This window comes from Ruixingdingia sedimenti (assembly GCF_031432425.1).
GTDB classification, from domain to species: domain Bacteria; phylum Pseudomonadota; class Alphaproteobacteria; order Rhodobacterales; family Rhodobacteraceae; genus Ruixingdingia; species Ruixingdingia sedimenti.
On the sequence record NZ_JAVKPH010000015.1, the window covers coordinates 1 to 55277 of the forward strand.

Below are 55277 nucleotides of genomic sequence, written 5' to 3' on the forward strand. Positions count from 1 at the left end.
TCTTCCCGTGGTCAACGTGACCAATCGTACCAATGTTCACGTGCGGTTTCGTACGTTCAAACTTTGCCTTTGCCATGTCGCGGGCGTCCCTGGATCTGAGGGGGCCCGTCATCGACCGATTGCGGGGCCCGTTTTACACCGCGCGCCGTGTATCGGTTGGGCGCGGAAAATTCAAGCGTCACTTGCCCGTCAGCGCCCCGAAGGGGCTTTGGGCGGCTCTGCGGGGGGCGCGGCTGCGGGATCGAACCAGTGCGGGTTCTCGACCATCCAGTCCTCGACCGCCTTGGCGGCGTTGAAGGCCAGCGCGGCCATCTGTTCCTCGCGCGTGCGCGTCAGGCCGGAACCCACCACCGTTTCGCCCGAGAAACTCTCGAACACCGTGATCTGGCGCGGCTTTTCGTTGATCTTGCCGCCATCCGCGCCGCCCTTGGCATCGTCGAACACGGTGGCAGAGATGATCAGCACCGATTTCGGCGACAGCAGCACCGGCACGCCGGGGGGGGCGATGGCATAGCCGTCCAGATGGATGCCGATGTGATAGTACCGCTCGCCGTCCAGCCGCCCGAAACGGTCCTGGAACGCCTTGGTCAGCACGGCCTGCCATTCCGCGGGCGTGGCGTCGCGCGACACCGGCGACTTGACCGCCTTGTCGGTGATCACCGCCAGATGGCCGAGCCGCATCTTGCCGAGCGCGTCGGGCGGCGTGTCGAGCACCTGCGGCCCGCTGCCGCAAGCCGATAGCAGCAGCGCCGCCGCTGCGGCAAGGACGGGAAGGATTCGGGTCATCGCGCGCTCCGTCAGGGTCGGGCAGGGTCGGGCCTGCTTAGCCGAGCGGGGGGCCGCGCGCAACGGCGCGGGGCCGGCCCGGACACCGCCCGCCCGCATGGAAAAGGGCCCGCGCGGGTGGCGCGCGGGCCCTTCCGGCCGCAAGCGGGCCTTATTCGCCGGCCGCGGCGATGATGTCGCGGTATTCCTGCAACACCGCCGCCGGATCGGCCAGGCCCTTGGCCTTGGCGCGCTCGACCCACGACGCCTCGATGGGGGCGAGCATCTTCGACAGTTCGGCCACCATCTCGGGGCTGGCCTCGGTGATGTCGTAGCCCGCCTCCTTCAGCGTCGCCATCGCGGCATCCTCGGCCTCGGCATAGACGTCGCCCACGGTCTGGGCCAGCTTGTCCTGCGAAATCGCCAGGATCGCGGCGCGGTCGGCCTCGGAAATCTCGGCCCATTTCGCCGGGTTGATGCCCACCACGTTGACCGAGTTCGACACCCCGCCCGGCAGGATCAGCGCGTATTTCGTCAGATCCGTCTGGCCGAAACCCGTCACCGTATTGGCCTGCGTCAGCTGGCCGTCGATGACGCCGCTCGCCAGCATCTCGAACGCCTCGCTCGACGGCTTGTTGACGGTGACGCCCCCGGTCGCATCGAGGAACGCCTTGGTGCCCGAGGTCGGGGAGCGCATCTTGAGGCCCTGGAAATCCCCGATCGCCTTGACCGGCCGGGTCTTGGTGAACACCTGCGCCGGCGAGATCGAGAAGATCGACAGCACCTCGATGCCCTCGAATTCATTGAGCGGCGCCAGATGCTTGCGATAGAGCCGGTCGAAGGCCGGGGCGATGACCTCTTCCTTGTTCGACAAAAGCGGCATCTCGCCGAATTCGATCAGTTCGAACCGGCCCGGCGTATAGGCGGGCACGAGGAAGGCCATGTCGGCCAGCCCGTCGCGCACCACGTCGAACTGGCTCGCCACGGTGCCGACGACCTTGGGCAGGACCTCGACCTTGACCCGGCCCTCGGTGACCTTCTCGATTTCCTGGACCCAGGGGTGCAGCGCCTTTTCCCACAGGAAGAAACCCGGCGGCAGCCAGTTGGAATATCGGATGGTGACGGTTTCGCCGAAGGCGGCGGTCCCGGTGGCGATGGTGACGGCAGCGGCGGCGGCCAGCCGTGCGATGCGGTTGAATGCCATATGTGTTCTCCCTCCACGGGCCGCGGCACGGCCCCTGCGGCAGAGTGCCACAGACACCTGCCCTGTCTGTACCCGAGGAGGGGACATATCCGCCGCTGTATCCGGGCGGCGCCGGGGGCCAGCCCCCGGACCCCCGGGATATTTCTTTCACGGTGAAAGACGAGGGGCGTGTTTCTTCGGATAAAGGCGGATCCAGCTTCATCTTGCCGGAAATACTCCGGGGGTCCGGGGGCTGGCCCCCGGCCCTGCGCCATCCGCCTGCCGCGGCGCCTCAGGTGAAGCGGTTGTCGCGCGGAAAGCCGCGGGGCGCCATCCAGCCGGAACCCGCGCGCTTGCCCAGCCATTGGGTCAGGTCGGGCTCCGTCCGGGTGCGGCCGGCGGGGTCTTTCCAGCTCAGCCCCTCGGCCAGCACCAGGGTGGCGGCGTCCGACAGCCCCCCGTCCTTGTATTTCTGCAACCGCACGCCCTTGCCGCGCGCCATTTCCGGCAGTTCGGACAGCGCGAAGACCAGCATCTTGCGGTTCTCGCCCACCACCGCGACATGATCGCCGCGCACCGGCCGCGCCAGCATCGCCCGCGCCCCGTCGCGGAAGCTCAGCACCCCCTTGCCGGCGCGGGTCTGGGCCACGAGTTCGTCCACCGGCACCACGAAGCCGTCGCCCTCGGAGGAGGCGACGAGGTATTTCTCGCCCGGCCGGTAGATCAGCAGGTCCACGATGTCGGCCTCGTTCGGCAGGTCGACCATCAGGCGCACGGGTTCGCCCATGCCGCGCCCGCCGGGCAGGTTCGCGCCCAGAAGCGTGTAGAACCGTCCGTTGGTGCCGAAGAGCAGGATCCGGTCGGTCGTTTCGGCGTGGAACTGGAACCGGGGGCCGTCGCCGTCCTTGAACTTCAGTTCCTGGTCCAGCGGCAGGTGCCCCTTCATCGCCCGGACCCAGCCCATGCGCGAACAGACCACGGTGATCGGCTCGCGCTCGATCATCGCCTCGGCGGGCAGGGCCTCTGCCTCGGCGGCATCGGCAAAGGTGGTGCGGCGCGCGCCGCCCGGGGCGCCGGGGCCGAATTTCACCCCCGCCTCGCGCAACTCGGCGGCGATCCGCGCCCATTGCAGCGCGCCATCGGCCAAAAGCGCCATAATCCCCGCGCGTTCGGCCCGCAGCTCGTCGCGTTCGCGCCGCAGCTCGATTTCCTCCAGCCGCCGCAGCGACCGCAGGCGCATGTTCAGGATCGCCTCGGCCTGCACCTCGGTCAGGTCGCCCGGGCTGCGCGGCTTCGGCCCGCGATAGTCCTTTTCCGACAGCGCGCGGGGGAAAGTGCCCCCCCAGACCTCTGCCATCAGCGCGGCCTTGGGATCGGCGTCGTAACGGATGATGTCGATCACCCGGTCGAGGTTGAGGTAGGCGGTGATGAAGCCTTCCAGCACCTCCAGCCGGTGGTCGATCTTTTCCAGCCGGTGGCGCGACCGGCGTAACAGAACCTCGCGCCGGTGGTCGAGAAAGGCGCGCAGCACCTCTTTGAGCGAACAGACCTTGGGGGTGCGCCCGTCGATCAGCACGTTCATGTTCAGCGCGAACCGCACCTCGAGGTCCGAGACGCGGAAAAGCTGCCCCATCAGCACCTCGGGGTCCACCGTGCGCGCGCGCGGTTCCAGCACGATACGCACGTCATCGGCGCTTTCGTCGCGCACATCGGCCAGCAGGGGAACCTTCTTGGTCTGGATCACCTCGGCCAGCTTTTCGATCAGGCGCGATTTCGGCACCTGGAAGGGGATTTCCGTGACCACGATCTGCCAGGTGCCGCGGCCCAGATCCTCCACCTGCCAGCGCGCGCGCAGCCGGAAACTGCCGCGCCCGGTGCGATAGGCGTCGCGGATGCTGTCGGCGGGTTCCACCAGCACGCCGCCGGTCGGGAAATCGGGGCCGGGGATCAGGTCGACCAGCCGGTCGCCGGATGTGTCGGGGTCGTCGATCAGCGCAAGGCAGCCCTGCACCAGTTCGCCGATGTTGTGGGGCGGGATGTTCGTCGCCATGCCCACGGCGATGCCGCTGGCGCCATTGGCCAGCAGGTTGGGAAAGGCCGCGGGCAGCACCACGGGTTCTTCCAGCGTGCCGTCGTAGTTCGGGCGGAAATCGACCGCGTTTTCCGCCAGCCCTTCCAGCAGCGCCTCTGCCGCCGCGGTCAGCCGCGCCTCGGTGTAGCGGCTGGCGGCCGGGTTGTCGCCGTCGATGTTGCCGAAGTTGCCCTGCCCGTCCACCAGCGGGTAGCGGACGTTGAAATCCTGCGCCAGCCGCGCCATCGCGTCATAGATCGCGGCATCGCCATGCGGGTGATAGTTGCCCATCACGTCGCCGGAAATCTTAGCCGACTTGCGGAAACCGCCCGTCGAGGACAACCGCAGTTCGCGCATCGCGAACAGGATCCGGCGGTGCACGGGTTTCAGCCCGTCGCGGGCGTCGGGCAGCGCGCGGTGCATGATCGTGGACAGCGCATAGGTCAGATAGCGCTCGCCGATCGCGCGCGACAGCGGCTCGGACACCGTGGCGGGGCTCGGGGCGGGATCGTCGTCGGGCGTATCGGTCATGTCCCGTGATGTACGGCGCAGGCGCGCGGCGGTCCAGCGGGAAAAACGGCCCTGCGGGCGGGGAAGCGGCGGAAAGCGGTTCAGCCCGGCGGTGATTCGCGTCTAGGATGATGCAGGGCGGTTGCGCCCGGGGGACAAGACGATGCGATTGTTCAAGCTTCTGGTTCTGCTGGCATTGGGGTTCGGCGCGGTGGTCTACCTGTATGGCGGCAAGGCGCCGCCCGCGCGCGACCGGCAGGCAAAGGCCCCCGTGGCAGAGCCGGTGAAAACCGCCGCCGCCCCGGCGCCGCGCGCGCCGCGCCACCCTCCGGCCCCGGAAAAACCCGCGCCCGCCTTCAGCGCGGTGCCGGTGCCCGTGGCCCCGATCCCCACCGGCATCACCGCCGCGGCGCCCGGCGCGGCGAACGACCCCGGGCTGTTGACCACCATCGCCGCCGCGCCGAACCGCGACCCGGTAGCCGCCCCCGAACCCGCCCGCGCCACCGGCCCCGTGGAATCCGGCCCGGTGGAATTCCGCGAGGTCATCGCCAGCCTCGCCAATGTCCGCGCCGAACCCGGCACCGGCGCGCAGGTCCTGGGCCGCCTGCCGCGGGGCGAGATCGTGGCCGTGGCGGCAGAGGAAAACGGCTGGTCACTGATCCGCATCGAGGGCGACGGCATCGAGGGCTGGGTCGCAAGCCGCCTCCTGACCCCCATCGCGGCGGAGTGACCCCACCCCCGGGGCGCTGCCCCGGACCCCGGAGTATTTGGGAAAAGATGAAGCCGTACAGGAAGGGATACGCGCCCTTCTTCACTTTCTGTCCCTAAATATCCCGGGGTCCGGGGCAGCGCCCCGGGGCCGGCCACAGGCCCGACGCATGGGGGAGCCCCGCCCTTGCACCCCGCCCCCCGCCCGCGTAGCACTTGGGCCGGACCGGTGGCGGGCCGGGAAGAAGGACGGGCGATGGCGCAGCGGAGCATTCTGATCACGGGCTGTTCGTCGGGCATCGGCGCGGATGCCGCGCGTGCGCTGCATGCGCGGGGCTGGCGCGTCTTCGCCACCTGCCGGCGGGAAACGGACTGCGCCCGCCTGCGGGAAGAGGGGCTGGAAAGCTTCCCGCTCGACCTTGCCGACGAGGACAGCATCGACACCGCCATCGACGAGCTACGCAGCCGCACCGGCGGCGGGCTCGACGCGCTTTACAACAACGGCGCCTTCGCCCTGCCCGGCGCGGTCGAGGATCTGCCGCGCGGCGCATTGCGCGAGATTTTCGAGGTCAACCTCTTCGGCACCCATGACCTGACCCGCCGCGTGATCCCGATCATGCGGGCGCAGGGGCGTGGGCGGATCGTGACCTGTTCTTCAGTCCTAGGGCTGGTGCCGCTGAAATGGCGCGGGGCCTATGTCGCCACCAAATTCGCGCTGGAAGGGCTGACCGATGTGCTGCGGCTGGAAATGCGCGGCACCGACATCGACGTGATCCTGATCGAGCCCGGCCCCATCACCAGCAATATCCGCGTGAATTCCATCCCCCATTTCGAACGCTGGGTGGACTGGCAGGCATCCCCCCGCGCGGACCAGTATCGCGGCAGCCTGCTGAAACGCCTTTACGAAAGCCGCGGGCCCGACAGGTTCGAACTGCCGCCCGCCGCGGTCACGGCGAAACTGGTCCGTGCGCTGGAAAGCCCGCGCCCCCGCGCGCGCTATTACGTCACCACGCCCACCCATCTGATGGGCCTCGCCCGGCGCATCCTGCCCACCGCGGCGCTCGACTGGCTGGTCGACAAGGGGTAGGTCTGGCGCATGGACAGGTCGATCGGACTGGGGCTCTATCTGCTGGCGGCGGGACGGCGGGCGCGCGGCGGCGCGGCGGCCCCTGCCCCCCCCCGGCCCGAGGGCACGCTGGTCTGGCTCGCCGCGCTCGACCCTGCGGCGGGGCACGGGCTGGGGCAGCTGGCGCGGCGGCTGGCGGAGGAGCGGCCGGGGCTGCGGGTGCTGCTGTCCACGCCCGGGGGCTGCGCGGGCGATACCGCCGCGCGGGTGATGCAGACCGAGATGCCAGAGGATGCGACCGGGGCGGTGCGCGCCTTCCTCGACCACTGGCGGCCCGACGCGGTGGTGCTGACCGGCGGGCGGCTGCGCCCGGTTCTGGTCCATGCCGCCGCGCGCCGCGCCATCCCCCTGGTGCTGGCCGAGGCCCCCGGCGCGCTGACGGTGGACGGGGGCAGCCCGCGCTGGTGGCCGGGGGTGATGCGCGCGCTTCTGCGCAGCTTTGCCCGCATCTTCGCGCTGGACGAACCCGCCCTGCGCGCCCTGCGCCGCGCCGGCGCGCCCCCGCCCGCCAGCGCCATCGGCGGCCGGCTGGAGGCCGAAAGCCGCGCGCTCGGCTGCAACGAGGCCGAACGGGCCGCCGTGGCCCGCAGCCTCGGCACCCGCCCGGCTTGGCTTGCCGCCGCGCTGCCGATGGCGGAACTCGACATGGTGGCGGCCGCCCATCTGGCGGCGCTGCGCATGACCCACCGGCTGCTGCTGATCCTCGTGCCCGCCGACCTGGGGCAGGCAGAGGCGATGGCGGCCCGGCTGATCGCCCACCACGGGCTGATCGTGGCGCGGCGGGGGTCGGACGACGAACTGTCCGAGGAAACGCAGGTCTATATCGCCGATACGGAAGGCGAACTGGGCCTGTGGTACCGCCTCGCCCCCATCGCCTGGCTGGGCGGCACGCTCGCCGGCCCCGGCTGCCTGCGCCATCCGTTCGAGGCCGCGGCGCTCGGCGCCGCCATCGTCCACGGGCCGGTGACGGCGCCCCATGCCGTCGCCTGCGCCGACCTGTCCCGGGCGGGGGGCAGCCGGGTGCTGAAGAATTCCGCCGAACTGGGGGAAACGGTGGGCGACCTTCTGGCCCCCGACCGCGCCGCACGTCTGGCCCGCGCGGCGTGGGAGGTGGAATCCGCCGGGGTCGAGGCGACGGACCAGCTGGTCCGCGCGGTGCTGGAGCTGCTGCCCGCGCCCGCCCCCGCGAACGGCCCCCGGGGGGATCCGTGATGCGTGCGCCGGGCTTCTGGTTCACGCCGCCCGACCGGCCCGCCTGGCAGGCGCGGCTGCTGGCCCCTCTCGGCGCGCTTTACGCCGCCGCCACGGCCCGGCGGCTGCGGCAAGGGGGGCCGGGGTATCGCGCCGGGGTGCCGGTGATCTGCATCGGCAACCTCAACGCCGGCGGCACGGGCAAGACGCCCACGGTGATCGCGGTGCTGGAACGGCTGGCGGCGCGCGGCGTTGCGGCGGGCGTGGTCAGCCGCGGCCATGGCGGGCGGCTGACGGGGCCGGTGCGGGTGGACCCGGCGGTGCATTCGGCCGCCGATGTGGGGGACGAACCCCTGCTGCTGGCGGCCTTCGCCCCGGTCTGGGTGGCGCGCGACCGCGCCGCCGGGGTACGGGCGGCAGAGGCCGCGGGGATGGGCGCGGCGGTGCTGGACGACGGGTTGCAGAACCCTTCCGTCATCAAGGACCTGTCGCTGGTGGTGGTGGATGCCGTGCGCGGCTTCGGCAACGGGCGCTGCCTGCCCGCGGGGCCGCTGCGCGAACCCGTGGCCGCGGGGCTGGCCCGCGCCGATCTGGTGCTGTCCATCGGCGGGGCAGAGGCGCAGGCGCGCTTTGCCGCCATATGGGGCCCGGCGCTCGGCGGGCTGCCCCATGTCACCGCGCGGCTCGCGCCGTTGCAGATGGGCATGGGCTGGCAGGGCGAACGGGTGCTGGCCTTCGCGGGCATCGGCCACCCGGAAAAGTTCTTCACCACCCTGCGCGCCGAGGGGGCGGACCTCGTCCGCACCGTGGCGCTGTCGGACCACCAGCCCCTGCCCGAGACGCTGCTGCACCGGATGGAGGCCGAGGCCAAGCTGCGCCGCGCGCAACTGGTGACGACGGAAAAGGACGCCGTGCGCCTGCCCGCCACATGGCGGCGGCGGGTGCTGACCCTGCCGGTGCGGCTGCGGCTGGACGACCCGGCCCCGCTGGAGGGGGCGCTGGACAGGGTGCTGACGCCGCGGACATAGCGGATACCGGCCTAAAGCGGAGCCATCTTCCACGAGCTGCGCCGGTGTCGAGCACGGCGCCGGGGGCCAGCCCCCGGACCCCCGGAGTATTTCGGAAAAGGTGAAGCCGCATGCAGGGAAGGGACCCGGGCCCCTTCTTCATTTTCTGTCCTTAAATATCCCGGGGTCCGGGGCAGCGCCCCGGCGCCGACCTCGCCGCCCCGCAGCAACCGCTATCGAGGAGGACAGGCAGGCCAAGACGTGCCCCGCCCCCCTCCGGCCGCTCAGCCGATCCCGGACTGGTGTTCCCCCAGTTTCGGCGCGGGCGCACCCGTTGCCAGAACGGCGTCCGAAAAGGTGATCGGCGTGCGCACGCCGGGAATACCGTCCATGTCGAGCTTCAGCCCCCGGGCGATCACCTGGGGATCGGCAAAGACCTCGGCCAGGTCGTTGATCGGCCCGGCGGGCACGCCCTGCGCCTCGCAGGCCGCCAGAAGGTCGGCCTTGGCCCATTGCCGCGTCGCCGCGGTCAGCCGTTCGGTCAGCGCGGCGCGGTTGGCCACGCGGTCGGCGTTGCTCAGGAACTCCGGCGCCTCGGCGATCCCGGCCAGCCCGAGGATCCCGCAGAGCCGCCGGTATTGCGCATCGTTCCCCGTCGCCAGGATGATCCAGCCATCGGCGCAGTCGAACACCGCATAGGGGGCGAGGTTCGGATGCGCGTTGCCCATCATCCCCGGCGGCCTGCCGGTGGCGAGGAAGTTCATCGCCTGGTTGGCCATGATCGCGGTGGCCACGTCCAGCAGCGCCATGTCCACCTGCTGGCCCTGCCCCGTCGCCGCGCGCTGGTGCAGCGCGGCGAGGATCCCCACCACCGCATAGACGCCGGTGAACACATCCGTCACCGCCACGCCCACCTTCTGCGGCTGGCCGCCGGGTTCGCCCGTCACGCTCATCAGCCCGGCCATGCCCTGGATGATGAAATCGTACCCCGCGCGATGGGCATAGGGCCCGTCCTGGCCGAAACCGGTGACGGAACAATAGATCAGCCGGGGGTTCACCTGCCGCAGGCTGTCATAATCCAGCCCGTATTTCTTCAGCCCCCCGACCTTGAAGTTCTCGATCACCACATCGGCATCCGCCACCAGCCGGCGCACCAGCGCCTGCCCCTCGGGCGTGGTGAAATCGGCCGTCACCGATTTCTTGCCCCGGTTGGTGGCATGGTAATAGGCCGCGGCGCGGTCACCTTCGCGTTCGATGAAGGGGGGCCCCCACCGGCGGGTGTCGTCGCCCTCGGGCGCCTCGACCTTGATCACCTCGGCCCCCAGATCGGCCAGCGTCTGGCCCGCCCAGGGGCCCGCAAGGATACGCGCGAGTTCGACGACCCGCAGACCGGACAACGGAGAGGACATGTTACTGCGCGAGCCTTTCGTCCAGGATCTTCGACAGGGCGGCATAGCTCATGTTGCCGTGCTTTTCACCGTCGATGATCAGGCTGGGGGTGGAATCCACCTTGTCCGCCTCGGTATCGGCCTGGAACTTGGCCACCATCGCCTGCGCCATCGCGCCGTCCTGCATGCAGGCGTCAAGCTGTTCGTCGGTCATGCCCGCGGTGCGGCCGATGCGGCGCAGGTTGTCCATCACCACCCCGGCGTCGTTCGACCCGGCCCAGTCGCGCTGCCCGGCATAGAGGATCTCGGCGATGCCGAAATACCGCGCCTCGCCGCCGCAGCGCGCCATCATCGCGGCCCAGAGCCCGTAGCGGTCGAAAAAGACCTCGCGATAGACGAACCTGATCTTGCCGGTGTCGATGTAGTCGCGCTTCAGCTCCTTGAACACCGTGCCGTGGAAGGTCGCGCAATGCGGGCAGGTGAACGAGGCATATTCCGTCACCGTCACCTTCGCGTCCGGGTTGCCGAGCACGAGTTCGGGCACCTCGGGCAGCGGCGCCTGGGTGTCCGTGCCCTGCGCGAGGCCGGCGAACGGGGAAAGGGCGAGGGCGGCGCCAAGGGTCAGCCCGAAGGCGCGGCGGCCGAGGGTCAGGGTCATGCGGTGGCCTTTCTATTTCGCAGCGCGAGTTAAGACGTTTTGCGCCAGGGCTTCAAGCGCGGCGCGCAGGCGGTCGTCGCCGATGCCGGCGGTGACGGTGGCGGCCCGGGCGGCGATTTCCGGCGGCGGGCCCGCGGGGGCGGGCCGGGGCGCGGGCGCCGGGGTGAAGGGGGTCTGGCCCTCGGCAAAGCCGGTGGGGGCGGTCTGGGTCAGGTGGATGCGGGCGATGGCGTTGTAGCCGTAGACGGCATTCACCCTGTCCTTCAGCTTGTCCGCCGCCATCTGCACCAGCGGCGCCTGCGCGGGCGCAACCAGCAGCGTCAGCACCGCCCCCAGGCCCTCGCGCCCGTAACCCACCTTGACGGGGCGGGTGATGGCGGCCAGATCCTGCCCCGCGATCTCTGCCCAGTGGGTCAGCAGGCGGGCCACGGCAAAGCCGCGCGATTCGCCCGCCTTTTCCACCCGGCGCTGGACCAGCGCCGCGGCGGGCTCGAACCCGCGCAGGCGGCGGGGGGGCGGGGCGGGCGGCGTCTGCGGCGGACGGGTCATGGCGGTTGCATCCCTTGGTCGCGCCATACTATCGCGGGCGGTGCGATGCGCCAGCACCGGCAGCCAGCGGAGGGCATAAAGATTGCGTTATGACGCGAAAGACATCGGCGCGGCCCTGCTGGCCTGGTACGACGGCGCGGCGCGGATGATGCCCTGGCGCGTGGGGCCCGCGGACCGGGCGGCGGGGGTGCGGCCCGATCCCTATCGCGTCTGGCTGTCCGAGGTCATGCTGCAACAGACCACCGTGGCCGCGGTCGAGGGCTATTTCCGCCGCTTCACCGCGCGCTGGCCCGATGTCGCCGCCCTGGCGGCGGCCGAGGATGCCGAGGTCATGGCCGAATGGGCGGGCCTCGGATACTACGCCCGCGCACGCAACCTGCTGAAATGCGCGCGCGCCGTGGCCACGGATCACGGCGGCCGGTTTCCGGCGACGGCGGCCGCGCTGCACAGCCTGCCCGGTGTCGGCCCCTATACCGCGGGCGCGGTTGCGGCAATCGCCTTCGACGAACCCGCGGTGGTGGTCGACGGCAATGTCGAACGGGTTGTGGCGCGGCTGTTCGCGGTGCAGACCCCCCTGCCCGCGGCGAAACCCGAACTGGTGGCGCTGGCCACCCGGCTGACCCCCGCGGAACGGCCCGGGGACCATGCGCAGGCGATGATGGATCTGGGCGCGACGATCTGCACCCCGCGCAATCCCGCCTGCCCCCGCTGCCCCCTGGCCGCCTTCTGCGCCGCCCGCGCGCAGGGCATCGCCGCCGATCTGCCTCGCAAGGCGCCCAAGGCCGCCAAACCCCTGCGGCGCGGCATCGCCTATGTCGTCCGGCGCAGCGACGGGGCGATGCTGCTGGAACGGCGGCCCGACCGGGGGCTTCTGGGCGGGATGCTCGGCTGGCCCGGCAGCGACTGGTCCGCCGCCCCCGATGACGCGCCGCCCCTGCCCGCCGACTGGCACGACCCGGGGGCGGAGGTGCGCCATGTCTTCACCCATTTCGAACTGCGCCTGGCGCTGCGGCTGGCCCATGTGGGCCTGAACGCGGTGCCCGACCGCGGCACCTTCATCCCCGCGGCGGATTTCCGCCCCGCCAGCCTGCCCACCGTCATGCGCAAGGTCTGGGACGCGGCAGCGCGTCACGGGACCTGACCCACCCCGCCGTTCCGCTCGGTGGTGCGGGCAGCGGCGCGCCGCGCGGGGATATTTAAGGACAGAAAATGAACAGGTGTCGCCTCACCGGAAAACAGCGTGCTCACTTTCTGTCTGAAAATATCCTCAGGGGGTGAATTGGCGCAGCCAAGAGGGGGCAGAATGCCCCCTGCCCCGCCCGCCCCCCGCGTCACGGCGTCCGGTTTGCGCCGCGCCGCGGCTGCGCTAGACTTCGCGCGCCCAGCAACCGAGGTGCCCCATGCCCGCCCCCCTTTCCGGCCGCCTGCGCGACGCCCTGCCGTTCTGGCTGTCGCTCGGCCTCGTGCCGCTGGCGCTGGTCGAGGCGCGGTGGGGCGGCTGGACGCTGGTCCTGCTGCCGCTCTATGGCTGGGGGATGGTGACGCTGCTGGATGCCGCATCGGGGCTGAACACCGACAACCCCGACCCCGCCACGCCGGAGGATCGGCTGTTCTGGCACCGGCTGATCACCATGATCTGGTTTCCGGTGCAGGCGGCGGTGATCTTCGGCATGATCTGGTATGCCCCCCGCGCGGCACATCTGTCGAGCTGGGAAAAGGTCGCGCTGTTCTTCGGTCTGGGCGTGATCTCGGGCACGATCGGGATCGTCTATGCCCACGAACTGCTGCACCAGAAGAACCGGCTGGAACGCTGGCTGGGGGATCTGCTGCTGGCCTCGGTCCTTTACAGCCATTTCCGGTCGGAACATCTGCGGGTGCATCACCTTTACGTCGGCACCCCGCGCGATGCGGTGACGGCGCGCTACAACGAGGGCTTCCACCGCTTCTTCCTGCGCGTGCTGTGGGAATGCCCGCGGTCCGCCTGGCGGGCAGAGGCGGCGATGCTGGCCCGGCGCGGCCTGCCGGCCCGGCACCGCAGCAATCCGTTCTGGCGCTATGCCGCCTTGCAGGCCGCCATGCTGGCGCTGGCGCTGGCGCTTGGCGGATGGGAGGGTCTGGGGCTGTTCCTGATCCAGGCGCTGTCCGCCGTCTGGCAACTGGAACTGACGAACTATATCGAGCATTACGGGCTGACGCGGCTGCATCTGGGCGAGGGGCGGTATGAACATGTCCAGCCGCGCCACAGCTGGAACGCCGCGCATCGGGTGTCGAACTGGCTGCTGATCAACCTGCAACGCCATTCCGACCACCATTACAAACCCGAGCGGCGCTTTCCGCTGCTCCAGACCTATGGCGCCGACGCGGCCCCGCAACTGCCCTACGGCTATCCGGCGATGACCGCGCTGGCGATGGTGCCGCCGCTCTGGCGGCGGGTGATGAACCCCCGCGTGCGTGCCTGGCGGCGGCAGTTCTATCCGCAGGTCGCCGACTGGACCCCCTACAAGCAGGGCACCACGCCGATGCCGCGCGGCGCCCCCTGACGCCCGGGGCGGCGCGCACGGGCGCGACGGGGTGCCGCGGGCAACACATTCTCGCATTCACACTATTGAATTTGTTTTCCGCCCGGTCTATGGTCCCCCCATCGGCAGGCAATGCCTGCGCCAACACCGGGATACCGCCATGACCCTTGACCGCGCCGTGATGCTGTTCGCCGGCATCGTCGTCCTCGCCAGCCTCGCCCTCGGCACCTGGGTGTCGAACTACTGGTACCTGCTGACCGCCTTTGCCGGGCTCAACATGATCCAGGCATCCTTCACCGGCTTCTGCCCCGCGGCGATCGTGTTCAAGAAGCTGGGTGTCACGACGGGCTGCGCGTTCCAGTAACCACGTTTCCCCAGGCAGCCCCCACGGCGCGGCAAGGCTTCCCCTTGCCGCGCCGTTTCGCTATTGGCGGCGCATGCGCCAGAGCCTGACAGAGATCTACGACAACCGCGCCGCCGAAGGCAGCTTGCGCCCCGACCCGGCACAGCGCGCGGTGCTGCCGCTTTTGGAAGACATCCGCACCCGGCTGGAAACCGCCCCTCCGCCCCGGTCCCGCGGCCTTCTCGGGGGGCTCTTGCGCCGGGGCGCGCCCGAACCGGCAGGCAAGGGGCTTTACCTCTGGGGCGGGGTGGGGCGCGGCAAGTCGATGCTGATGGACCTGTTCACCGCCGAAACCGCGATCACTGCCAAGCGCCGGGTGCATTTCCACGCCTTCATGCAGGAAATCCAGCGCGAGCTGCATGCCGCACGCCAGCGCGGCGCGGCGGATGCGCTGGTGCCTGTGGCCGATGCGGTGGCGCAGGACCTGCGGCTTTTGTGCTTCGACGAGATGCAGATCACCGACATCGCCGATGCGATGGTGGTGGGGCGGCTGTTCGAGCGGCTGATGGCGCAGGGGGTGACGATCGTCACCACCTCCAACCGCCCGCCGGACGATCTTTACAAGAACGGGCTGAACCGGGGGCTGTTCCTGCCGTTCATCGGCCTGATCAAGGAACGGATGACGGTGGCCGAACTCGAATCGCCCACCGACTACCGCCAGCACCGGCTGGCCGGCACGCAGGTCTATTTCACCCCCGCCGATCCCGCGGCGCATGCGGCGCTGTCGGCGCTGTGGGACGAACTGACCGGCGGCGGCGCGGGCGCGCCCCTGACGCTGGCGGTCAACGGGCGCGAGATCACGCTGGACCATGCGCAGAACGGGGTGGCGCGGGCGTCGTTCTGGGATCTTTGCGCGCGCCCGCTCGGCCCCGGGGACTACCTCGCCATCGCCGCGGCGGTGCGGGTGCTGATCGTCGAGGACATCCCGCGGCTGTCGGCGGCGAACTACAACGAGGCGAAGCGGTTCGTCACCCTGGTCGATGCGCTCTACGAGGCGAAGGTGCGCCTCATCGCCTCGGCCGCGGACGAACCCGAACGGCTTTACGCCGAGGGAACGGGGGCCTTCGAATTCGAACGCACCGCCAGCCGCCTGCGCGAGATGCAGGGGGCCGACTGGGGCGCCGCGGCGGACTGACCCCCGAGGGCAGCGCCCGTGATGACTGTCGGCGGCCTCCGGCGGGGATATTTGGGGACAGAAAATGCCAAGGGCACGTTCCCTCTTCACTTTCTGTCCATAAATATCCCGCGGGGGCGCCGGCGGGGGCGCCACTGGTTCGAGAACCAGCCGGCGCGGGGCGCGAAGCCCCCGGCGCTCCCCATCCACCCTCAAAACAGTTGCAGCAGGGCTCGCGACAGGGCGGTGTCGGGCTGCGCGAGATCCATGATCACGTCGAAATGGTTCCGCCCCGGTACCGTCAGCAGCGGCGCGCCGGTGGCGGTGGCCCAGGCGGCGCTTTGGCGCGTGAAGCCCGGGGTTTCGGTTTCGGCCAGCGCGGTCACGCCCCGCAGGGCGGGGGGCGGGGCGCGCAGGGGGCTGAGGGTGGCGATCTCTTCCGGCGTCAGGTGCAGCCAGTCCTGCGGATGGCTGGCGGCGATGGGGGCAAGTTCGTAAAGACCCGAGACCGGCAGCATCCCCGCCAGCGGTTGCGCGGGCAGGCCCATGGCCGCCTGCCAGCCGGGCATCGCCAGCGCCGCCGCCAGATGCCCGCCGGCGGACGACCCGCCGACCACGATCCGCCCCCGGTCGATCCCCAGATCATCCGCGTTGCGCCAGAGCCAGGCCAGCGCCGCGCGGCACTGGCGCACGATTTCGGTCAGGCTGGCGGCGGGGGCGAGCGTGTAGTCGGGCACCGCGCAGGCGATGCCGCGGGCGGCCAGCATCGGCGCCATGAAGGCCGAATGCCCCCGCGACAGCGCGCGCCAGTAGCCGCCGTGCAGGAACAGGAACAGCGGCCGCCGTTCACCCGGCGCGGTGCCGAACAGATCCAGCCGTTCGCCCGATCCATCATAGACCAGCCCCGTCCGCGCCCCCGGCAGGCCCGGTGCCGGGGCCGACAGGCGCGCATAATCGGCGATGATGCGGGCGAAATCCGCCGCACTCACACAATCCTTCGCGGTATAGTCGGCATCCAGCCGCGCGCGGGGCCAGCCGCCCTCGGCCGCGAGGCCCGTCACAGCACCACCGCCGCGGCGCGGTTCTCGATCAGCCGGACCAGCGCCAGCGCGGTCAGTTCAGACGACTTGGGGTTGGTGGCCAGCGGGCGGTTTTCCAACGCGATGGTCATGGTGCCGAAATCGCCCGTGGCCCGCAGGCGGTGCGCGTTGCCCGCCGCCCCCGGGTCGGCCACCAGCGCGATACGGGTACGGGCGGGGCCGATACCTGCCAGCGCGGTAATCATCGCCACATTCGCGTTCTGGGGGAAATCGCGCGCGGCCTCTGCTGCCGTGCCGTCGAAGAAGGTCAGGGGCGCGGTCAGCGCCGCCAGATCGCACAGCTTTTCCGCCGCCGTGCCCGCCCACGCGGCAGGGGGCTTGACGATCTCGTGCCGCACCTCGGCCAGACCCAGACGGGCGGCGGCGGCCAGCGCGTCGATCCCGCCCAAGGCGCCCGGCGCGATCAGCACCTGCCGCCCCGCCGCCGTGGCCCGCGCCGCGAGGTCCGCCAGCAGCGCGCCATCGGTGAAGGCGGATGTCGAGGCCGGCGCGAAATCCGCCCCCGCCGCCAGCGCCGCCCGGCCCCAGTCCATCACCGCGGCGCGGCCCGCGCATTCCACCACCAGCCCCGGCGCCAGCGCGGCAAGCCCATCCGGCCCCGCCACCCGCGCCGCGCCCGCGGGCCAGCCGGGCCGCACCACCCCCGCATCGCGCACCGCCACGCCCGCCAGCACCACGCGCGGCGGGCGGCGTTCGGCCAGCAGCGCCGCGACCCGCTGCCCGATCGCACCCCAGCCGACCAGCACCACCCGCAGGTCAGACCCCGACATAGCCCTGCACCCGTTCGGCGTCGCGGTCCAGATCGGCCCCCGTCCCGGCCCAGACCGTCCGCCCCTTTTCGATGATGTAATGCCGGTCGGCCAGCCGCTTGAGCACGCCGAGGTTCTTGTCGATCAGCAGGATCGACTGCCCCTGCGCCTTCAGCCGCCCGATGACGTGCCAGATCTCGGTCCGGATCACGGGGGCCAGCCCCTCTGTCGCCTCGTCGAGGATCAGAAGCCGCGGGTTCGTCATCAGCGCGCGGCCCACGGCCAGCATCTGCTGTTCGCCCCCCGACAGCGTGCCCGCCACCTGCCCCGCGCGTTCGCGCAGGCGGGGAAACAGGTCATAGACCTTGTCCAGCGTCCAGGGCTCGGCCCGTTTCAGCCGGTTCGCCGCGGTGGCGACAAGATTTTCGCGCACCGTCAGGGTGTGAAAGATCTGCCGCCCCTCGGGCACCAGCCCCGCACCCAGACGGGCGATGCGTTCGGGCGGCAGGCCCGCGATTGCCCGGCCCTCGAAACTGACCGCCCCGCCGCGCGGCGGCAGAAGGCCCATGATCGCGCGCACGGTGGTGGTCTTGCCCATGCCGTTGCGGCCCAGAAGCGTCACCACCTCGCCATCGCGCAGATCCAGCGAGACGTCGAACAGCACCTGACCCGCGCCATAGGCGGCCTGAAGTCCCGATACGCTCAGCACAGCTCGTCCTCCGCCCCCAGATAGGCCTCGCGCACCGCCGGGTTGGCGCGGATCGCGTCGGCGTCGCCGGTGGCGATCACGCGGCCATAGACCAGCACCGAAATCCGCCCGGCCAGCGCGAACACCGCGTCCATGTCGTGTTCCACCAGCAGCATCGGCGTTTCCTGCCCGACCTCGCGCAGAAGCGCGATCATCTCCTGGCTCTCGACATGGCCGAGGCCCGCCATCGGTTCGTCCAGAAGCAGCAGCCGGGGCCGGCGGGCCAGCGCCACCAGCAGTTCCAGTTGCTTGCGTTCGCCATGCGACAGGTCGCGCGCGGGCACGTCGCCGCGCCCGGCCATCGCGCCCTTGGCCAGCAGGGCATCCGCCTGATCCCACAGGGGCGCGCGGCGCCGCAGACGGTCGAAGATGCGGAAGTTGCCGCCCTCGCGCGCCTGCACGGCCATGGCGATGTTTTCGCGCACGGTGGCGTCGTCCAGCAGGCTGGTGATCTGGAAGGTGCGCCCCAGACCCATCGCCACGCGGTCGGGGACCGGCAGATGCGTCACATCCTGCCCGGCAAGGACGATGCGGCCCGCATTGGGTGTCAGTTCGCCGCACAACTGGTTGATCAGCGTGGACTTGCCCGCCCCGTTGGGGCCGATCAGCGCGTGGATCTCGCCCGGCATCACCGTGAGGCTGACGTCATCCGTCGCCAACAGCCCGCCGAAACGTTTCACCAGCCCCTCTATTTCCAGAATCGGCGTCATTTCCCGCCCCCCCACAGCCGGGCCACACGCGCCACCAGCGCGGCGATCCCGCCCTTGGTGCCCAGAACCACCACCAGCAGGATCAGGCCCAGTGCCAGCGGCCAGTGTTCCGACCACCCGGCCAGAAAGCTTTCCAGCAGCAAGAACGCCCCCGTTCCCAGCACCGGGCCAAAGAATGTGCCGACCCCGCCGAGGATGACCATGATCATCAGCTCGCCCGATTTGGTCCAGTGCAGCATGTCGGGGCTGGCGAAGCGCAGGTAGTTCGCCATCAATGCCCCCGCCAGCCCCGCGCCCATGCCCGACAGCACGAAGGCCATCAGCTTGTAGCGGTAGGGCGCAAAGCCGAGCGCGGCCATGCGGCGTTCGTTCTGCCGTATCCCCCGGATCACCGCGCCGAAGGACGAATGCACCACCCGCCACAGCGCCGCGAAGAACAGCACCGCCACGGCGAGCACGACGTAATAGACATTCGCCTTGTCGCGCATGTTGACGAAGGGCAGCTCGTTCGTGCGGCGCACGATGATGCCGTCCTCGCCGCCATAGGCGGTCAGCGAGACGAAGAGGAAGAACAGCATCTGCGCGAAGGCGAGCGTGATCATGATGAACTGCACCCCGCCCGTGCGCAGGCTCAGCGCGCCGATGATCGCGGCGGCAAGGCCGGATACCAGCACCGCCACCGGCAGGGTGATCAGCAACTGGTTGGTGCCGGGGATCAGGCCGAACAGCGGCTCGCCCGAGGTGTGGTGGGCATAGAGGATGCCGACGACATAGCCCCCGATGCCGAAGAACGCCGCATGGCCGAAGCTGACCATCCCGCCATAGCCGAGGATGAAGTTCAGGCTCGCCGCCGCGATGGAATAGATCAGGATCCGGGTGAACAGCGCCAGCATCGCCGGCTGGCCGAAGGCATCCGACAGCACCGGCACCAGCGCCAGCAGGATCACGGCGGCAAGGATCAGGACAAGACGCATCCCTAGGCCCCCGCCGCGAACAGGCCGCGCGGGCGCACCAGCAGCACCACCGCCATGACCAGATAGATCCCCATCGAGGCAACCCCGATCCCCACCGCATCGGCATCGGACGGCGGCATCACCTGCCGCAGCAGGCCCGGCAGAAAGGCGCGCAGCATCGTATCCACCACGCCAAGCGCCAGCCCCGCGACGAAGGCCCCCTTGATCGACCCCACGCCGCCGATCACCACGACGACGAAGGTGGCCAGCAGGATCTGTTCGCCCATGCCCACCTGCACCGCCAGAATGGGCCCGGCCATATAGCCCGCCAGCCCCGCCAGCAGCGCGCCGAGGCCGAAAACGATGGTGTAGAGCAACCGGATGTCCACGCCCAAGGCGCGCACCATGTCGCGGTTCGTGGCGCCCGCGCGCACCAGCATGCCCACCCGCGTGCGGTTGATCAGCGCCCACAACCCCACGGCCACCAGCAGCCCCACGAGGATGATCAGCAGCCGGTAGGTCGGGTAATACAGCCCCGGCAGCAGTTGGACCGAGCCGGAAAAGGCCGCCGGCATCTGGGTGAACACCGGCTGGCGGCCGAACAGCAGCACGATCACCTGGTTGAAGGTCAGGATCAGCGCGAAGGTCGCCAGCACCTGATCCAGATGGTCGCGCGCGTAAAGACGGCGTACCACCAGCGCCTCGACCGCGAACCCGGTCAGCGCCGCGGCGCCCAAGGCCGCCGGAAGCCCCAGCCAGAAACTGCCGGTTTCCGCCGCCACCCAGGTGCCCGCATAGGCGCCGACCATGTAGAGCGAGCCATGCGCGAGGTTGATCACCCCCATGATGCCGAAGATCAGCGTCAGCCCCGCGGCCAGCAGGAACAGCATGACCCCGTATTGCAGGCCATTGAGAAGTTGTTCGAGGATCAGGATCATGCGTGCATCCGCAGGCTGCGGCCGGGCGCGTCACGCCCGGCCGGCTGCCGGTCCTACATCTTGCACTGGTCGGCGTAGGCGTCGCCGTAGCCTTCGATCAGCTTTTCGCGCGTGACCGCGGCGGGCTTGCCGTCTTCGCCCTTCACGATGTCCAGCACGTACCAGTCCTGCACCGGGTGCTGGTTCGGGCCAAAGCTGAAATCGCCCCGCACGCTTTCGAAATCGGCCGCACGCAGCGCCTCGCGCAGGGCGTCGATGTCGTCCACGCCCCCGGTCTTGGCCAGCGCCGACCCGATCAGCCGCGCGGTGTCATAGCCCTGCGCGGCGTAATAGGTGATCGGGCGGGCATATTTCGCATCCCATGCGGCGACGAACTCCTTGTTCGCGGCATTGTCGAAATCGCGGTTCCAGTGCGCGGTCGCCACGATCCCGTCGGCCGCATCGCCCACCGCGTTCAGCACCACCGCATCGGTCGAGGGTTCGGACAACACCATCGGGAACTGGCCCTGCAACCCCGCCTGCGCATATTGCTTGAGGAAGGCGATACCCATCCCGCCGGGATGGAACTGGAACACCACCTCGGGCGCTGCGGCGCGGATCTGGGCCATCTCGGGGGCGAAGTCGGTCTGTTCGAGCTGGGTGTAGATCTCCGTCACCTCGCCCTCGAACATGCGCTTGAAGCCCTCGATGGCGTCCTTGCCGGCCTGATAGTTCGGCGCCAGCGCCACGGCCTTCTTGTAGCCGATCTTCTTGGCTGCAGCCCCCGACGCCTCGTGCAGCGCGTCGTTCTGCCAGCTGACGACGAAATAGTTCTCGTGGCAGCCCGCGCCGGCAAGGTTCGACGGCCCGGCGTTGGGGCTGACATAGATGGCGCCGTTGTCCACGATGTCGGGCACGGTTGCGCCCGCAACGTTGGAAAACACGATCCCGGTCAACAGCTTCATGCCCTGATCGTTCATGAACTTCTCGGCGATCTGGCGGCCGTTGGCGGGCTTCAGCCCGTCATCCTCGACCACCAGTTCCACCTCGACCCCGCCGAGCTTGCCGCCCTCCATCTCGATGGCCAGCGCCATCGCGTCGCGGATGTCCTCGCCCAGATAACCGGCAGGGCCCGACAGCGTGGTGATGACGCCGATCTTCACCGGGTCGGCCAGCGCGCCCGAGGCCGCAAGCGCCGCGGCCGAGGCCGTAAGCACGAGCCATTTCATTTTCATCCGTCTTCTCCCTGTTTTTCGTTGTTTGTTTCGATCTGCATCGCGATCAGCGGGGCGAAGCCGAAAGCCCCTTCCCGCCGGAAAACCCTTCCGAACACAGGATTCGGAAAGTGATACGCCGCAATGACGGTACCACGCTCTGCCGCCCCCGCAAGCATCGCCATCCGCGTCTGCACCGCCTGCGCGGGATCGGCACAGAATTTCGAAACGACAGCCGGATCAGCCAGTTGCACCTGATGGTGGATCGCATCCGAACAGAACAGCACCTCGGGCGCGCCCGGCCCCGCATCCAGCCGCAGCGCGCAAAGCCCCGCGACATGCCCCGGCACCGCTTCGGCCGTCAGGCCGGGCGCAAGCGTTCCGGGGACGGCCAGCGGTTCCCACCCGCCGCTGCCCGCGACGGGCAGGAAGCTGTCGGCATAGGCGCCGTGCAGCAGCGCGGCGGTATCGGCACCCGCCGCCGCATCGGCCAGCGCGTCGAGTTCCGCCGCCGGGGCAAGATAGCGCGCGTTCGGGAAGGTACGCACCCAGCCATCCCCCTGCCGCAGCGTCGCCCAACCCATGTGATCGGCATGAAAATGCGTCAGCACCAGCATGTCCACATCGCCGGGCCGGATGCCGTAATGGGCGAGGATCCGCAGGAAGGGCGTGTCCAGCATGTGCCATGCCGGGCGGTCGGGCCGGGCCTTGCCGTTGCCGAGCCCGGCATCCACAACGATCGTCCGCCCGCCGGTCTGGATCACGAAGATGTTGAAATTCAACGTGATCGTGCCGGCCTCTGCATCCGTCGTCCCGCCCGGGCAGCGCGCGGCGAGCGCGCCGAAATCCGGCGGCGCGATACCGCGCAGCAACGCCGCCTGCGGCCAGGGCACCGCGGCGAGATCGGGGATGCACAGCACCCGGGCATCCCCCGCCTCCAGCACCTCGACCATGCGGCCGGTGCCCGGGATATGGTCGCGGCGCGCCCTCATTCCGCGGGCGGCAGCTTGCAGTCGGCGGCGAAGGGATCGCCCAGACCCTCGGCCAGCTTTTCGCCGGTCACCAGATCCAGCGTTCCGTCGGCCTTCTTCTCGATGCCGATCGCGTACCAGTCCTGCACCGGGTGCTGGTTCGGGCCAAAGCTGAAATTGCCCCGCACGCTGTCGAAATCCGCACGCAGCATCGCGGCCCGGAACGCCGCCGTATCGTCGAGCGACCCGCCCACCGCCTTCAGCGCCGCCCCGATGGCCTGCGCGGTGTCATAGCCCTGCGCGGCATACATCGTCGGCATGCGGCCATAGGTATCGACGAAGGTCTTGACGAATTCCGCGTTCACCGGAAACGGCAAATCCGCGTTCCACGCCCCCGACACCTGCACCCCCACCGCGGCATCCCCCACCGCCTTGAGTATCGCATGATCCAGCGAGGGTTCCGACACGACCAGCGGAATATCCAGCCCCGCCTGCGCGTATTGCTTGAGGAACGCGATGCCGCTGGCGCCCGGCTGGAACTGGAAGACCACATCCGGCGCGACGGAACGGATCTGCGCGATTTCGTTGGAAAACTCGGCATGCCCCAGGGGGGTGAACAGTTCGGCCACGATCTCGCCGTCGAAATAGCGCGTGAAGCCCGCGATGGCGTCCTTGCCGGCCTGATAGTTCGGCGCAACCACCACCGCGCGCTTGTAGCCGAGCCGCTTGGCGTTCATGCCCGCGCTGCCCTGCATCGTGTCGGTCAGCCAGGACATGACGAAATAATTCTCGTGGCAGTCGGCCCCGGCGAATTCCGACGGCCCCGCGTTCGGGCTGACGAAGATCGCGCCGCTGTCGACCACTTCGGGCACCACGGCGCTGGCGATGTTGGAAAACACCACGCCGGTGATCAGCCGGATGCCTTCATCGTTCAGGAACCGTTCCGCCGCCTGCCGCCCGTTCGCGGGCTTGAGCGCGTCGTCCTCGATCAGGATCTCGACCGGGATGCCGCCAAGCGCGGGGTCGCTGCCCGCCGCCAGCAGAAAGCCATCGCGCACATCCTGCCCCAGATAGCCGGCCGGCCCCACCAGCGTGGTGATGAAACCGATCTTGACCGGCTCTTGCGCCAGCGCCGCCCCCGCTGTCAGGCACAGCATGGTTGAGGCAAGCAAACGTTTCTTCATCTGTAATTCCCTGTTGTTCTTGTTGCGGTATCGCGCCCGCCCGCGTGCCGGGACGCGGGCGGGGGCCGGTCAAAGCTTCACCCACCCCTCGGGCGGTTCCTTGCCCGGGTGCACGGTGCCGCATTGCGGGCAGGTGCGGGCCTTTTCGTCGGCGTAGAAGCGGGCATAGATCGGGGGCAGATCGTCCACGATGGATTCCAGATCCACCTCGGCGCGGTGCACCAGCGCCTTGCAGTCGAAACAGTACCATTCCACCGCATCCAGCGCGCCATCGGGCCGCGCCGGTTCGATGACAAGCCCGATGGAGCCTTCCTGCGGGCGCTGCGGCGAATGGCGCATGTGGGCGGGCAGCAGGAACACGTCGCCCTCGCGGATCGGCACGTCGTAGAAATCGCCCGTCTTCGTGTCGTGCAGCTTCAGCAGCATGTCGCCCTTCAGCTGGTAGAAGAATTCCTCCACCGGGTCGTCGTGGTAGTCGGTGCGCTTGTTGGGCCCGCCGACCACCGTGACCATCAGGTCGGCATCCTTGAACACCATCTGGTTGCCCACCGGGGGTTTCAGCAGGTGCTTGTGTTCGTCGATCCACTTCTGGAAGTTGAAGGCCGCGAGGCGTGTCATGGTGATCTCCCTGTGATCAGAGCTTGAGGCCGCAGCCCTCGAAGGCTGCCTTGGTCGCGCGTTTTTCTTGTTCGGTCAGTTCGAGACAGGGCGGACGCACCCGCCCGCCGGTCTGTCCCAGCAGGTCCTGCCAGTATTTCTGATGCGCATGCGGCTTTTCCGCAGGCCGCGTGTCGCGCAGCGCGGCGCGCACGGGGGCGAGGCTGTCGCGCAGCCTGCGGGCCTCGTCCGCGCGCCCGGCGAAGGCGAGGTCGGTATAGTCCCGCATCCGTCGGTCGTGTTTGGTCTGGATCAGATAGGGCGGCGAGGAACACAGATAGAGCCGCCAGTCCAGTTCCAGGATATTGTCCAGCCATTCTTCCTCGGACGCGGTGGACACGATGATGCGGTCCCGCGCCAGCCGGGTCAGTTCGGCATACATCGGGCGCGGCACGGAATACTTGATCGCCACCACCGTCTCGATATCCGCCAGCCGGTTGCACAGCGCGGGCGACATCAGATAGCCGCTGTCGGGATGCGACCAGAGCGCGATGCCGATATCGACCTTGGATGCGATGGTTTCGTAATACCGGATCAGGGTTTCATCCTGTTCCTTGAAGAAATGCAGAACCGGCGCATGCACGACGATGTAGTCCGCCCCGCAGGATTGCGCATGGCGGGCAAGGTCGATCACCACATCCATGTTCTGGTCGGAACACGACATGATCGTCTGCGCCCGCCCCCCCGCCGCCGAAACCGCCAGATCGAAGGCGCGCTTGCGTTCGTCCAGCGACATGGAAAAGAACTCGCCCTGTTTCCCGGCGATGAAGAAGCCGTCGATCCCCAGATCGCCGATCCAGTGATCCATGTTGGCGCGGAAGCCGTCCTCGTCGATGCTCAGGTCATCGCGGAAGGGCATCAGCGCGGCGGCCCAGATGCCGCGCATATGGGCGAAGGCATGGGTCTTGGCGTCCTTGCGGGTGTATTTCATCGCTTTCTCCCTCAGAGCGCCATGCGGTGCGACACGTTCTTGATGATCGTGTAATGGTCGAGCCCCTCTGCCCCGCCTTCGCGGCCATAGCCCGAATATTTCACCCCGCCGAAAGGCACCTCGGCGACCGAGGCCTCCAGCGTGTTGATCGACAGGTTCCCCACCTCGAGCTGGTCCACCAGCCGGTCCACATTGGCGGCGGAATGGGTGAAGGCATAGCCGGCAAGGCCGAAAGGAAGGTCGTTCGCCCGCATGATGCCCTCGTCCAGATCGCGGACCGGGTTGATGACGGCCAGCGGGCCGAAGGGTTCTTCCTGCATCACCCGCGCGTCATAGGGCACATCGGCCAACACCGTCGGCGCCCAGAAATACCCCCGGTTGCCGATCCGGTGCCCCCCCGCCAGCAGCCGCGCGCCCTTGGCCACGGCATCGTCCACCAGCGCCTGCAAGGCGGTCAGGCGGCGGTCGTTGGCCACCGGGCCCATTTCCGTCGCGGGATCGAACCCGTCGCCGGTGACGGTCGCCTTCGCGCGGGCCACGAAGGCGTCGGTATAGGCGGCGAAACGCGATTCATGCACGAAGAACCGGGTGGGCGAGGTGCAGACCTGCCCGGCGTTGCGGTACTTGCGTTCGGCCGACAGCACGCCCGCGCGCCCCGCATCGGCATCGTCGCAGACGATCACCGGCGCATGGCCGCCCAGTTCCATCAGCACCGGCGTCATCGCGGTCGCGGCCATTTCCGTCAGGTGACGGCCGACATTGGTGGACCCGGTAAAGGCCACCAGCCGCACCTGATCTTTCGGGATCAGATAGGACGAAATCTCGGCCGGCCGCCCGAAGACAAGGTTGAACACCCCCGCCGGCAGCCCCGCATCATGGAACGCCCGCGCGATATGCACCGCCCCCGCCGGCGTTTCCTCTGCCGCCTTGAGGATGATCGAACAGCCCGACGCCAGCGCCCCCGCGATCTTGCGCGCAGGCTGGCTCATGGGGAAGTTCCACGGGCTGAACGCCGCCACCGTGCCGACCGGCTGGCGCACGACGATATAACGGATCCCGGCCTCGGACGGCACGACGCGGCCATAAAGCCGCTGGCCCTCTGCCGCGTCCCATTCGAAGAACTCGCAGCCCCGGATCACCTCTGCCTGCGCTTGCCGGAAGGGCTTGCCATGTTCCAGCGTGATCGCATGGGCGATCTCGTCGATACGCTCGCGCATGATCGCGCAGGCCCGCAGGATGATGTCGCCCCGCGCGCGCGGCGACAGGCGCGACCAGACACGGAACCCTTTGTCCGCCGCCTCCAGCGCATCGTCCAGATCGGCCCGCCCGGCGACGGGCAGCGCGCCGATGACGGATTCGTCGGCCGGGTTCAGCACCGGGATCGTCTCGGCGGTCTTGCGCCAGGCGCCGCCGATATACAGCCGGAGTTCAGGATAGGAAGCCATGCATGCCCTCGAAATGCCGCCAGAGGCGCGGTGCGGATAACGCCCCTGCGTTTCCCCTTGCATTCAGGAAAGCACCGGCGCACTCATAAAACAATCCGTCATGGAATTATGAATTCATCCATGAAACCAATAAGTATCGTGTAACGCCCCAACCCGGGCCTGCGCATATCGGAGAACACGTCGATGAAGACCGGATACCCCCGCCCGACCACGACCGCGATCCCGGGGTCGACGGCACCCCCGGCAGGGGCCTGAGCCGATGCGCCCCAGCCTGCGGCAGATCGAAACCTTCCTCGCCGTCGCCGCCACCGGCAGCTTTTCCCGCGCCGCCGAACGGCTCGGGATGAGCCAGCCGGCGCTGAGCCAGGCGGTGCGCGATCTGGAAACCGGGCTCGGCCTGCGTTTGCTGGACCGCACCACCCGGCGGGTGGAACTGACGGCGGCGGGCACCGCCTTCCGCGCCCGGGTGGCGCATGCGCTGGACGAAATCGACCTCGCCGCGCGCCATGCCCGCGATCTGGCCGACCTGCGCGCGGGTCATTTGCGCATCGCCGCGCCCCCCTTGCTGGCCGCGGCGGTGCTGCCGCGGGCGATGGTGCGTTTCGCCGCGGCGCATCCCGGGATCACCTTCGATCTGGCAGATGTGGGGACGGAAGAGATGCTGGCCCGCCTGCGCGCCGGGCGGGCGGATCTGGCCGTCGGCACCTTTCCGGCGGACGAACCCGACATCGACCGCCGCCCGCTGCTGCGCGACAACCTGATGCTGTTCTGCCCGCCCGGCCACCCGCTGGCCACGGCCGCGGCCCCGGCATGGGCGGCGCTGGCGGGGCAGCCGGTCATCACCCTGACCCGCGACAGCGGCATCCGCCTGCTGGTGGAAATCGGATTCGAACGCGCCGGCCTCGCCCTGCGCCCGGCCTTCGAGGTGACGCAGATCGCCACCGCACTCGCCCTCGTCACCGCCGGTCTGGGGGTGGCGGTCCTGCCCGGCTATGCCCGCGCGGCAGAGGCCGCGCAGGGCACCGCGGCGCTGGCGCTGGCAGGGCCCCCGATGGGGCGCGAAATCTCCATCGCCTTCGCCCGCGACCGCAGCCACCCCCCGGCGGCGGCCGCCTTCGCCGACCACCTGACCGCCGCCCTGCGCGCGGTGGCCCCCGGCTGACGGACCCGCGGGTGGAAAGGGCGCAGGGGGCATTCTGCCCCCTCTTGGCTGCGCCAATTCACCCCCTGAGGATATTTTCGGACAGAAAATGAAGGCACGCCCGCGACACTTTCTGTCCCCAAATATCCCCGCCGGAGGCGCATCTCGCCACCCGGCCAGCCGCTGGAAACAGGGCGCTGCGCCCGCAGGCCGGGGTTCACCCCGGCCTCCCTCAGCTGCGCAGGCGGAACCGCTGGATCTTGCCCGTCGCCGTCTTGGGCAACGCGCCGCAGAACACCACCTTGCGGGGGTATTTGTAGGGCGCGATCACCGATTTCACATGGTCCTGCAACCGCCGCACGGTCAGCGCGTCGCCCGCGACCCCCTCGGCCAGCACCACATGCGCCACGACGATCTGGCCGCGCGCGTCGTCCGCCTCGCCCACCACGGCGCATTCCAGCACATCGGGGTGTTTCAGCAACGCCGCCTCCACGTCCCGGCCGGCGATGTTGTAGCCCGCGCTGACGATCATGTCGTCGTTGCGCGCGGCGAAGTGGAAATAGCCTTCCTCATCCTGCACGAAGCTGTCGCCGGTGATGTTCCAGCCGTGTTCGACATATTTCAGCTGCCGGTCGTCGGCCAGATACCGGCACCCCGTCGGCCCCCGCACCGCCAGCCGCCCGACCTCGCCCCGCGGCAATTCCCGCCCCAAGGCATCGACCACCCGCGCCTCGTAGCCCCTTACCGGCTTGCCGGTGCAGCCGGGGCGGTGGTCGCCGAAATGGTTGGAGATGAAGATGTGCAGCATTTCCGTCGCGCCGATGCCGTCGAGGATCGGCTTGCCGGTACGCGCCATCCATTCGTCATAGACCGGCGCCGGCAGGGTTTCCCCCGCCGACACGGCAGCGCGCAAGCTCGACAGATCCGCCCCCTCGCTCATCGCCTTCAGCATCACCCGGTAGGCGGTGGGCGCGGTGAAGCAGACGGTGGCGCGGTACTGCTCGATGATCTCGATCATGTTGGGGGGCGAGGCGTTTTCGAGCAGGCAGGCCGCCGCCCCGAAGCGCAGCGGAAAGACCGCGAGCCCGCCGAGCCCGAAGGTGAACGCCAAGGGGGGCGAGCCGACGAACACGTCCTCGGGCGTGACCTGCAACACCTCTTTCGCATAGCCGTCGGCGATGATCATCAGGTCGCGGTGGAAATGCATCGTCGCCTTGGGATCGCCCGTGGTGCCGCTGGTGAACCCCAACAGGGCCACATCGTCGCGCCCGGTCCTTACCGCCTCGAACTTCACCGGCTTGGTCAGCGCGATGCGGTCCAGTTCGGCGTCATGGTTCGCGGTGCCGTCGAAGCCCACCACATGGCGCAGCCAGCGCGAGGATTTGGCGCAGGCCACCATTTCATCCATCAGCCGGGTATCGCAGAGCGCCAGCGTCACCCGCGCGCGGTCCACGATCTGGCCCAATTCGCCCGCGCGCAGCATCGGCATGGTGTTGACCACCACCGCCCCCGCCTTGGTCGCCGCCAGCCAGCAGGCCACCATCGCCGGGTTGTTGGCCGACCGGATCAGCACCCGGTTGCCGGGCTTCACCCCATAGTTCTCGACCAGCGCCCGCGCGATGCGGTTCGACCAGTCGGTCAGTTCCTTGTAGGTGCGGCTGCGCCCGTTGCCGATCAGCGCCACATGGTCGCCGAAACCGCGTTCGACCAAGCGGTCGGTCAGTTCCACCCCGGCATTCAACCAGTCGGGATAGTCGAAGCCCTCCAGCAACAGGTCGGGCCACTGCCGCGCAGGGGGCAGGTTGTCGCGCGTGAACGTATCGGCATGCCCCGAGGGGCCGAGCACCGGGCCTTCTTCCATCCATCACCTCCTGTCAGGGGCGGCGGGCCTCTGCCGGGCCCGTCCGCCATGGTTGTCCGCGGGGGCCGTTCAGTCCTGCGGGATCACCGCCGTCGCCTCGATTTCCACCTTGGCGCGGTCCTCGACCAGCGCGACCACCTGCATCAGCGCCATCGCCGGGAAATGCTTGCCGAGCGTTTCGCGATAGGCCTTGCCGATCTCGCGCAGGCTGGCCAGGTATTCCTTCTTGTCGGTGACATACCATGTCAGCCGCACCAGATGTTCGGGCCGCCCGCCGGCGCAGGCCAGCACCTCGACGATATTCGCCAAGGCCTGGCGCACCTGCCCCGCCATCTCGTCGGTCTCGAATTCCTGCTGGCCGTTCCAGCCGACATGGCCGCCCAGAAACACCATCCGCCCCGAGGCCGCGACCCCGTTGGCATAGCCCACGGCGGGCTTCCAGCCCGAGGGGTTCAGAAACTCATGCGGGCTGTCCATCGCGGTCTCCTTTGGCAAGCTCTTCTTCCAGTCGCGCGCGCAGCGCATCGGGCCAGGGCGCCGCGCGCCCGCCCTTGATCCAGACCACCTTCAGCCCGGCCGACAGGCGCTCATCGCCCGCTGTCCCGGCGGTGATGTCCATCGTCAGGCTCGACCGGCCCACCGCCCGCACCACCAGCGTGAAGGGCACCTTGTCGCCCAGACGCGAGGGCGCGCGGAAATCGCAGTCCAGATGCACGGTGGGCACGCCGTTGCCATGCCCCTCGGCATGCATCTGCGCGAAGGAACAGCCCACCACATCGGCAAAGAAATTCTCGACGACCGAGTTGATCATCTCGAAATACCGCGGATAGAACACGATCCCCGCCGGGTCGCAGTGGTTGAACTCGATCGGGACGACCTTGACGTAGCTCATGCGTCCAGCGCCGCCCGCGCGATGACGACCTTCTGCACGTCGCTGGCGCCTTCGTAGATGCGCAGTGCCCGGATCTCGCGGTAAAGGCTTTCGACGATGACCCCCTTGCGCACCCCGTCGCCGCCATGCAGCTGCACCGCCGCGTCGATGACCCGCTGCGCCGCCTCGGTCGCGTAAAGCTTGGCCATCGCCGCCTCGCGCGTGACCCGGGCGGCACCCATGTCCTTGGTCCAGGCCGCGCGATAGACCAGCAGGGCGGCGGCATCGACCTCCAGCGCCATGTCCGCGATATGGCCCTGCACCATCTGCAAGTCGGCCAGCGGCGCACCGAACAGCTGCCGGTCCTTCACCCGCGCCAGCGATTCCTCCAGCGCGCGCCGCGCAAAACCGAGCGCGGCGGCCCCGACGGTGGACCGGAACACATCCAGCACCGCCATCGCCACCTTGAACCCCGCCCCCGGCGCACCGATCAGCGCGCTTTCCGGCAACCGCACATCCATGAGGCGCAGATGCGCCAGCGGATGCGGGGCGACGACCTCGATTCGCTCCACCACCTCCAGCCCCGGGGCGTCGGCGGGCATCAGAAAGGCCGACAGCCCCCGCGCGCCCGGTGCCTCGCCGGTGCGGGCGAATACGACATAGACATCGGCGATCCCGCCGTTGGAGATATAGGTCTTTTCCCCGTTCAGCACGAAGCCGTCCCCGTCGCGCACCGCCGTGGTCGCCGTCCGCGCCACATCCGACCCCGACCCCGGTTCCGTCAGCGCAAAACCCGAAATCGCCCGGCCCGACCGCGTGCGGTCCAGCCATTCCCGCTGTTCCGCCGTGCCGAACAGGCTGACCGCCCCCATGCCCAGGCCCTGCATCGCAAAGGCGAAATCCGCCAGCCCGTCATGGCGCGCCAAAGTCTCGCGGATGATGCACAGCGACCGCACGTCGAGGCTTTCGCCCGCCCCCGCCCCCGAATGGCGCAGCCAGCCGCCCGCGCCCAACCGCGCGACCAGATCGCGGCAGGCGGCATCCACATCCGCGTGATCGGCCGGCAGGTTGGCCGCACACCAGGCATCCAGCCCCTCGGCCAGCGCACGGTGCCGGTCCTCGAAAAACGGCCAGGAAAGAAACGATCTGTCTGCCACTTTCTGTCCTCAAATATCCTCGGGGGTTTCCAAAGGGGGTGAAAAACCCCCTTTGGCGGGGGGTGCGGGGGGCTGGCCCCCCGCCGGCCCCTTCAGTTCCCTTCGAAAACCGGCTTCTCCTTGGCGACGAAGGCGTTGTAGGCGCGCACGAAATCCTGCGTCTGCATGCAGATCGCCTGCGCCTGCGCCTCGGCCTCGATCGCCTGTTCCAGCCCCATGTTCCATTCCTGGTTCAGTTGCGTCTTGGTGATCCCATGCGCAAAGGTGGGCCCCGCCGCGATCCGCTGCGCCAGCCGCATGGCCTCGGCCTCCAGCACATCCGCCCCGTGCAGACCGTTCCAGAAGCCCCACCGCTCGCCCTCTTCGGCGCCCATCACCCGGCCGGTGTACAGCAGTTCCGCCGCCCGCCCCTGCCCGACGATCCGCGGCAGCATCGCGCAGGCGCCCATGTCGCAGCCCGCCAGCCCCACACGGGTGAACAGGAACGCCGTCTTGGCCCCGGGCGTCGCCAGCCGCAGGTCGGACGCCATGGCGATGATCGCCCCCGCGCCGACGCAGATCCCGTCCACCGCCGAGATCACCGGCTTGCCGCAGCCGATCATCGCCTTGACCAGATCGCCCGTCATCCGGGTGAAGGCCAAAAGGCCCTTCATGTCCATCTTCGTCAGCGGGCCGATGATTTCGTGCACATCGCCGCCGGAACAGAAATTCCCCTCGTTCGAGGCAAAGACCACCACATCCACATCCGTCGCATAGACCAGCTTGCGGAAGGTGTCGCGCAACTCGGCATAGCTTTCGAAGGACAGCGGGTTCTTGCGATCCGGCCGGTTCAGGCGGATGGTGGCGATGCGGTCCTGCACCTGCCACAGGAAATGCTGCGGCGTCAGGCCCGCCAGTTCGAACTCGGTCATTCCTTTTCCCTTCCCATGCGTTTCAGGATGGCGGTCAGCGCGTCCAGATCGGCCTCGTCCACATGGTCGAAGACGCGGCTCAATTCCGCCTCGTGATCGGCGGCCAGCCCCTCGAACACCCGCAGCCCCTCGTCGGTCAGCGCCACATGCACGGTGCGCCGGTCGGTGGTCGAGGGCGTGCGCCGCACCAGCCCGTCCTTTTCCAGCCGGTCCACCACCGTCGTGGCATTGCCGTTCGACACCAGCAGCAGGCGGCTGAGTTCGCTCATCGTCACGCCTTCGCGCCGCCGCCACAGCGCGGCCATCACGTCGAACCGCGGCAGGGTGGTGTCGTGGTTCACGCGCAGGAATTCGCGCAGCCGGTTTTCCGCCGACCGGGTGACGCCGAGCATGCGGATCCACATCTTGAGCCGCCGTTTCGACAGCGGGTCCAGACGCGGGCCTTCAGGGTCCAGTCCGTCCATCACACTTCCCCCCCGGCGATGGCGATCGCCTGCCCGTTGATGCCTTCGGCCCCCGCACCGCACAGATACAGCGCCGCCGCCGTCACCTCTGCCGGCCGCACCAGCCGGCCCTGCGGGTTCGTGGCGGTCAGCGCGGCCAGCGCGGCGGCGCGGTCCTTGCCGGTCTTGTCCATGATGTTCGCCACCGACCTTTCCGTCATCTCGGTATCCAGAAAGCCGGGGCAAAGAGCATTGACCGTCACCGGCTTTTTCGCCACCTCTAGCGCGAGGCTGCGCACCAGCCCCACCACCCCGTGCTTGGCCGCTGCATAGGGCGCGACATAGGCATAGCCCTTGAGCCCGGCGGTCGAGGCGACCGCGATCAGCCGCCCCCATCCGTCGAACTGGTTCAGCCCGGCGCGGAAGGTCAGAAACACGCCGGTCAGGTTCACCGCCAGCATCGCGTTCCACTGCGCAAGACCGACCCGCCCCATCGGCGCGCTTGCCGCCGCCCCGGCATTGGCGATCACCACATCGCAGCGCCCGGCAGCGGCGAACAGCGCCGCCACGCTGTCCTCATCCGTCACATCGGCCACTACCGGGCGGATACGGGGGGCAGAGGCCGCCACGGCCTCCAGCGGCGCGGCGCGGCGGCCCGCGATCACCACCTCGGCCCCGGCGCCGGCAAAGCCGCGCGCCAGATCGGCACCCACGCCGGTGCCGCCCCCGGTGATCAGAACCCGCCGCCCCGCCAAGGTCATACCCGGAACGTCTCCTGCTGCTGTTGTGCCGCCTTCTGCTGTTGCAGGCGCAGCGCCTGATCGCGCCCGTTGAGGTAGGGCAGCGGCCAGTCCGTCGCCCTGTCCCCCATCGCAACGGCGGCATGCAAAGTCCAGTAGGGATCGGCCAGATGCGGCCGCGCAAGGCAGACCAGATCCGCCCGCCCCGCCATGAGGATCGAATTCACATGGTCGGTCTCATAGATGTTGCCCACCGCCATGGTGGCGATCCCGGCCTCGTTGCGGATGCGGTCGCTGAAAGGCGTCTGGAACATCCGGCCATAAACCGGCCGCGCATCGGTGCTGGTCTGGCCCGCCGACACGTCGATGATGTCGGCCCCGGCGGCGGTGAACATGCGCGCGATCTCCACCGCCTCGTCGGGGGTCACGCCCTCGTCGCCCACCCAGTCGTTGGCGCTGATCCGCACCGACATGGGCCTGTCCGCCGGCCAGACCGCGCGCATCGCCCGGAACACCTCCAACGGCCAGCGCATGCGGTTTTCGAGGCTGCCGCCATATTCATCGGTACGGGTGTTGGATTTCGGGCTGATGAAGCTCGACACCAGATAGCCGTGGGCGGCATGCAGTTCGGCCATGTCGAACCCCGCCCGCGCGGCCATCCCGGTCGCCGCGACGAACTCCGCCGTCACCCGGTCCATATCGGCACGGTCCATCGCCTTCGGCACCGCATTTCCGGGCGACCACGGGATGGCGCTGGCCGACATCAGCGGCCAGTTCCCCGCGGCCAGCGGCGCGTCCATCTCTTCCCACCCCAGTTGGGTGGACCCCTTGCGCCCCGAATGGCCGATCTGCATGCAGATCTTTGCACTCGTTTCGGCATGCACGAAATCCACCAGCCGCTTCCACGCGGCCTCGTGTTCGGGCGCATAAAGGCCGGGGCAGCCGGGGGTGATGCGCCCCTCGGGCGACACGCAGGTCATTTCGGTGTAGACCAGCCCCGCCCCGCCCTTGGCGCGTTCGGCGTAATGGACGAAATGCCAGTCCGTCGGGCAGCCGTCGACGGCCTTGTACTGCGCCATGGGCGAAACGACGACGCGGTTCTTCAGCTCCATCCCCCGCAGGCGGAAGGGCGCGAACATCGGCGCCCGGCCGGGCTGGCCGCCGGCCTGTTCCTGAAACCAGTCCTCGGCTCCGCGCAGCCATTCGGGGTCGCGCAGGCGCAGGTTTTCATGGCTGATGCGCTGGCTGCGGGTCAGCAGCGAATAGGCGAACTGCGGCGGCGGCATGTCCAGATACCGCTCCACCTCCTCGAACCACTCAAGGCTGTTGCGCGCCGCCGATTGCAACCGCAGCACCTCGACCCGCCGCTCTTCCTGATAGCGTTCGAAGGCGGCTTCCAGCGTCGGTTCCGAATGCAGGTAATCCGCCAGCGCGATCGCGCTGTCGAAGGCCAGACGGCTGCCCGAACCGATGGAAAAATGCCCCGTCGCCGCCGCGTCGCCCATCAGCACGACGTTTTCATGATACCACTTGCCGCAGATCACCCGCGGGAACTGCATCCACACCGCCGAGCCGCGCAGATGGGCGGCGTTGGACATCAAGTCGTGCCCGCCCAGATGCGCCGCGAATATCTTGCGGCAGGTCTCGACGATCTCTTCCTTCGTCATGTCCTTGAAGCCCCACCGGTCCCAGGTGTCGGGCAGGCATTCCACGATGAAGGTCGCGGTCTGGTCGTCGAACTGGTAGACATGCGCCCAGACCCAGCCGTGTTCGGTCTTTTCGAAGATGAAGGTGAAGGCGTCGTCGAATTTCTGATGCGTGCCGAGCCAGATGAACTTGCACTTGCGGGTGTCGATGTCGGGCTGGAACACATCCTCGTATTCCTTGCGCACCAGCGAATTGATGCCGTCGCAGCCGATCACGACGTCATAGTCCCTGCGGTACTCCCCGGCCGAACGGAACTCGGTCTCGAACCGCATGTCCACGCCCAGTTCGCGCGCGCGTTCCTGCAACAGGACCAGCATCGCCTTGCGCCCGATCCCGGCAAAGCCATGCCCGCCCGATACCGTGCGCACCCCGTCGTGGACCACGGCGATATCGTCCCAATAGGCGAAATGGCTGCGGATCGCGTCGGTGGATTTCGGGTCGTTCTGCTCCATCCGCCCCAGGGCGTCGTCCGACAGCACCACGCCCCAGCCGAAAGTGTCGTTGGCGCGGTTGCGTTCCAGCACCGTGATCTGATGCGCGGGGTCTCGGAGCTTCATCGAGATCGCGAAATACAGACCCGCAGGACCGCCGCCCAGACACAACACTTTCATGGAACACCTCCGTTTCCCGGTGGGCGAACTCTGCCACCGCCCCCATGGTATTTCAAGCTTGAAATTTATCGGCCGGAAGAAACCGCTTTCCTCGCGGCGCGGCCGGGCCTAGCCTCGGGCGATGCAGATCCGCGACGAAACCGCACAGGACGCCGGGGCCATCGCCGCCCTGATCACCGAAGCCTTCCGCACCGCGCCCCATGCCAGCGGGACCGAGGCGCAGATCACCGCCGCCCTGCGCGGGGCGGGCGCGCTGATGCTGTCGCTGGTGGCAGAGGACGGCGGGAGGGTGCTCGGCCATGTCGCCGCCTCGCCCGCCCGGGTGGGCGGCGCGGGGGAATGGGCGCTGATCGGCCCGCTGGCGGTGCTGCCAGAGGCCCAGCACCGCGGCATCGGCAGCGCGCTGATGCAGGCGGCACTGGCCCGCCTGCGCCCCGAGGTGCGCGGGGTGGCGCTGGTGGGCGACCCGGACTTCTACACCCGCTTCGGCCTGCGCGCCTTCCCGCACCTCACCGCCCCCGGCGTGCCCGCGCAATACGTGCTGGCCCTGCCCTTCAACACGGCACCCCCACAAGGCGCGCTTTCCTGGCACCGGGCCTTCGACGCCCCCTGACCCCCCGCCCGGCGTCCGGCCCGGTGGAAAGGGCAGGAGCCTCCGGCGGGGATATTTGGGGACAGAAAATGAACAAGGCGGTGCTCTCGCCCGGCCTGTTTCATTTTCTGTCTCTAAATATCCCGGGGTCCGGGGCAGCGCCCCGGCACCGACGGCGCGGCCGGGCGCGGCGCTCGACAGGCCGGGGGCGCGGCTGTAGAGGGGGCGCGGGCACAGGGGGCGCGGGTGGCGGGAACGGGCAAGACGGCATTGGTGATCGGCGCAGGGCCGGCGGGGCTGATGGCGGCGGGGGCGCTGGCGCGCGCCGGGCTCGCCGTCACGGTCGCCGAGGCCAAGCCCTCGCCCGCGCGCAAGTTCCTGATGGCGGGCAAGTCCGGCCTGAACCTGACCAGGGACGAACCCCCGCCCGTCTTCACCGCCGCCTATGCCGAGGCCGCGGGCTGGCTCGCCCCGATGCTGGCGGAATTCGGCCCCGCGCAGGTGATGGACTGGGCGCGCGGCCTCGGGCAGCCGGTGTTCACCGGATCCTCGGGCCGGGTGTTTCCGGTGGCGATGAAGGGCTCGCCCCTGCTGCGGGCCTGGCTGGCGGAACTGGACGGGCTTGGCGTCGTGCTGCGGCGGCGCTGGCGGTGGGTGGGGCTGGAGGACGGGTTCCGCTTCGACACGCCCGAAGGCGCGCGGGTCCTGCACCCCGCCGTCACGGTGCTGGCGCTTGGCGGGGCCAGCTGGCCGCGGCTCGGGTCCGACGCCGCATGGGTGCCGATCCTGGCCGCGAAGGGGGTGCAGATCGCGCCCTTCCGCCCCGCCAACATGGGGTTCCGCATCGGCTGGTCCGCCCCGATGCAGCGCCATTTCGGCGCCGCGCTGAAAGGGATCGCGCTGATGGCGGGGGACCGGCGGGTGCGGGGGGAATGCGTGATTTCGGCCCGCGGTCTGGAAGGCGGCGGCGTCTATGCCGTCTCGCGCGCGGTGCGCGAGGGCGCGGCGCTGACGATCGACCTGCTGCCCGACCTGCCCGCGGCAGAGGCCGCCGCGCGGCTGGCCCGGCGGGGGCGGGAAAGCCTTGCCAACCACCTGCGCAAGGCGCTGCGGCTGGACCCCGCGAAGGTTGCGCTGGCGATGGAATTCGCCCGCCCCCTGCCCGCCGATCCTGCCGCCGCAGCGGCGGCCCTCAAGGCCCTGCCGATCCGCCATCAGGGTCCCCGCCCGCTGGAGGAGGCGATTTCCGCCGCCGGCGGCATCACCCGCGCGGCGCTGGACGACAACCTGCAACTGCGCGCCCTGCCCGGCGTCTTCGCCGCCGGCGAGATGCTGGACTGGGAGGCGCCCACCGGCGGCTATCTGCTGACCGCCTGCCTTGCCACCGGGCTGTGGGCGGGGCGGGCGGCGGCGGGGTATGCGGGGGGCGGTTAGGGCGGATCGGCAGTCACATCCCGATTGGGCCGGGCGGGATCAGGAAACGCACTGCGTTTCCCCCGCCCGCGGCGCGGCGGTAACACTGAAAACGGAGATCGCAGGAGAAATGGGTAGGCCGGCGCCTGCCCCGGCGGGCGAGTAGCGCCCGCCATGGGCGGGGCGGGCGCTGGCCGGGCGCTTGGGGCCCCCGGCCGGGGCAGCGGAACCGGCATCGCGATGGCGAAGGCACGCGCCTTCGCCAGACAGAGCGGAGGGAGCGAGGTCGACCTGACCTACCGGCAGAGCCCCGGCCCCACCAGCGCGCCGTCCGCCCCGGCGACGATGCCGCCGGCGTTCGCCTCGTCGGTGTCGATATGCATTTCGGTGAAGGCATCCTTCTGGATGCGCACGACGGTATGGGCGAAGGTGATGCCGCGGCCGGTGCCGGCGACCTCGACCTCCACCTCCTGCCCGTCGGTCAGACCCCACCGGGCGGCATCGTCGGGGTGCATGTGGATGTGGCGCGCGGCAATGATCAGGCCGTCGGTTTCCACCTGCCCCGCCGGGCCGACCAGCCGCACCCTGGGCGTGCCGTCCAGATCGCCCGACAGGCGCACCGGCGCGTCGATGCCCAGAACGAAGGTGTCCGTCCGGCTGACCTCGATCTGCGTGCGCCCGCGCGTGGGGCCCAGAACGCGCACATTCTCGAACCGGCCCTTCGGCCCCTCGACCGTCACCTTCTGATGCGCGCCGAAATTGCCCGGCTGGCGCAGCGGGAATTCCGCCGTCAGCGTGGCGCCGGGGCCGAACAGCGCCTCGACATGCGCCTGGGACAGGTGCACATGCCGGGCCGACACCGCCACCGGCACCGTCAGCGCCACCCGCACGGGCTGCGCCATCGCCTGCGCCACCTCGCGGGCGATCTGCAACTGTTCGGCCGTCTCGGTCACGATCACCCGCACCCGTGCGCCCCATGCCTGCAATTCGGGTGCCGCGCGGTCGGCCAGATCCACCCGCGCGTTGCGGTCGTGGTCGAGCGTCACACCCATGAATTCCAGCCCGTCGCAGATCCGCCGGCGCATCGAGGCCGAATTCTCGCCTATGCCGCCGGTGAACACGATGGCGTCCACGCCCCCCATCGCCGCGGCATAGGCGCCGATATATTTGCGCGCGCGATAGGCATAGATCTCTATCGCCAGTTGCGCCGCCGCATCGCCCGCCGCCGCGCGGTCTTCGGCATCGCGCATGTCGGGGCTGCCGGTCAGCGCCTTGAGGCCGGAGTCGTTGTAAAGCGCCGCCTCGATCTGCGGGATCGACAGCCCCAGTTCGCGCGACAGATACCCGAAGGCCCCCGGGTCCACATCGCCCGACCGCGTACCCATCACCAGCCCTTCCAGCGGCGTCAGGCCCATCGAACTGTCCATGCTGCGCCCGCGGTTGATAGCGCAGACCGAGGCCCCGTTGCCCAGATGGCAGGAAATCACCTGAAGCCGGTCGAGCGGCTGGCCGATCACCTCTGCCGCCCGCAGCGCCACGTATTTATGCGAGGTGCCGTGGAAGCCGAACCGCCGCAGCCCCGCCTGCCGCCAGACCTCGGGCACCGCATAGGTGGTGGCGAAGGCCGGGTTGGTCAGGTGGAAGGAGGTATCGAATACGCCATATTGCGGCACCTCGGGCCATGTCGCGCGCGCCAGCGCCACGGCGGCCAGGTTCGCGGGGTTGTGCAGGGGCGCAAGCGGGGTCAGCGCCTCGATTTCCGGCAGGGTGGTGTCGTCCAGAGGCGCGGGCGCGGCGAAACCCGCGCCGCCATGCGCGATGCGGTGGCCCACCGCGTCGATCCAGTCGAAGCCCTGTTCGGCCAGAAACCCCGGCACCGCCGCGATGGCCGCGCCCAGATCGGCCAGCGGCACCCGCCCCTGCCCGCCCCGCCCGTCATCGGTGGACCAGCGCAGGTCGCAGCCGCCGTCGCGGAAACGGTCGTAGCCGGCCTTGAGCAGATGACGCTCCGCCCCGTTCCCGGTATCGAACAGGCCGAACTTGAGGCTGGAACTGCCCGCGTTGAACACCAGTATGCGCATGCGATCCTCCGGTCAGGTGGGCGCCATCCTGCCCGGAACCGGGGGCCGGGGAAAGTATGCTGCGGCGCAATATCGCGTCAGCGCGACACCAGCCGGCGGAACCAGCCCTTCTTCGGGGTGTCGTCCCCCGCCGCGCCTTCCTCTGCCGCCTCGGGGGCGGGGTCGTCCTCGGGGCCCTCGACGGCATCCTGGAAACGGGCGAAGAAATCGTCCGCCATCTTGCGGGCGAAACCGTCGATCACCCGGCTGCCGAGCTGCGCCAGCTTGCCGCCCACGTTCGCCTCTACCGTATAGCCCAGAAGGGTGCCCCGGTCCGAAGGCGCCAGCGTCACCTTTGCCGCCCCCTTGGCAAAGCCCGCGGCGCCCCCCTTGCCCTCGCCGGTGATGGTGCAGCTTTCGCCCGGCACGATGTCGGACAGGGTGACGACCCCGGTGAAGCGCGCCTTGACCGGGCCGACCTTCTGGACCACCACGGCCTCGAACCCGGCCTCGGGGCTGCCGGTCATGCTTTCGCAGCCGGGCACGCAGGCGGCAAGGACCTGCGGGTCGAACAGCGCCGCCCAGACGGTTTCGGGCGGCGCGGCGATGTCGCGCTGATCGGCAAGCTGCATGGGATCCTCCGCTGGTTTCGGCCCATCATAGGCGCTTTTCGCCGCGCGGCAATTTCGTCGTCAGGGCCGTGGGACAAGCGGCAGAACCATGTCGCGGTGCGGAATCCCGGCGTCGAGGTATTCCGGCCCCTCGGCCACGAAGCCGAGCGCGGCATAGAACCCCACCGCATGCGTCTGCGCGCCAAGCCGCACCCGGGTAATGCCGGGGCGCGCGGCGCATTCCGCCACCGCCGCCCGCATCAGCGCCACGCCGATCCCCTTGCCGCGCCAGTCCGCCAGCACGCAGACCCGGCCGACCTTGGCGGTATCGCCCGCCAGCATCACCCGCGCCGTCCCCACCGGGCGGCCATCCATCCGCGCCAGCAGATGCAGCGCCGCGCCATCGCGGCCGTCGATCTCTTCGGCCTCGGGGACGCCCTGTTCCTCGATGAACACCTGTCGGCGCAGGGCGTGGCAGGTGGCAAGGTCGTCGGTGGGCGCGACCTCTGCCCTCATGCGAACCAGCCCCGCAGGATGCGCAGGTAGATCGCCTTCAGCGCCGCGATCTGCGCGACCTCGACCCGTTCGTCCACCTGATGCATGGTCTTGCCCACCAGCCCGAATTCCACCACCGGGCAGTGGTCCTTGACGAACCGCGCATCCGATGTGCCGCCAGAGGTGGACAGGGCGGGCACCACCCCCGTTTCCGCCCGCACCGCCGCCGCGACCAGATCCGACAGCGGGCCGGGGGGGGTCAGGAAGCTTTCGCCCGACACCGTGACCTTCATCGCGATCTCCACCCCGGTTTCCGCCGCCACCCGGTCGGATTCCACCCGCAGCCAATCGGTCAGGCTGGCGCCGGAATGGGCGTCGTTGAAGCGGATGTTGACCGTGGCGCGGCATTCGGCGGGGATGACGTTGTTGGCCGGGTTGCCGGTGTCGATCGTCGTCACCGCCAGCGTCGAAGTGTCGAAATGGTCCGTGCCGCGGTCCAGTTCATGGCCGGCCAGCCGGTCCATCAGCCGCGCCATCGCGCTGACCGGGTTTTTCGCCCGGTGCGGATAGGCCGAATGCCCCTGCACCCCGCGCGCGGTGAACCGGGCGGTCATCGACCCGCGCCGGCCGATCTTCATCATGTCGCCCAGGGTTTCGGGGCAGGTCGGTTCGCCCACCAGACAGGCCGCCATCGCCTCGCCCGTCCGCGCCATCCAGTCGAGCAGCGCGCGGGTGCCGTCCGTCGCCTCGCCCTCTTCATCGCCGGTGATGGCCAGCACCACCGCGCCGTCGGGCGGCGTGTCGCGCACGAAATCCATCGCCGCAGCGGCAAAGGCGGCGACGCCCGACTTCATGTCGGTAGCCCCGCGGCCGTACATCCAGCCGTCGCGGATTTCCGCCCCGAACGGGTCCGCCGTCCAGGCGGCGGCATCGCCGACGGGGACCACATCGGTATGGCCGTTGAAGCCGAAGGTGCGCGGATGCCCCTTGTCCCCCCACCGGGCGTAAAGGTTGGGGGTGCCGTTCCGGTCCACCCGCGTGCAGGCGAACCCCGCCGCCGCCAGTTGCGCCGCCAGCAGGTCCAGCGCCCCCCCTTCCATCGGCGTGACCGAGGGACAGCGGATCAGCGCCGCCGTCAGCGCGACGGGATCGGCGGGGGCATGGGGGTCGGGCATCGCGGGCTCCTTCGCGCGGGTCGGCCAAGGGTTAGCGCGGCCCGCCCCGCGCCGCAACGGTGTTGCCGCCGTGCCACCGCCCGCGGCCCCCGTGCAACAGCCCGCGCTGGACCGGTGACATGCGGCAGAAACATGGCATATCCTCGGCGCAACAATACGCCTTGAGGCAGGGCATGCAGCGGGCCAACGCGCCCGGACCGGAAACCGGAAGGGCCGCCCCCGCGGCCCCGCCTGCACCTGTCCAAGCCGGTGAAGAGTGACAGTCGTTCAGGGGTATTCATGGCGACGGGCAGCGAACTGGGCTACAATACCAGCGCCTCGGCACTGACGATGGCGCGCACCATCTTCGGCGAGGGCACCACCGTGGTGCGCGCCAGCTATACGGGGGATGCCAATTCGTCCGCCGTCTATTCGTTGGGCGACGCGCGGTCGCCCCTGACCACGCCGGGCGACACCGGGGTGATCCTGTCCACCGGCAACGTGCGCGATTTCACCCAGTCCTCGGGCGACCCGAACCGCAGCGCCTCGACCACGACCAACACCTGGGGCGTGGACAACAACGCGATGTTCAACGCCATCGCCGGCACACGCACCTATGACGCCGCCTGGCTGGACGTGGATTTCATTCCCACCGCCAGCCAGATGACGATGCAGTTCGTCTTCGCCTCCGACGAATACCCCGAGTTCATAAATTCGATCTACAACGACGTGGTGGGCGTCTGGGTCAACGGCACCCATGTGCCGGTGGCGATCGGCAACGGCGACACGGCGGTCAACAACCTCAACCCGCAGACCAACGTCAACCTCTACAACAACAACACCAACGACGCCTACAACACGGAAATGGACGGGTTCACCGTCACGCTGTCGCTGATCATGAACGTCGTGCCGGGGGTGGTGAACTCCATCCGTATCGGCATCGCGGACACGTCCGACTATCAGTACGATTCCAACCTGCTGATCAGCGCGGGCGGCGTGCAGACGGCGGTGGTCGCCAATGCCGATCTGGTGGAGGTGCGCCCCGGCACCAGCCAGACGGTGGACCTGCGCGCCAACGACACCTTCACCGGCTCGGGCGCGCTGGTCATCACCCATATCAACGGCATCAGCGTCACCACCGGGTCGGTCATCACGCTGACCACCGGGCAGAAGATCGTCATCAACGCCAACGGCACCGTCACGATCGTCGGCGACAACGATACCGAGACGGTGAACTTCACCTATACCGTCGCCAAGGGCAACGGCACCCAGGCCACCGGCTTCGTCACCGTGAACCAGGTGCCCTGCTTCGTCGCCGGCACGATGATCCGCACGCCCGACGGCGACCGGCCGGTGGAAAGCCTGCGCCCCGGCGATCTGGTGACGACGCTGGACGACGGGCCGCAGCCGCTGCGCTGGATCGGCCGGCGCACGGTCGAGGCGCAGGGCCGGCTTGCCCCGGTGCAGATCCGCGCGGGCACCTTCGGGCGGCACGGGCGGCTGCTGGTCTCGCCCCAGCACCGGATCCTTCTGCGCGACAATCTGGCGGAACTGATGTTCGGCGAACCCGAGGTGCTGGTCGCCGCGCGCGATCTGGTCAACGGCCGGTCGATCACCCTGCGCGAGGGCGGGACGGTCGAATACGTCCACCTGCTGTTCGACCGCCACCAGGTGGTGTTTTCCGAAGGGCTCGCCACCGAAAGCTTCCTGCCCGGGCCGCAGATCGTGCACAGTTTCGACCGCGCGGTGGTAGAGGAGATCCGCACCCTTTTCCCCGAACTCGACCCCGAAACCGGCGCGGGCTACAGCCCCGCCGCGCGCCGCACCCTGCGCAGCTTCGAGGCGCAGGTGCTGCTGGCCACCGCGCGGGCGGCCTGAACGATGACGGAATGGATCGCGCTGTCGGGCGCCGAAGCCGGATGCGGGCCCGGATGCGAAACGGACCCCCTGCCCCGCGGCAGCCTGCTGATCGGCCTCAGCCGCCCGGTGGCGGACCCGACGGTGGTGATGGAACTGCGGATGGAAGGCGGGCGCGCGGGCCTGTCGGTGATGGTGGACCCCGCGCTCGGCATCGGGGTGATCGCCCGCGCGGGCAGCACGATGCGCCGCCACTGGCTGGCCGGCCCCCTGCCCGCGGGGCTGAAGGGCGGGGTGACGCTGAACCTGTCCTGGGACATGGCGCAGGGCCGCTGGTCGCTGGCCGCAGAGGGCGGGGGCAGCGGCGCGCGCGCGACCGGCACCGACCCGCTGCCCCCGCCGCCCGGCCTCGGCGCGGCGCTGGCGGACGCGGCGCAGACGCCCGGCGCGTTCCACCCCGCGGTGCTGTGGTGGGGGCTGTCGCGCGGGATCTGGCGCAACCCGCCGGGCGCCGCGCTCGGCCCCGATACGCTGGTCGCCACGCCGGGGGGCTATGTCCCCCTCGGCCGGCTGCGGCCCGGCGACAGGGTGCTGACGCTCGACCAGGGGGCGCAGCCGCTCGCCGCGCTCTACCGCCATGCGGCGCCGCATCGCGCGGCGCTTGCGCCGGTGCGGCTGCGCGCGGGCCATTTCCCGATCCCGCGCGACATGCTGGCGGGGCCGCAGACGCGGCTTCTGTTCGACGGGGCGGCGGTGGAATACCTCTTCGGCACCGAAGAGGTGCTGGCGGCGGCGGGCGACATCACCGACCGGCTGGTGGCGCAGCGGCTGCGCACGGGCACGGCCAGCACACTTATCTGCCCGGTGACGGAACGGCCGGCGCTGATCCTGTGCGACGGGGTGGCGGTGCTGTCGGGCGCGGTCAACCCCGCCCTGCCCGCGCCGCGCCCCTGCCTGCGGCCCTATGAAACCGCCGCCCTGCTGCCCGACCGGCCGATGGCGGCGGAACTGGCCCCCGGACTGGCCGCGTGATCAGTCGAAGAACGGCTCCACCTGCGCGACGATGACCGCGTTTTCGGCCAGTGCCCGGCCCATCAGCGCGCGCTCCTCCGCATCGATCTGCTCGCCCGCCTCCAGCCGTTCGTCGAGCGTGCCCTGCGCCGTCACCTCCAGCACCGCCATGTCGGCGACCTTCAGCACCGCCACCGCCTCGCGCACGGCCTCCGCCTCGTCCACCCCGCTGGCATAGAGCAGCAGCGCCGCCCCCGTGGCCTTGGCGGGCAGCCCGTCGCCCGGCTTGCGCCCGACCTCGACCAGCAGGGTATGCACCTGTTGCGGGCGCTTGGTCTTGTCCTCGGTCATCGCATGCTCCGTCGTGGCCGTCGGGAAGGAAGAAAGGGGGCATTCTGCCCCCTCTTGGCTGCGCCAATTCACCCCCTGAGGATATTTTCAGACAGAAAATGAAGGCACGCCCGCGACACTTTCTGTCCTTAAATATCCCCGCCGGAGGCCGCTGCCCTCTCCCCCTGCGTCACCGCCGGGCAGAGGGCGCGGGGTCAATCGCGCAGCAGTTCGTTGATCGAGGTCTTGGAACGGGTCTGCGCATCCACGCGCTTGACGATCACCGCGCAGTAGAGGCTCACCCCGTTCTTCGACGGCATCGAACCCGCGACGACGACCGAACCCGCCGGCACCTCGCCATACATCACCGCGCCGGTTTCGCGGTCCACGATCTTGGTGGACTGGCCGATGAACACGCCCATGCCCAGGACCGAGCCTTCGCGGACGATCACGCCCTCGACCACCTCGGACCGCGCGCCGATGAAGCAGTTGTCCTCGATGATCGTCGGGCCCGCCTGCATCGGTTCCAGCACGCCGCCGATGCCGACGCCGCCCGACAGGTGGACGTTCTTGCCGATCTGCGCGCAGGATCCCACGGCGGCCCAAGTGTCGACCATCGTGCCTTCATCGACATGGGCGCCGAGGTTCACGAACGACGGCATAAGCACCACGCCCTTCGCGATATAGGCCGAGCGGCGCACGACGCAGTTCGGCACGGCGCGGAAACCGGCGGCCTTCCAGTCCGCCGCGCCCCAGCCCTTGAACTTGCTGTCCACCTTGTCCCACCAGCCGCCGCCCTGCGGGCCGCCGGCATGGGGCTCCATGTCCTTGATGCGAAAGCCCAGAAGCACCGCCTTCTTGGCCCACTGGTTCACATGCCAGTCGCCGTTCGCCCGCCGCTCGGCCACCCGCAGCCGGCCCTTGTCCAGCGCCTCGAGCGTTTCCTCGATCGCGTCGCGCGCCGCGCCCCGGGTCGCGGAGGTGATGGTGTCGCGCGCCTCCCAGGCGGCTTCGATGGCGGTTTCGAGTGCGGCGTTCGACATGTCATCCCCGTCATGGCTGGCTCTTCGGTTCCGCAGGCTATAGACCGGGCGGACCCGGCAGGCAATGCGCGCAGGAGACCCGACGATGACCGAAGAGACGCGTTCGCACCCGTTCCGCGACAGCGCCCAGGATGCGCGCGCGGCGCGGCAGATCCCCGACACGCCGCAGACCCGCGCGCCGGCCTATCGGCTGGCCTTCACCGACACCGAGTTCCTGACGCGCGAGGAACTGCGCCCCGTGCGGCTGCAACTGGAGCTGCTGAAGGCGCAGATGATGCTGGACGAATACAACGTCCGGTCCACCATCGTGATGTTCGGCAGCGCCCGCATCCCCGCCCCCGAGGACCGCGGCACCGACCGCCCCACCGAGGCGCTGGCGCGCTATTACGACGAGGCGCGCCGCTTCGCCTATATGATGACCGCACGCTGCATCGGGCCCGACTGCCTCGACGGGGTGATCGTCACCGGCGGCGGCCCCGGCATCATGGAGGCCGGCAACCGCGGCGCGGCAGAGGCGGGGGGGATTTCCATCGGGCTGAACATCGTGCTGCCGCACGAACAGGCGCCGAACGAATATGTGACGCCCGATCTCTGCTTCAACTTCCACTATTTCGCCATCCGCAAGATGCACCTGCTGATGCGCGCGCATGCGGTGGTGATCTTCCCCGGCGGCTTCGGCACGCTGGACGAGATGTTCGAGGCGCTGACCCTGATCCAGACCGGGCGGATGAAGCCGGTGCCCTTCCTGCTGTTCGGCGGCAGCTTCTGGAACAGCGTCGTCAACTGGCAGGCGCTGGCCGATGCCGGCACCATCAGCCCCGAGGACCTGCGGCTGTTCCGCATCGTCGAAACCGCCGAAGAGGCCGCCGCCGCCATCGACGACTGGCATGCCGTGCGCCCCGACATCGACGCGCCCGCGAAATAGCGGCAGGCCCTGTACAGCCCCGCGCTTTGGCCCTATGAGGGCCGCTTGGGTGCCGGGTTCCGGGTCCCGGCGAGGGGCCGGGCAAGGGGGGAAGGGCGCCTTGTCCCGGGCCCGATGGCGGCCCCCTTTCCAGGAAAGACGCACATGACGATCACCGATGGCATCGCCCCGCCGCTGGCAGGGGCCCTGGCCGCCAAGGGCTATGACACCCTCACCCCCGTGCAGGAGGCCGTGCTGACCCCCGATTGCGCGGGCCGCGATCTGCTGGTGTCGGCGCAGACGGGTTCGGGCAAGACGGTGGCCTTCGGCCTTGCCATCGCGCCCGAACTGATCGGGACCGGCGGGCCCGTCGTGTCGCCGGTGCCGCTGGCGCTGATCGTGGCACCCACGCGCGAACTGGCGTTGCAGGTGCGGCGCGAGGTCGAATGGCTTTATGCCGAAACCGGGGCGCAGGTCGCGTCCTGCGTCGGCGGCATGGACTGGCGCACCGAACGGCGCGCGCTGGAACGGGGCGCGGCCATCGTCGTCGGCACCCCCGGCCGCCTGCGCGACCATATCGAGCGCGGGACGCTCGACCTGTCGGAAACCCGCGCCGTGGTGCTGGACGAGGCCGACGAGATGCTCGACCTCGGCTTCCGCGAGGATCTGGAGTTCATCCTGTCCGCCGCGCCGGAAACCCGCCGCACGCTGATGTTTTCGGCCACCGTGCCGAAGGCGATCGAGGAACTGGCCCGCGATTTCCAGAAGGACGCCTTGCGCGTCGTGGCGCAGGGCGAATCGCGCCAGCATGTCGATATCGAATACCGCGCCATGAACGTCGCGCAGCGCGACAAGGAAAACGCGGTGCTGAACCTGCTGCGCCTGCACGAGGCGCAGGTGGCCATCGTGTTCTGCAAGACCCGCGCGACGGTCACGCATCTGCTGGCGCGGATGGGCAACCGCGGCTTCCCGGTCGTGGCGCTGTCGGGCGAGTTGTCGCAATCCGAACGCAGCCATGCGTTGCAGGCGCTGCGCGACGGGCGCGCGCGGGTCTGCATCGCCACCGATGTCGCCGCGCGGGGGATCGACCTGCCGGGCCTGGAACTGGTGGTGCATTTCGACCTGCCGACCAACCCCGAAACGCTGCTGCACCGTTCGGGCCGCACCGGACGCGCGGGGGCCAAGGGCGTGTCGATGCTGGTGGTGACGCCTTCGGATGTGCGCAAGGCGCAGCGCGTGTTGCAGGGCGCGCAGGTGCAGGCCGAATGGGTCAAGCCGCCCTCGGCCGAAGAGGTGCAGGCCGCCGACGACACCCGGCTGATCAACCACGATCTCTTCACCGACCCGCCGGGCGAAGAGGAAGCCCCGATGGTCGAGGCGATCCTCGGCATGCACGGGCCCGAGGGCGCGGCGCTCTGCCTTTTGCGGCTGTGGCGCGCGGGCCGGTCGGCGCCCGAGGTGGTGGACGAGATCGCGCCCCCGTCCGAACCCGCGCCGCGCCGCGAACGCGCCGAATTCGGCCCCTCGGTCTGGTACGAACTGTCGGTGGGCCATACCGGCCGGGCCGAGGCGCGCTGGCTCTTGCCCAAGATCTGCGAGGCCGGCGGCATCGCCCGCGACAGCATCGGCGCGATCCGCGTGCAGCAGGACCGCACCTTCGTGCAGATCGCAGCACCCGTGGCCGACCGCTTCGCGCCCCCCGGTTCCTCGGTCGACCTCGACGAGGGCCTGACGATGGCGCGGATCGAGGGCGAACCGACGCTCGAACGCCCCGAACGCGCCCCGCGCCACAGCGACGACCGCCCGCGCAAACCCTACAAGCCGCGGGAAGAGGGGGAACGCAAACCCTATGCCCCGCGCGAGGACCGCAAACCCTACGCGCCGCGGGAGGATGGCGAGCGCAAACCCTACACCCCGCGCGAGGACCGCAAGCCGTATACCCCCCGGGAAGATGGCGAGCGCAAGGATCGCAAGCCCTACACCCCCCGCGAGGATGGCGAGCGCAAACCCTATACCCCGCGCAAACCTTCGGATGCGCCGCAGGGCCTGACCCGCAAGCCGGCGGGGCCGAAAACCACCACGGGCGAACGCAAGCCCTACACCCCGCGCGACCGTGACAGCGACGGCGAAAAGCGCCCCTATACCCCGCGCAAACCCGCCGACGCGCCGCAGGGCCTGACCCGCAAGCCGTACCCCAAGGCCGCCGAGGGCGGTGACAGCGGCGCCCCGCGCAAGGCGCGCTGGTCGAAGGACGGGGCGGAAAAACGCACCTACGACAACCCGGTGCGCACCACCGCCCCCAAGGGCGCCGACGCCCGCCCCGCGCGCGCGAAACCGGCCTACGCCAAACCCGCGGCCCCCAAGCCCGCCCCGGCGAAACCCAACTTCGCCGACCCGAGCCAGAGCCTGCGCAAGCCGCGCACGCCCACCGGCGGCAAACCCGCCCCGCGCGGCAAGCCCGGCCCGAAACGCGGCTGACAGAAAAAGGGGCGGCCCCGTTCAGGACCGCCCCCTTCACTTTCTGTCCCCAAATATTCCCGCGCGGCGCGCCGCCGACCGCGCCAGCCGTACTGCCGCCGGGCGGGGGCGATGGATCCGCAGGCCGGGGCTTGCCCCGGCGTGGCTCAGACTTCGCCCGCCGCCAGCGCCTGCCGGACCTGTGCGATGCCCTGCGCGATGTCGCGTTCGATGGCGCGGGCGAGTGCTGCGGCATCGCCCGCGCGCATCGCCGCCAGCGCCTCGCCATGCCGGTCGGGCAGGGCCTCGGCGCCGACTTGGGCGCAGACCACGCGCAGCGAGGGGCCGAAGCGCAGCCAGAGCGAGCGGGCGATGTCCACCAGCACCGCGGCCTCCGACGCGTCGTAGAGCGCGAAGTGGAAGCGGTGGTTGGCCTCCAGATAGCCCGGAATATCCCCCGCCGCGATCGCCCGGTCCACCGCCGCGTCCAGCGCGGCAAGATCGGCGATCAGGCCGGGGGTCAGCCGCTGCCCGGCGCGTTCGGCCAGATGGGGTTCCATCGTCAGCCGGGCGAAGGCGATCTGGTCCAGGAGCACGGGCGTCAGCCGCGGCACCGCCACCCGGCGGTTGCCCTGCGGCAGCAGCGCGCCTTCCGCGATCAGGCGGCGGATCGCCTCGCGCACCGGGGTCATCCCGGCGTCGAGCGCCTGCACCAGCCCCTGGATCGTCACCGGCTGGCCGGGTTCCAGCCGGCCATAGAGCACCATGTCGCGCAGCCGGCCGTAGGTCAGTTCATGGCTGGGTATCTTCCGTGCCTCTGCGTCCATCCTGCCGCCCCCGGGTTCCGCCCCAAGATAGGCGCGGCGGGGTGGGCGGGGCAAGGGCGGGATTTTCTGGCAGAAGTGATGTATGGTACATCAATACTACCATCAAACCCGTTTACATCCATGCCCTGCACCCCTATACAGGACCCATGCGGCAAGATGGGGGGCCCATGATCACCTCTGCGCAGATGCGCGCGGCGCGCGCGCTTCTCGGGATCGACCAGAAGACGCTGGCCGAACGGGCCGGGCTTTCGCTGCCCACCATCCAGCGGATGGAGGCGAGCGTGGGCCAGGTGCGCGGGGTGGTGGAAAGCCTGACCCGTGTGGTTGCCGCGCTCGAGGCCTCGGGGGTCGAGCTGATCGGCGAGGGCGCGCCCAGCCTGGGGGCCGGGCGCGGCGTCCGTCTGCGCGACCCCGCGCCACCCCCCGGCCGGGGGTGAACGGGCCGCCAGACAAGGTGCCGCCGCCATGTATCCGAACCTGTCCAAAGCCCCGCCGACCGCCCCCACGCTGGCAGAGCTTTACACGCCGAAACTGCTGACCGTCCTGCGCGAGGGCTATGACCTTGCGCGCCTGCGCCGCGATGCGGTGGCGGGGCTGACGGTGGCCATCGTGGCGCTGCCGCTGTCGATGGCGATCGCCATCGCATCCGGCGCGACGCCCGCGCAGGGGCTGGTGACGGCGATCATCGGGGGCTTTCTGGTCTCTGCCCTGGGCGGGTCGCGCTATCAGATCGGCGGGCCGGCGGGGGCGTTCATCGTGCTGGTGGCGGCGACCGTGGCGCAGCACGGGATGGACGGGCTGATCCTTGCCACCTTCCTGTCGGGGCTGATGCTGGCGGCGGCAGGGGCGTTGCGGCTGGGGACCTTCGTCAAGTTCATCCCGTTTCCGGTGACGGTGGGCTTTACCGCCGGGATCGCGGTGATCATCTTCGCCAGCCAGATCAAACCCCTTCTGGGCCTGACGCTGGCGGGGGCGGAGCCCGGGCCGCTGGCGGAAAAGCTGCCCGTTCTCTGGGCCGCGCTGCCCACGGTGACACCGGCGGCGGTGGCGGTGTCGGCGGGAACGGTGGCGGTGATCCTGGGGCTGAAGGCCGCGCGCCCGCACTGGCCGGGGATGCTGGTCGCGGTGGCGCTGGCGGCGGCCGCGGCGGGGGGGCTTGGCCTGCCGGTGGCCACCATCGGGTCGCAGTTCGGGGGCATCCCCAATACCCTGCCGATGCCGCATCTGCCCGCCCTCACCCTCGCGCGGGTGGTCGAGGTGCTGCCTGCCGCGCTGTCCTTCACCCTTCTGGGCGCCATCGAGTCGCTGCTGTCCGCCGTGGTGGCCGACGGCATGACCGGGCGGCGGCATCGGTCGAACTGTGAACTGGTGGCGCAGGGGGTGGCGAACGTGGGTTCGGCGCTGTTCGGGGGCTTTTGCGTCACCGGCACCATCGCGCGCACGGCGACCAATGTGCGCGCCGGCGCCCACGGGCCGGTGGCGGGGATGCTGCATGCGCTGTTCCTGCTGCTGTTCATGCTGCTGGCCGCGCCGCTGGCGGCCTATATCCCGCTGGCGGCGCTGGCGGGGGTGCTGGCCGTCGTTGCCTGGAACATGATCGAGAAACCGGCCATCGCCACCCTGCTGCGGGCGGGCTGGGGCGATGCGGTGGTGTTGGGGGCGACCTTCCTGCTGACCGTCTTTCGCGACCTGACCGAGGCGATCGTGGTGGGCTTCGCGCTCGGTTCTGTCCTGTTCATCCACCGGATGTCGCGGGCGACGGCGGTGGAAACCAACAGCCCCTTCGTGGCCGAGGACCGTGCCGACAGCCCGCGCGGGGGCGAGGCGCCGGCGCAGGATCCGGGCGTGGTGGTCTATCGCATCTCGGGGGTGTTCTTCTTCGGGGCGGCGGCCTCCATCGGGTCGGTGCTGGACCGGATCTCGACCGACCACCGCGCGCTGGTGGTGGATTTCGCGGCCTGCCCCTTCCTCGATTCGACCGGGGCGAACACCATCGAGGGGCTGGCGCACAAGGCCGCGCGGCAGGGCGTGCGGCTTTACGTGACCGGCGCCGCGCCCGACATCCGCCGGGTGCTGCTGACCCATGGGGTGCGTCCGCCGCAGGTGATCTACCTGCCCGCCGTCGCCGACGCGCTGGAGGCAGAACACACCGCCTGATCCCGCCCGGGCGGGGTTGCGGCTGCCGGCGAACCGCGTCACTCTGCCGCGGTTCGGGCCGGGGCCGTCGCGCGCCCGGCGGCAGACGGAGGAACGGGGCGTGGAAAGCTGGGATGAGGTCCGCACCGCCTGGCAGGTGGCGCGGCTTGGCACGGTATCGGGCGCGGCAGAGGTTCTGGGCGTGCACCATGCCACGGTGATCCGCCATATCGACGCGCTGGAAAAGCGGCTCGGCACGCGGTTGTTCCAGCGCCACGCCCGCGGCTATACCCCGACCGAGGCCGGGCGCGACCTGTTCCAGGTGGCCGAAACCACCGCCGACCAGTTCGGCCAGCTTGTAGGCCGCATCAAGGGCCAGGGGGCGAGCGTCACGGGCGATCTGGTCGTGACGGCGATCACCGGCATCTCGCGCCTGCTGACCCCGGCGCTGGTGTCGTTCCAGGCGCAGCATCCCGGGCTGACGGTGCGGTTTCTGACCGACAGCCGCGTCTTCCGGCTGGAATACGGCGAGGCCCATGTCGCCGTGCGCGCCGGCGCCTCGCCGGAAGAGCCCGACAACGTGGTCCAGCCCTTCGTGCGCATCCATACCGGGCTTTACGCCGCGCGCAGCTATATCGAGCGTCACGGCATGCCGCAGGGCCCTGCGGATTTCGTGCGCCACCAATTCATCGTGCCCGAGGGCGACGCCCTGCGCGCGCCCTACAACCGGTGGCTGATGCAGCATATCGGTTCGCCCTCCATCGCCTTCCGCGCGACCGAATCCACCGCGCTGGTAGAGGCGGTGCTGTGCGGGGCGGGGATCGGCTTCCTGCCCACCTTCGTCGCGCGGGCACAGCCCGAGGTGATGGAAATCATGCCCGCGCGCCCCGAATGGGAGGCGCCCCTGTGGCTGGTCACGCATGTGGACCTGCACCGCACGCCCAAGGTGCAGGCCTGCCTTGCGCATCTCAAAGAGGCGGCGAAAGCCTGGGAAGGCGCGTGAGCGCCGCGACCGCCGCCGCTGCCGCCGCTCACCGGGCAGAGGCGCTGCGGGGCCATGCGGCGATGCTGCTGTTCTCGGTGCTGATCGCGGGCAGTTTCAGCCTCGGCGCGATGACCGCGAACGAGATCGACCCCGGCGCCTTCACCGCGGCGCGGTTTCTGGTCGCGGCGGCGGTGCTGGCGGCGCTGGTCCTTGCCCGCGGCCTGCGGGTCCGGCGCGCCCATGCCGCAGCACCCTGGCGGTATCTGGTGCTGGGCGGGCTCTATGCGGCCTATTTCGTGCTGATGTTCGAGGGGCTCAAGACCGCGCCGCCGGTCGCCACGGCGGCGGTGTTCACGCTGACGCCGATCCTGACGGGGCTGTTCGGCTGGCTGCTGCTGCGGCAGGCGATGACCGGGCGGATGGTGCTGGCGCTGGCCATCGGGGGCGCAGGGGCGCTGTGGGTGATCTTTCGCGGCGATCCGGCGGCGCTGGCGGCCTTCGGTTTCGGCCGGGGCGAGGCGATCTATTTCGTCGGCTGCGTGGCCCATGCGCTGCTGACGCCGCTTTTGCGCCGGTTCGGGCGGGGCGAGCCGCCGGTGATTTCCACCCTGTTCATCACGCTCACCGGGGCGGCGCTGCTGGTGGTCTGGTCCTGGGGGGCGATCGGGGCCGTGGACTGGGGCGCGCTGCCCGCGGTGGTCTGGGTCACGCTGGCCTATACGGCGGTCTTTGCCTCTGCCGCGACCTTCGTGCTGATCCAGTATGCGGCGCAGCGGCTGCCCGCGGCCAAGGTGATGGCCTATACCTATCTGGTGCCGAGCTGGGTGATCCTGTGGGAAATCGCGCTCGGCCGCGGCGCGCCGCCCTTGCTGGTGCTGGGGGGCGTGGCGCTGACGGTGGCGGCGCTGGCCGTGCTGCTCAAGCCGGAGCCGGGGGATCGCTAGGGTCCGTCAGTTCCACCGCCAGGAACCGCTCGAACGCCTCGAGGTCCACCGGCTCGAACTGCCCGAAGCCCTGCATCCAGACCGAGGCCGCGCGCATCGCATCGGGTTCCAGCTTGCACCATTTCACCCTGCCGCGCTTTTCCTGACTGATCAGCCCGGCCTCGGCGAGGATCTGGAGGTGCTTGGATACCGCCGCCAGCGACATCGCGAAGGGTTCGGCCACATCGGTCACGGCCATGTCGTCT

The 55277-nt window shown here is 69.9% G+C and carries 53 protein-coding genes (1 of these 53 running past the window's edge); 19 read left to right on the forward strand and 34 right to left on the reverse strand.

The window, feature by feature from the left end; translation table 11 throughout:
* Positions 1-189: 189 nt before the first annotated feature.
* From RGD00_RS13220 to RGD00_RS13230, 3 genes are all read right to left on the reverse strand, one after another.
* Positions 190-786 (reverse strand): hypothetical protein, encoded by a 597-nt coding sequence (locus RGD00_RS13220; protein WP_310457813.1) that lies wholly within the window; start codon positions 784-786, stop codon positions 190-192.
* Positions 787-937: 151 nt separating this feature from the next.
* Positions 938-1969 carry a TRAP transporter substrate-binding protein gene (locus RGD00_RS13225; RefSeq protein WP_310457814.1) on the reverse strand — a complete coding sequence of 344 codons (1032 nt, stop codon included), beginning with the start codon at positions 1967-1969 and terminating at the stop codon, positions 938-940.
* A 271-nt stretch (positions 1970-2240) separates the two neighbouring features.
* Positions 2241-4550 carry a DNA topoisomerase IV subunit A gene (locus RGD00_RS13230; RefSeq protein WP_310457815.1) on the reverse strand — a complete coding sequence of 770 codons (2310 nt, stop codon included), beginning with the start codon at positions 4548-4550 and terminating at the stop codon, positions 2241-2243.
* 142 nt (positions 4551-4692) lie between these two features.
* Here RGD00_RS13230 and RGD00_RS13235 point away from each other — a divergent pair, with 142 nt between their 5' ends.
* From RGD00_RS13235 to lpxK, 4 genes are all read left to right on the forward strand, one after another.
* Positions 4693-5259 carry an SH3 domain-containing protein gene (locus RGD00_RS13235; RefSeq protein WP_310457816.1) on the forward strand — a complete coding sequence of 189 codons (567 nt, stop codon included), beginning with the start codon at positions 4693-4695 and terminating at the stop codon, positions 5257-5259.
* A 234-nt stretch (positions 5260-5493) separates the two neighbouring features.
* A complete protein-coding gene (locus tag RGD00_RS13240) occupies positions 5494-6324 on the forward strand; it encodes an SDR family NAD(P)-dependent oxidoreductase (protein ID WP_310457817.1) in 831 nt (276 codons plus the stop codon).
* A 9-nt stretch (positions 6325-6333) separates the two neighbouring features.
* A complete protein-coding gene (locus tag RGD00_RS13245) occupies positions 6334-7575 on the forward strand; it encodes a 3-deoxy-D-manno-octulosonic acid transferase (RefSeq protein ID WP_310457818.1) in 1242 nt (413 codons plus the stop codon).
* Positions 7575-8582, forward strand: coding sequence for a tetraacyldisaccharide 4'-kinase (lpxK, locus tag RGD00_RS13250; RefSeq protein ID WP_310457819.1), 1008 nt, complete (start codon positions 7575-7577; stop codon positions 8580-8582). Before RGD00_RS13245 ends, lpxK begins: the two co-directional genes overlap by 1 nt.
* A gap of 263 nt (positions 8583-8845) precedes the next feature.
* Here the strand turns inward: lpxK and RGD00_RS13255 are convergent, their stop codons facing one another.
* Genes RGD00_RS13255 through RGD00_RS13265 form a run of 3 tightly spaced genes read right to left on the reverse strand, consistent with a single transcriptional unit; the run spans position 8846 to position 11156 of the window.
* Positions 8846-9970 (reverse strand): CaiB/BaiF CoA transferase family protein, encoded by a 1125-nt coding sequence (locus tag RGD00_RS13255; RefSeq protein WP_310457820.1) that lies wholly within the window; start codon positions 9968-9970, stop codon positions 8846-8848.
* A 1-nt stretch (position 9971) separates the two neighbouring features.
* Positions 9972-10607 carry a DsbA family protein gene (locus RGD00_RS13260; protein ID WP_310457821.1) on the reverse strand — a complete coding sequence of 212 codons (636 nt, stop codon included), beginning with the start codon at positions 10605-10607 and terminating at the stop codon, positions 9972-9974.
* 12 nt (positions 10608-10619) lie between these two features.
* Positions 10620-11156 (reverse strand): DUF721 domain-containing protein, encoded by a 537-nt coding sequence (locus RGD00_RS13265; RefSeq protein WP_310457822.1) that lies wholly within the window; start codon positions 11154-11156, stop codon positions 10620-10622.
* Between the two features lie 82 nt (positions 11157-11238).
* On the opposite strand from RGD00_RS13265, the gene mutY reads away from it, so the two are divergent.
* The 4 genes from mutY (at position 11239) to zapE (ending at position 15213) form a co-directional block, all read left to right on the forward strand.
* Entirely contained in the window at positions 11239-12297 is a 1059-nt protein-coding gene (gene mutY / locus RGD00_RS13270; RefSeq protein WP_310457823.1) for an A/G-specific adenine glycosylase, read from the forward strand.
* 259 nt (positions 12298-12556) lie between these two features.
* Complete coding sequence (locus tag RGD00_RS13275) at positions 12557-13696, forward strand: alkane 1-monooxygenase (protein WP_310457824.1); 1140 nt, start codon at positions 12557-12559, stop codon at positions 13694-13696.
* Between the two features lie 139 nt (positions 13697-13835).
* Positions 13836-14039, forward strand: a complete 204-nt coding sequence (locus RGD00_RS13280) for a YgaP family membrane protein (protein WP_310457825.1) — start codon at positions 13836-13838, stop codon at positions 14037-14039.
* Between the two features lie 73 nt (positions 14040-14112).
* Positions 14113-15213 carry a cell division protein ZapE gene (gene zapE, locus RGD00_RS13285; protein ID WP_310457826.1) on the forward strand — a complete coding sequence of 367 codons (1101 nt, stop codon included), beginning with the start codon at positions 14113-14115 and terminating at the stop codon, positions 15211-15213.
* Positions 15214-15404: 191 nt separating this feature from the next.
* On the opposite strand, the gene RGD00_RS13290 is transcribed toward zapE, so the two are convergent.
* From RGD00_RS13290 to RGD00_RS13345, 12 genes are all read right to left on the reverse strand, one after another.
* Positions 15405-16253: an alpha/beta hydrolase gene (locus RGD00_RS13290; RefSeq protein ID WP_310457827.1), complete on the reverse strand. Its 849-nt coding sequence runs from the start codon at positions 16251-16253 to the stop codon at positions 15405-15407.
* On the reverse strand, positions 16250-17062 hold the full coding sequence (locus RGD00_RS13295; RefSeq protein WP_310457828.1) for an aspartate dehydrogenase: 813 nt from the start codon (positions 17060-17062) through the stop codon (positions 16250-16252). Before RGD00_RS13295 ends, RGD00_RS13290 begins: the two co-directional genes overlap by 4 nt.
* Complete coding sequence (locus RGD00_RS13300) at positions 17049-17750, reverse strand: ABC transporter ATP-binding protein (protein WP_310457829.1); 702 nt, start codon at positions 17748-17750, stop codon at positions 17049-17051. The genes RGD00_RS13295 and RGD00_RS13300 overlap by 14 nt, the downstream gene beginning before the upstream one ends.
* Positions 17744-18499 carry an ABC transporter ATP-binding protein gene (locus RGD00_RS13305; protein WP_310457830.1) on the reverse strand — a complete coding sequence of 252 codons (756 nt, stop codon included), beginning with the start codon at positions 18497-18499 and terminating at the stop codon, positions 17744-17746. Before RGD00_RS13305 ends, RGD00_RS13300 begins: the two co-directional genes overlap by 7 nt.
* Positions 18496-19473 carry a branched-chain amino acid ABC transporter permease gene (locus tag RGD00_RS13310; protein ID WP_310457831.1) on the reverse strand — a complete coding sequence of 326 codons (978 nt, stop codon included), beginning with the start codon at positions 19471-19473 and terminating at the stop codon, positions 18496-18498. Before RGD00_RS13310 ends, RGD00_RS13305 begins: the two co-directional genes overlap by 4 nt.
* 2 nt (positions 19474-19475) lie before the next feature.
* On the reverse strand, positions 19476-20390 hold the full coding sequence (locus tag RGD00_RS13315; protein ID WP_310457832.1) for a branched-chain amino acid ABC transporter permease: 915 nt from the start codon (positions 20388-20390) through the stop codon (positions 19476-19478).
* A gap of 53 nt (positions 20391-20443) precedes the next feature.
* A complete protein-coding gene (locus RGD00_RS13320) occupies positions 20444-21598 on the reverse strand; it encodes an ABC transporter substrate-binding protein (RefSeq protein ID WP_310457833.1) in 1155 nt (384 codons plus the stop codon).
* Between the two features lie 2 nt (positions 21599-21600).
* Positions 21601-22575 (reverse strand): MBL fold metallo-hydrolase, encoded by a 975-nt coding sequence (locus RGD00_RS13325; protein ID WP_310457834.1) that lies wholly within the window; start codon positions 22573-22575, stop codon positions 21601-21603.
* Positions 22572-23738: an ABC transporter substrate-binding protein gene (locus RGD00_RS13330; RefSeq protein ID WP_310457835.1), complete on the reverse strand. Its 1167-nt coding sequence runs from the start codon at positions 23736-23738 to the stop codon at positions 22572-22574. The genes RGD00_RS13325 and RGD00_RS13330 overlap by 4 nt, the downstream gene beginning before the upstream one ends.
* 69 nt (positions 23739-23807) lie before the next feature.
* Entirely contained in the window at positions 23808-24356 is a 549-nt protein-coding gene (locus RGD00_RS13335) for a 3-hydroxyanthranilate 3,4-dioxygenase (protein WP_310457836.1), read from the reverse strand.
* 16 nt (positions 24357-24372) lie between these two features.
* Entirely contained in the window at positions 24373-25326 is a 954-nt protein-coding gene (locus RGD00_RS13340; protein WP_310457837.1) for a dihydrodipicolinate synthase family protein, read from the reverse strand.
* An 11-nt stretch (positions 25327-25337) separates the two neighbouring features.
* Positions 25338-26771 (reverse strand): NAD-dependent succinate-semialdehyde dehydrogenase, encoded by a 1434-nt coding sequence (locus RGD00_RS13345; RefSeq protein WP_310457838.1) that lies wholly within the window; start codon positions 26769-26771, stop codon positions 25338-25340.
* A gap of 259 nt (positions 26772-27030) precedes the next feature.
* Between RGD00_RS13345 and RGD00_RS13350 the strand changes: the two genes are divergently transcribed.
* On the forward strand, positions 27031-27933 hold the full coding sequence (locus tag RGD00_RS13350) for a LysR family transcriptional regulator (RefSeq protein WP_310457839.1): 903 nt from the start codon (positions 27031-27033) through the stop codon (positions 27931-27933).
* Positions 27934-28144: 211 nt separating this feature from the next.
* On the opposite strand, the gene RGD00_RS13355 is transcribed toward RGD00_RS13350, so the two are convergent.
* The 8 genes from RGD00_RS13355 to RGD00_RS13390 form a co-directional block, all read right to left on the reverse strand.
* Positions 28145-29773 (reverse strand): AMP-binding protein, encoded by a 1629-nt coding sequence (locus RGD00_RS13355; protein ID WP_425603416.1) that lies wholly within the window; start codon positions 29771-29773, stop codon positions 28145-28147.
* Between the two features lie 69 nt (positions 29774-29842).
* Complete coding sequence (locus RGD00_RS13360) at positions 29843-30250, reverse strand: RidA family protein (RefSeq protein ID WP_310457840.1); 408 nt, start codon at positions 30248-30250, stop codon at positions 29843-29845.
* The gene (locus RGD00_RS13365) at positions 30234-30665 is read right to left on the reverse strand and encodes an acyl-CoA thioesterase (RefSeq protein WP_310457841.1); all 432 of its coding nucleotides are present in this window, start codon (positions 30663-30665) and stop codon (positions 30234-30236) included. Before RGD00_RS13365 ends, RGD00_RS13360 begins: the two co-directional genes overlap by 17 nt.
* Complete coding sequence (locus RGD00_RS13370; protein ID WP_310457842.1) at positions 30662-31801, reverse strand: acyl-CoA dehydrogenase family protein; 1140 nt, start codon at positions 31799-31801, stop codon at positions 30662-30664. The genes RGD00_RS13365 and RGD00_RS13370 overlap by 4 nt, the downstream gene beginning before the upstream one ends.
* Before the next feature lie 92 nt (positions 31802-31893).
* The gene (locus tag RGD00_RS13375) at positions 31894-32712 is read right to left on the reverse strand and encodes an enoyl-CoA hydratase family protein (protein ID WP_310457843.1); all 819 of its coding nucleotides are present in this window, start codon (positions 32710-32712) and stop codon (positions 31894-31896) included.
* Positions 32709-33176: a MarR family winged helix-turn-helix transcriptional regulator gene (locus tag RGD00_RS13380; RefSeq protein ID WP_310457844.1), complete on the reverse strand. Its 468-nt coding sequence runs from the start codon at positions 33174-33176 to the stop codon at positions 32709-32711. Before RGD00_RS13380 ends, RGD00_RS13375 begins: the two co-directional genes overlap by 4 nt.
* Positions 33176-33916 (reverse strand): SDR family NAD(P)-dependent oxidoreductase, encoded by a 741-nt coding sequence (locus RGD00_RS13385; protein ID WP_310457845.1) that lies wholly within the window; start codon positions 33914-33916, stop codon positions 33176-33178. Before RGD00_RS13385 ends, RGD00_RS13380 begins: the two co-directional genes overlap by 1 nt.
* Positions 33913-36213 carry a bifunctional salicylyl-CoA 5-hydroxylase/oxidoreductase gene (locus tag RGD00_RS13390; RefSeq protein WP_310457846.1) on the reverse strand — a complete coding sequence of 767 codons (2301 nt, stop codon included), beginning with the start codon at positions 36211-36213 and terminating at the stop codon, positions 33913-33915. The genes RGD00_RS13385 and RGD00_RS13390 overlap by 4 nt, the downstream gene beginning before the upstream one ends.
* Positions 36214-36334: 121 nt before the next feature.
* Between RGD00_RS13390 and RGD00_RS13395 the strand changes: the two genes are divergently transcribed.
* Positions 36335-36826, forward strand: coding sequence for a GNAT family N-acetyltransferase (locus RGD00_RS13395; protein WP_310457847.1), 492 nt, complete (start codon positions 36335-36337; stop codon positions 36824-36826).
* 225 nt (positions 36827-37051) lie between these two features.
* Positions 37052-38239, forward strand: a complete 1188-nt coding sequence (locus RGD00_RS13400; protein WP_310457848.1) for a TIGR03862 family flavoprotein — start codon at positions 37052-37054, stop codon at positions 38237-38239.
* 275 nt (positions 38240-38514) lie between these two features.
* Here the strand turns inward: RGD00_RS13400 and RGD00_RS13405 are convergent, their stop codons facing one another.
* The 4 genes from RGD00_RS13405 to dapE form a co-directional block, all read right to left on the reverse strand.
* A complete protein-coding gene (locus RGD00_RS13405) occupies positions 38515-40299 on the reverse strand; it encodes an acetate/propionate family kinase (RefSeq protein WP_310457849.1) in 1785 nt (594 codons plus the stop codon).
* Positions 40300-40376: 77 nt separating this feature from the next.
* Positions 40377-40910 (reverse strand): SRPBCC family protein, encoded by a 534-nt coding sequence (locus RGD00_RS13410; RefSeq protein ID WP_310457850.1) that lies wholly within the window; start codon positions 40908-40910, stop codon positions 40377-40379.
* Positions 40911-40970: 60 nt separating this feature from the next.
* Positions 40971-41405 carry a GNAT family N-acetyltransferase gene (locus RGD00_RS13415; protein ID WP_310457851.1) on the reverse strand — a complete coding sequence of 145 codons (435 nt, stop codon included), beginning with the start codon at positions 41403-41405 and terminating at the stop codon, positions 40971-40973.
* Positions 41402-42559 (reverse strand): succinyl-diaminopimelate desuccinylase, encoded by a 1158-nt coding sequence (dapE, locus tag RGD00_RS13420; RefSeq protein ID WP_310457852.1) that lies wholly within the window; start codon positions 42557-42559, stop codon positions 41402-41404. The genes RGD00_RS13415 and dapE overlap by 4 nt, the downstream gene beginning before the upstream one ends.
* A 279-nt stretch (positions 42560-42838) precedes the next feature.
* On the opposite strand from dapE, the gene RGD00_RS13425 reads away from it, so the two are divergent.
* Together RGD00_RS13425 and RGD00_RS13430 are read left to right on the forward strand one after the other, a co-directional pair.
* Positions 42839-44416: a Hint domain-containing protein gene (locus RGD00_RS13425; RefSeq protein WP_310457853.1), complete on the forward strand. Its 1578-nt coding sequence runs from the start codon at positions 42839-42841 to the stop codon at positions 44414-44416.
* A 3-nt stretch (positions 44417-44419) separates the two neighbouring features.
* The gene (locus RGD00_RS13430; protein WP_310457854.1) at positions 44420-45427 is read left to right on the forward strand and encodes a Hint domain-containing protein; all 1008 of its coding nucleotides are present in this window, start codon (positions 44420-44422) and stop codon (positions 45425-45427) included.
* Here RGD00_RS13430 and RGD00_RS13435 read toward each other — a convergent pair whose 3' ends face one another.
* The gene (locus tag RGD00_RS13435; RefSeq protein ID WP_310457855.1) at positions 45428-45757 is read right to left on the reverse strand and encodes a hypothetical protein; all 330 of its coding nucleotides are present in this window, start codon (positions 45755-45757) and stop codon (positions 45428-45430) included.
* 194 nt (positions 45758-45951) lie between these two features.
* Positions 45952-46779, reverse strand: a complete 828-nt coding sequence (dapD, locus tag RGD00_RS13440) for a 2,3,4,5-tetrahydropyridine-2,6-dicarboxylate N-succinyltransferase (protein ID WP_310457856.1) — start codon at positions 46777-46779, stop codon at positions 45952-45954.
* 85 nt (positions 46780-46864) lie between these two features.
* Here dapD and RGD00_RS13445 point away from each other — a divergent pair, with 85 nt between their 5' ends.
* The gene (locus RGD00_RS13445; RefSeq protein ID WP_310457857.1) at positions 46865-47704 is read left to right on the forward strand and encodes an LOG family protein; all 840 of its coding nucleotides are present in this window, start codon (positions 46865-46867) and stop codon (positions 47702-47704) included.
* Positions 47705-47848: 144 nt separating this feature from the next.
* Complete coding sequence (locus RGD00_RS13450; protein ID WP_310457858.1) at positions 47849-50161, forward strand: DEAD/DEAH box helicase; 2313 nt, start codon at positions 47849-47851, stop codon at positions 50159-50161.
* A 146-nt stretch (positions 50162-50307) separates the two neighbouring features.
* Here RGD00_RS13450 and RGD00_RS13455 read toward each other — a convergent pair whose 3' ends face one another.
* Entirely contained in the window at positions 50308-50967 is a 660-nt protein-coding gene (locus RGD00_RS13455; RefSeq protein WP_310457859.1) for a GntR family transcriptional regulator, read from the reverse strand.
* 167 nt (positions 50968-51134) lie between these two features.
* Between RGD00_RS13455 and RGD00_RS13460 the strand changes: the two genes are divergently transcribed.
* The 4 genes from RGD00_RS13460 (at position 51135) to RGD00_RS13475 (ending at position 55032) form a co-directional block, all read left to right on the forward strand.
* A complete protein-coding gene (locus RGD00_RS13460) occupies positions 51135-51404 on the forward strand; it encodes a helix-turn-helix domain-containing protein (RefSeq protein ID WP_310457860.1) in 270 nt (89 codons plus the stop codon).
* Positions 51405-51432: 28 nt separating this feature from the next.
* A complete protein-coding gene (locus RGD00_RS13465) occupies positions 51433-53124 on the forward strand; it encodes a SulP family inorganic anion transporter (RefSeq protein ID WP_310457861.1) in 1692 nt (563 codons plus the stop codon).
* Positions 53125-53224: 100 nt separating this feature from the next.
* Positions 53225-54106 carry a LysR family transcriptional regulator gene (locus tag RGD00_RS13470; protein ID WP_310457862.1) on the forward strand — a complete coding sequence of 294 codons (882 nt, stop codon included), beginning with the start codon at positions 53225-53227 and terminating at the stop codon, positions 54104-54106.
* A complete protein-coding gene (locus RGD00_RS13475) occupies positions 54103-55032 on the forward strand; it encodes a DMT family transporter (RefSeq protein WP_310457863.1) in 930 nt (309 codons plus the stop codon). The genes RGD00_RS13470 and RGD00_RS13475 overlap by 4 nt, the downstream gene beginning before the upstream one ends.
* Here the strand turns inward: RGD00_RS13475 and RGD00_RS13480 are convergent.
* On the reverse strand, positions 55007-55277 hold the 3' portion of the coding sequence (locus tag RGD00_RS13480) for an ArsR/SmtB family transcription factor (RefSeq protein ID WP_310457899.1). It continues 77 nt past the right edge of the window; only the last 271 of its 348 coding nucleotides appear in the window; its start codon lies beyond the right edge, outside the window; the stop codon is at positions 55007-55009. The genes RGD00_RS13475 and RGD00_RS13480 overlap by 26 nt on opposite strands.

Coding starts and splice junctions, on each gene's coding strand:
- RGD00_RS13235 (WP_310457816.1), top strand. CDS start 4,693: ATGCGATTGTTCAAGCTTCTGGTTCTGCTGGCATTGGGGTTCGGCGCG.
- RGD00_RS13445 (WP_310457857.1), top strand. CDS start 46,865: ATGACCGAAGAGACGCGTTCGCACCCGTTCCGCGACAGCGCCCAGGAT.
- RGD00_RS13350 (WP_310457839.1), top strand. CDS start 27,031: ATGCGCCCCAGCCTGCGGCAGATCGAAACCTTCCTCGCCGTCGCCGCC.
- RGD00_RS13265 (WP_310457822.1), bottom strand. CDS start 11,156: ATGACCCGTCCGCCGCAGACGCCGCCCGCCCCGCCCCCCCGCCGCCTG.
- RGD00_RS13320 (WP_310457833.1), bottom strand. CDS start 21,598: ATGAAATGGCTCGTGCTTACGGCCTCGGCCGCGGCGCTTGCGGCCTCG.
- RGD00_RS13435 (WP_310457855.1), bottom strand. CDS start 45,757: ATGACCGAGGACAAGACCAAGCGCCCGCAACAGGTGCATACCCTGCTG.
- RGD00_RS13340 (WP_310457837.1), bottom strand. CDS start 25,326: ATGAAATACACCCGCAAGGACGCCAAGACCCATGCCTTCGCCCATATG.
- RGD00_RS13315 (WP_310457832.1), bottom strand. CDS start 20,390: ATGATCCTGATCCTCGAACAACTTCTCAATGGCCTGCAATACGGGGTC.
- RGD00_RS13325 (WP_310457834.1), bottom strand. CDS start 22,575: ATGAGGGCGCGCCGCGACCATATCCCGGGCACCGGCCGCATGGTCGAG.
- RGD00_RS13335 (WP_310457836.1), bottom strand. CDS start 24,356: ATGACACGCCTCGCGGCCTTCAACTTCCAGAAGTGGATCGACGAACAC.
- RGD00_RS13410 (WP_310457850.1), bottom strand. CDS start 40,910: ATGCAGCTTGCCGATCAGCGCGACATCGCCGCGCCGCCCGAAACCGTC.
- RGD00_RS13360 (WP_310457840.1), bottom strand. CDS start 30,250: ATGGACAGCCCGCATGAGTTTCTGAACCCCTCGGGCTGGAAGCCCGCC.
- RGD00_RS13230 (WP_310457815.1), bottom strand. CDS start 4,550: ATGACCGATACGCCCGACGACGATCCCGCCCCGAGCCCCGCCACGGTG.
- zapE (WP_310457826.1), top strand. CDS start 14,113: ATGCGCCAGAGCCTGACAGAGATCTACGACAACCGCGCCGCCGAAGGC.
- dapE (WP_310457852.1), bottom strand. CDS start 42,559: ATGCCCGACCCCCATGCCCCCGCCGATCCCGTCGCGCTGACGGCGGCG.
- RGD00_RS13405 (WP_310457849.1), bottom strand. CDS start 40,299: ATGCGCATACTGGTGTTCAACGCGGGCAGTTCCAGCCTCAAGTTCGGC.
- RGD00_RS13275 (WP_310457824.1), top strand. CDS start 12,557: ATGCCCGCCCCCCTTTCCGGCCGCCTGCGCGACGCCCTGCCGTTCTGG.
- RGD00_RS13365 (WP_310457841.1), bottom strand. CDS start 30,665: ATGAGCTACGTCAAGGTCGTCCCGATCGAGTTCAACCACTGCGACCCG.
- RGD00_RS13260 (WP_310457821.1), bottom strand. CDS start 10,607: ATGACCCTGACCCTCGGCCGCCGCGCCTTCGGGCTGACCCTTGGCGCC.
- RGD00_RS13305 (WP_310457830.1), bottom strand. CDS start 18,499: ATGACGCCGATTCTGGAAATAGAGGGGCTGGTGAAACGTTTCGGCGGG.
- RGD00_RS13255 (WP_310457820.1), bottom strand. CDS start 9,970: ATGTCCTCTCCGTTGTCCGGTCTGCGGGTCGTCGAACTCGCGCGTATC.
- RGD00_RS13330 (WP_310457835.1), bottom strand. CDS start 23,738: ATGAAGAAACGTTTGCTTGCCTCAACCATGCTGTGCCTGACAGCGGGG.
- RGD00_RS13240 (WP_310457817.1), top strand. CDS start 5,494: ATGGCGCAGCGGAGCATTCTGATCACGGGCTGTTCGTCGGGCATCGGC.
- RGD00_RS13375 (WP_310457843.1), bottom strand. CDS start 32,712: ATGACCGAGTTCGAACTGGCGGGCCTGACGCCGCAGCATTTCCTGTGG.
- RGD00_RS13415 (WP_310457851.1), bottom strand. CDS start 41,405: ATGAGGGCAGAGGTCGCGCCCACCGACGACCTTGCCACCTGCCACGCC.
- RGD00_RS13310 (WP_310457831.1), bottom strand. CDS start 19,473: ATGCGTCTTGTCCTGATCCTTGCCGCCGTGATCCTGCTGGCGCTGGTG.
- RGD00_RS13450 (WP_310457858.1), top strand. CDS start 47,849: ATGACGATCACCGATGGCATCGCCCCGCCGCTGGCAGGGGCCCTGGCC.
- RGD00_RS13430 (WP_310457854.1), top strand. CDS start 44,420: ATGACGGAATGGATCGCGCTGTCGGGCGCCGAAGCCGGATGCGGGCCC.
- RGD00_RS13245 (WP_310457818.1), top strand. CDS start 6,334: ATGGACAGGTCGATCGGACTGGGGCTCTATCTGCTGGCGGCGGGACGG.
- RGD00_RS13455 (WP_310457859.1), bottom strand. CDS start 50,967: ATGGACGCAGAGGCACGGAAGATACCCAGCCATGAACTGACCTACGGC.
- RGD00_RS13295 (WP_310457828.1), bottom strand. CDS start 17,062: ATGTCGGGGTCTGACCTGCGGGTGGTGCTGGTCGGCTGGGGTGCGATC.
- RGD00_RS13280 (WP_310457825.1), top strand. CDS start 13,836: ATGACCCTTGACCGCGCCGTGATGCTGTTCGCCGGCATCGTCGTCCTC.
- RGD00_RS13225 (WP_310457814.1), bottom strand. CDS start 1,969: ATGGCATTCAACCGCATCGCACGGCTGGCCGCCGCCGCTGCCGTCACC.
- RGD00_RS13380 (WP_310457844.1), bottom strand. CDS start 33,176: ATGGACGGACTGGACCCTGAAGGCCCGCGTCTGGACCCGCTGTCGAAA.
- RGD00_RS13345 (WP_310457838.1), bottom strand. CDS start 26,771: ATGGCTTCCTATCCTGAACTCCGGCTGTATATCGGCGGCGCCTGGCGC.
- RGD00_RS13390 (WP_310457846.1), bottom strand. CDS start 36,213: ATGAAAGTGTTGTGTCTGGGCGGCGGTCCTGCGGGTCTGTATTTCGCG.
- dapD (WP_310457856.1), bottom strand. CDS start 46,779: ATGTCGAACGCCGCACTCGAAACCGCCATCGAAGCCGCCTGGGAGGCG.
- RGD00_RS13460 (WP_310457860.1), top strand. CDS start 51,135: ATGATCACCTCTGCGCAGATGCGCGCGGCGCGCGCGCTTCTCGGGATC.
- lpxK (WP_310457819.1), top strand. CDS start 7,575: ATGCGTGCGCCGGGCTTCTGGTTCACGCCGCCCGACCGGCCCGCCTGG.
- RGD00_RS13355 (WP_425603416.1), bottom strand. CDS start 29,773: ATGGAAGAAGGCCCGGTGCTCGGCCCCTCGGGGCATGCCGATACGTTC.
- RGD00_RS13425 (WP_310457853.1), top strand. CDS start 42,839: ATGGCGACGGGCAGCGAACTGGGCTACAATACCAGCGCCTCGGCACTG.
- RGD00_RS13395 (WP_310457847.1), top strand. CDS start 36,335: ATGCAGATCCGCGACGAAACCGCACAGGACGCCGGGGCCATCGCCGCC.
- RGD00_RS13220 (WP_310457813.1), bottom strand. CDS start 786: ATGACCCGAATCCTTCCCGTCCTTGCCGCAGCGGCGGCGCTGCTGCTA.
- RGD00_RS13385 (WP_310457845.1), bottom strand. CDS start 33,916: ATGACCTTGGCGGGGCGGCGGGTTCTGATCACCGGGGGCGGCACCGGC.
- RGD00_RS13465 (WP_310457861.1), top strand. CDS start 51,433: ATGTATCCGAACCTGTCCAAAGCCCCGCCGACCGCCCCCACGCTGGCA.